The 57,671-nt window shown below is 61.6% G+C and carries 49 protein-coding genes and 1 pseudogene (1 of these 50 running past the window's edge); 9 read left to right on the forward strand and 41 right to left on the reverse strand.

The genetic code is table 11. From position 1 onward, the window contains the following. Positions 1-33 precede the first annotated feature (33 nt). Together WI754_RS20790 and WI754_RS20795 are read left to right on the forward strand one after the other, a co-directional pair. Positions 34-3,423: an ATP-binding protein gene (locus WI754_RS20790; RefSeq protein WP_349435360.1), complete on the forward strand. Its 3,390-nt coding sequence runs from the start codon at positions 34-36 to the stop codon at positions 3,421-3,423. Next, positions 3,416-4,336: a response regulator transcription factor gene (locus WI754_RS20795; protein ID WP_349435362.1), complete on the forward strand. Its 921-nt coding sequence runs from the start codon at positions 3,416-3,418 to the stop codon at positions 4,334-4,336. The genes WI754_RS20790 and WI754_RS20795 overlap by 8 nt, the downstream gene beginning before the upstream one ends. Before the next feature lie 6 nt (positions 4,337-4,342). On the opposite strand, the gene WI754_RS20800 is transcribed toward WI754_RS20795, so the two are convergent. From WI754_RS20800 to WI754_RS20810, 3 genes are all read right to left on the reverse strand, one after another. Further along, the gene (locus tag WI754_RS20800) at positions 4,343-4,639 is read right to left on the reverse strand and encodes a hypothetical protein (protein ID WP_349437904.1); all 297 of its coding nucleotides are present in this window, start codon (positions 4,637-4,639) and stop codon (positions 4,343-4,345) included. A gap of 392 nt (positions 4,640-5,031) precedes the next feature. Beyond that, positions 5,032-6,006 (reverse strand): D-glycerate dehydrogenase, encoded by a 975-nt coding sequence (locus WI754_RS20805; protein ID WP_349435364.1) that lies wholly within the window; start codon positions 6,004-6,006, stop codon positions 5,032-5,034. A gap of 123 nt (positions 6,007-6,129) precedes the next feature. Next, positions 6,130-7,128, reverse strand: coding sequence for an alpha/beta hydrolase (locus tag WI754_RS20810; protein ID WP_349435365.1), 999 nt, complete (start codon positions 7,126-7,128; stop codon positions 6,130-6,132). A 246-nt stretch (positions 7,129-7,374) separates the two neighbouring features. Between WI754_RS20810 and WI754_RS20815 the strand changes: the two genes are divergently transcribed. Then, complete coding sequence (locus WI754_RS20815; RefSeq protein ID WP_349435366.1) at positions 7,375-7,824, forward strand: MarR family transcriptional regulator; 450 nt, start codon at positions 7,375-7,377, stop codon at positions 7,822-7,824. Between the two features lie 100 nt (positions 7,825-7,924). On the opposite strand, the gene WI754_RS20820 is transcribed toward WI754_RS20815, so the two are convergent. The 11 genes from WI754_RS20820 to WI754_RS20870 all read right to left on the reverse strand — a co-directional run bounded on the left by WI754_RS20820 (position 7,925) and on the right by WI754_RS20870 (position 21,496). Further along, positions 7,925-9,043, reverse strand: a complete 1,119-nt coding sequence (locus WI754_RS20820) for a branched-chain amino acid ABC transporter substrate-binding protein (protein WP_349435367.1) — start codon at positions 9,041-9,043, stop codon at positions 7,925-7,927. Between the two features lie 122 nt (positions 9,044-9,165). Next, positions 9,166-9,510 carry a DUF6867 family protein gene (locus WI754_RS20825; RefSeq protein ID WP_349435368.1) on the reverse strand — a complete coding sequence of 115 codons (345 nt, stop codon included), beginning with the start codon at positions 9,508-9,510 and terminating at the stop codon, positions 9,166-9,168. 109 nt (positions 9,511-9,619) lie between these two features. After that, on the reverse strand, positions 9,620-10,345 hold the full coding sequence (locus tag WI754_RS20830) for an ABC transporter ATP-binding protein (RefSeq protein WP_349435369.1): 726 nt from the start codon (positions 10,343-10,345) through the stop codon (positions 9,620-9,622). Next, on the reverse strand, positions 10,345-11,223 hold the full coding sequence (locus WI754_RS20835; RefSeq protein ID WP_349435371.1) for an ABC transporter ATP-binding protein: 879 nt from the start codon (positions 11,221-11,223) through the stop codon (positions 10,345-10,347). Before WI754_RS20835 ends, WI754_RS20830 begins: the two co-directional genes overlap by 1 nt. Next, entirely contained in the window at positions 11,223-12,614 is a 1,392-nt protein-coding gene (livM, locus tag WI754_RS20840) for a high-affinity branched-chain amino acid ABC transporter permease LivM (protein WP_349435372.1), read from the reverse strand. Before livM ends, WI754_RS20835 begins: the two co-directional genes overlap by 1 nt. Before the next feature lie 4 nt (positions 12,615-12,618). After that, the gene (locus WI754_RS20845) at positions 12,619-13,521 is read right to left on the reverse strand and encodes a branched-chain amino acid ABC transporter permease (RefSeq protein ID WP_349435373.1); all 903 of its coding nucleotides are present in this window, start codon (positions 13,519-13,521) and stop codon (positions 12,619-12,621) included. 289 nt (positions 13,522-13,810) lie between these two features. Then, complete coding sequence (locus tag WI754_RS20850; protein WP_349435375.1) at positions 13,811-16,237, reverse strand: FAD-dependent oxidoreductase; 2,427 nt, start codon at positions 16,235-16,237, stop codon at positions 13,811-13,813. A gap of 199 nt (positions 16,238-16,436) precedes the next feature. Continuing rightward, positions 16,437-16,991, reverse strand: a complete 555-nt coding sequence (locus tag WI754_RS20855) for a sarcosine oxidase subunit gamma family protein (protein ID WP_349435376.1) — start codon at positions 16,989-16,991, stop codon at positions 16,437-16,439. Positions 16,992-17,004: 13 nt separating this feature from the next. After that, entirely contained in the window at positions 17,005-19,962 is a 2,958-nt protein-coding gene (locus tag WI754_RS20860) for a sarcosine oxidase subunit alpha family protein (protein WP_349435377.1), read from the reverse strand. Further along, the gene (locus WI754_RS20865) at positions 19,959-20,237 is read right to left on the reverse strand and encodes a sarcosine oxidase subunit delta (protein ID WP_349435378.1); all 279 of its coding nucleotides are present in this window, start codon (positions 20,235-20,237) and stop codon (positions 19,959-19,961) included. The genes WI754_RS20860 and WI754_RS20865 overlap by 4 nt, the downstream gene beginning before the upstream one ends. 8 nt (positions 20,238-20,245) lie before the next feature. Further along, positions 20,246-21,496 carry a sarcosine oxidase subunit beta family protein gene (locus WI754_RS20870; RefSeq protein WP_349435379.1) on the reverse strand — a complete coding sequence of 417 codons (1,251 nt, stop codon included), beginning with the start codon at positions 21,494-21,496 and terminating at the stop codon, positions 20,246-20,248. Positions 21,497-21,793: 297 nt separating this feature from the next. Between WI754_RS20870 and cysQ the strand changes: the two genes are divergently transcribed. Further along, positions 21,794-22,570 carry a 3'(2'),5'-bisphosphate nucleotidase CysQ gene (gene cysQ, locus WI754_RS20875; protein WP_349435381.1) on the forward strand — a complete coding sequence of 259 codons (777 nt, stop codon included), beginning with the start codon at positions 21,794-21,796 and terminating at the stop codon, positions 22,568-22,570. Between the two features lie 378 nt (positions 22,571-22,948). Continuing rightward, positions 22,949-23,509, forward strand: coding sequence for a hypothetical protein (locus WI754_RS20880; protein ID WP_349435383.1), 561 nt, complete (start codon positions 22,949-22,951; stop codon positions 23,507-23,509). A 442-nt stretch (positions 23,510-23,951) separates the two neighbouring features. On the opposite strand, the gene WI754_RS20885 is transcribed toward WI754_RS20880, so the two are convergent. The 5 genes from WI754_RS20885 to WI754_RS20905 all read right to left on the reverse strand — a co-directional run bounded on the left by WI754_RS20885 (position 23,952) and on the right by WI754_RS20905 (position 30,723). Continuing rightward, positions 23,952-27,056: an efflux RND transporter permease subunit gene (locus WI754_RS20885; protein WP_349435385.1), complete on the reverse strand. Its 3,105-nt coding sequence runs from the start codon at positions 27,054-27,056 to the stop codon at positions 23,952-23,954. After that, positions 27,053-28,132 (reverse strand): efflux RND transporter periplasmic adaptor subunit, encoded by a 1,080-nt coding sequence (locus WI754_RS20890; RefSeq protein ID WP_349435386.1) that lies wholly within the window; start codon positions 28,130-28,132, stop codon positions 27,053-27,055. Before WI754_RS20890 ends, WI754_RS20885 begins: the two co-directional genes overlap by 4 nt. Then, on the reverse strand, positions 28,129-29,226 hold the full coding sequence (locus tag WI754_RS20895) for an efflux RND transporter periplasmic adaptor subunit (protein ID WP_349435387.1): 1,098 nt from the start codon (positions 29,224-29,226) through the stop codon (positions 28,129-28,131). Before WI754_RS20895 ends, WI754_RS20890 begins: the two co-directional genes overlap by 4 nt. Positions 29,227-29,437: 211 nt before the next feature. Further along, complete coding sequence (locus WI754_RS20900; RefSeq protein WP_349435388.1) at positions 29,438-29,794, reverse strand: response regulator; 357 nt, start codon at positions 29,792-29,794, stop codon at positions 29,438-29,440. Positions 29,795-29,967: 173 nt separating this feature from the next. Beyond that, a complete protein-coding gene (locus WI754_RS20905; RefSeq protein ID WP_349435389.1) occupies positions 29,968-30,723 on the reverse strand; it encodes a Crp/Fnr family transcriptional regulator in 756 nt (251 codons plus the stop codon). A 174-nt stretch (positions 30,724-30,897) separates the two neighbouring features. On the opposite strand from WI754_RS20905, the gene WI754_RS20910 reads away from it, so the two are divergent. Both WI754_RS20910 and WI754_RS20915 read left to right on the forward strand, forming a co-directional pair. Continuing rightward, positions 30,898-31,761: an SDR family NAD(P)-dependent oxidoreductase gene (locus WI754_RS20910; RefSeq protein ID WP_349435391.1), complete on the forward strand. Its 864-nt coding sequence runs from the start codon at positions 30,898-30,900 to the stop codon at positions 31,759-31,761. 121 nt (positions 31,762-31,882) lie between these two features. After that, positions 31,883-33,439: a VOC family protein gene (locus WI754_RS20915; protein WP_349435392.1), complete on the forward strand. Its 1,557-nt coding sequence runs from the start codon at positions 31,883-31,885 to the stop codon at positions 33,437-33,439. Between the two features lie 10 nt (positions 33,440-33,449). On the opposite strand, the gene WI754_RS20920 is transcribed toward WI754_RS20915, so the two are convergent. The 11 genes from WI754_RS20920 to speB form a co-directional block, all read right to left on the reverse strand. Further along, positions 33,450-34,007, reverse strand: a complete 558-nt coding sequence (locus WI754_RS20920; protein ID WP_349435393.1) for an NADPH-dependent FMN reductase — start codon at positions 34,005-34,007, stop codon at positions 33,450-33,452. 252 nt (positions 34,008-34,259) lie between these two features. Further along, positions 34,260-35,213 carry a ring-cleaving dioxygenase gene (locus WI754_RS20925; protein ID WP_349435395.1) on the reverse strand — a complete coding sequence of 318 codons (954 nt, stop codon included), beginning with the start codon at positions 35,211-35,213 and terminating at the stop codon, positions 34,260-34,262. 123 nt (positions 35,214-35,336) lie between these two features. Next, entirely contained in the window at positions 35,337-36,119 is a 783-nt protein-coding gene (locus WI754_RS20930; RefSeq protein ID WP_349435396.1) for a carbon-nitrogen hydrolase family protein, read from the reverse strand. Beyond that, complete coding sequence (locus tag WI754_RS20935; RefSeq protein ID WP_349435398.1) at positions 36,116-36,916, reverse strand: ABC transporter permease; 801 nt, start codon at positions 36,914-36,916, stop codon at positions 36,116-36,118. The genes WI754_RS20930 and WI754_RS20935 overlap by 4 nt, the downstream gene beginning before the upstream one ends. Beyond that, entirely contained in the window at positions 36,913-37,767 is an 855-nt protein-coding gene (locus WI754_RS20940; protein ID WP_349435399.1) for an ABC transporter permease, read from the reverse strand. Before WI754_RS20940 ends, WI754_RS20935 begins: the two co-directional genes overlap by 4 nt. Further along, positions 37,764-38,801 (reverse strand): ABC transporter ATP-binding protein, encoded by a 1,038-nt coding sequence (locus WI754_RS20945; RefSeq protein ID WP_349435400.1) that lies wholly within the window; start codon positions 38,799-38,801, stop codon positions 37,764-37,766. The genes WI754_RS20940 and WI754_RS20945 overlap by 4 nt, the downstream gene beginning before the upstream one ends. A 210-nt stretch (positions 38,802-39,011) precedes the next feature. Continuing rightward, positions 39,012-40,100, reverse strand: coding sequence for an ABC transporter substrate-binding protein (locus tag WI754_RS20950; protein WP_349435401.1), 1,089 nt, complete (start codon positions 40,098-40,100; stop codon positions 39,012-39,014). 93 nt (positions 40,101-40,193) lie between these two features. Beyond that, the gene (locus WI754_RS20955) at positions 40,194-40,841 is read right to left on the reverse strand and encodes an amino acid ABC transporter permease (RefSeq protein WP_349435402.1); all 648 of its coding nucleotides are present in this window, start codon (positions 40,839-40,841) and stop codon (positions 40,194-40,196) included. Then, entirely contained in the window at positions 40,838-41,506 is a 669-nt protein-coding gene (locus WI754_RS20960; protein WP_349435403.1) for an amino acid ABC transporter permease, read from the reverse strand. The genes WI754_RS20955 and WI754_RS20960 overlap by 4 nt, the downstream gene beginning before the upstream one ends. Positions 41,507-41,510: 4 nt before the next feature. After that, positions 41,511-42,311 carry a transporter substrate-binding domain-containing protein gene (locus tag WI754_RS20965; RefSeq protein WP_349435404.1) on the reverse strand — a complete coding sequence of 267 codons (801 nt, stop codon included), beginning with the start codon at positions 42,309-42,311 and terminating at the stop codon, positions 41,511-41,513. A gap of 92 nt (positions 42,312-42,403) precedes the next feature. Continuing rightward, positions 42,404-43,465, reverse strand: a complete 1,062-nt coding sequence (gene speB / locus WI754_RS20970; RefSeq protein WP_349435405.1) for an agmatinase — start codon at positions 43,463-43,465, stop codon at positions 42,404-42,406. Positions 43,466-43,717: 252 nt separating this feature from the next. Here speB and WI754_RS20975 point away from each other — a divergent pair, with 252 nt between their 5' ends. Both WI754_RS20975 and WI754_RS20980 read left to right on the forward strand, forming a co-directional pair. Continuing rightward, a complete protein-coding gene (locus WI754_RS20975) occupies positions 43,718-44,758 on the forward strand; it encodes a LysR substrate-binding domain-containing protein (RefSeq protein WP_349435406.1) in 1,041 nt (346 codons plus the stop codon). A gap of 19 nt (positions 44,759-44,777) precedes the next feature. Beyond that, the gene (locus WI754_RS20980; RefSeq protein ID WP_349435407.1) at positions 44,778-45,956 is read left to right on the forward strand and encodes an aminotransferase; all 1,179 of its coding nucleotides are present in this window, start codon (positions 44,778-44,780) and stop codon (positions 45,954-45,956) included. Here the strand turns inward: WI754_RS20980 and WI754_RS20985 are convergent, their stop codons facing one another. From WI754_RS20985 to WI754_RS21035, 11 genes and pseudogenes are all read right to left on the reverse strand, one after another. Next, positions 45,957-46,856 carry a DMT family transporter gene (locus WI754_RS20985; protein WP_349435408.1) on the reverse strand — a complete coding sequence of 300 codons (900 nt, stop codon included), beginning with the start codon at positions 46,854-46,856 and terminating at the stop codon, positions 45,957-45,959. It abuts the gene before it with no gap. A gap of 163 nt (positions 46,857-47,019) precedes the next feature. Beyond that, complete coding sequence (locus WI754_RS20990; protein ID WP_349435409.1) at positions 47,020-48,453, reverse strand: aldehyde dehydrogenase family protein; 1,434 nt, start codon at positions 48,451-48,453, stop codon at positions 47,020-47,022. Positions 48,454-48,468: 15 nt separating this feature from the next. Further along, positions 48,469-49,202, reverse strand: a pseudogene (locus tag WI754_RS20995) (MBL fold metallo-hydrolase). 292 nt (positions 49,203-49,494) lie between these two features. After that, on the reverse strand, positions 49,495-49,623 hold the full coding sequence (locus WI754_RS21000; RefSeq protein WP_349435410.1) for a hypothetical protein: 129 nt from the start codon (positions 49,621-49,623) through the stop codon (positions 49,495-49,497). A gap of 190 nt (positions 49,624-49,813) precedes the next feature. After that, a complete protein-coding gene (locus tag WI754_RS21005; RefSeq protein ID WP_349435411.1) occupies positions 49,814-50,731 on the reverse strand; it encodes a transglutaminase family protein in 918 nt (305 codons plus the stop codon). A gap of 400 nt (positions 50,732-51,131) precedes the next feature. After that, complete coding sequence (locus WI754_RS21010; RefSeq protein WP_349435412.1) at positions 51,132-52,400, reverse strand: glycerate kinase; 1,269 nt, start codon at positions 52,398-52,400, stop codon at positions 51,132-51,134. A gap of 6 nt (positions 52,401-52,406) precedes the next feature. Next, positions 52,407-52,721: a Dabb family protein gene (locus tag WI754_RS21015; RefSeq protein WP_349435413.1), complete on the reverse strand. Its 315-nt coding sequence runs from the start codon at positions 52,719-52,721 to the stop codon at positions 52,407-52,409. Positions 52,722-52,730: 9 nt separating this feature from the next. After that, positions 52,731-54,386: a GMC family oxidoreductase N-terminal domain-containing protein gene (locus WI754_RS21020; protein ID WP_349435414.1), complete on the reverse strand. Its 1,656-nt coding sequence runs from the start codon at positions 54,384-54,386 to the stop codon at positions 52,731-52,733. 141 nt (positions 54,387-54,527) lie between these two features. After that, positions 54,528-55,301: a 3-ketoacyl-ACP reductase gene (locus tag WI754_RS21025; RefSeq protein WP_349435415.1), complete on the reverse strand. Its 774-nt coding sequence runs from the start codon at positions 55,299-55,301 to the stop codon at positions 54,528-54,530. Next, positions 55,298-56,806 carry a GMC family oxidoreductase gene (locus WI754_RS21030; RefSeq protein ID WP_349435416.1) on the reverse strand — a complete coding sequence of 503 codons (1,509 nt, stop codon included), beginning with the start codon at positions 56,804-56,806 and terminating at the stop codon, positions 55,298-55,300. Before WI754_RS21030 ends, WI754_RS21025 begins: the two co-directional genes overlap by 4 nt. 8 nt (positions 56,807-56,814) lie before the next feature. Beyond that, a protein-coding gene (locus tag WI754_RS21035; protein ID WP_349435418.1) for an ABC transporter ATP-binding protein crosses the window boundary here: on the reverse strand, positions 56,815-57,671 show its 3' portion. It continues 256 nt past the right edge of the window; 857 of the gene's 1,113 nt are visible here — the last part of the coding sequence; its start codon lies beyond the right edge, outside the window; the stop codon is at positions 56,815-56,817.

The raw sequence follows: 57,671 nt of genomic DNA on the forward strand, positions 1-57,671 counted from the left end.
CCGCGAAGATAGCAAGGGGAACCGACACAGCAGATGACAGCCCGCCAGCGCATCATTCCGGTCCGGCGCGAATATAACCGCTGGGTCGCCAACCAGACGCTGGAAGACTACGCGCTGCGTTTCACCGCCAAGAGCGCCCGGCAATTCTCCTCGCAGCGCATTTCGCAGACCGCGATCGGGGCGATCTCCTTCCTGGCGCTGGAGGCGATCGGTGGCGCCATCACCCTCTCCTATGGCACGACCAACGCGGTCATCGCCATTCTTGCCGCCAGCATCGTCATGCTTTGTGTCGGCCTGCCGATCAGCCGCTACGCCATCCGCCATGGCGTCGATATCGATCTTCTGACGCGCGGGGCAAGCTTCGGCTATATCGGCTCGACCATCACCTCGCTGATCTACGCGAGCTTCACCTTCATGCTCTTTGCCATCGAGGCCTCGATCATGTCGGCGGCGCTCGAACTGGCGCTCGGCATCCCCGTCTGGATCGGCTATATCATCAGCGCCGTCATGGTCATCCCGCTGGTGACGCATGGCGTTCGCCTGATCAGCAAGTTCCAGCTGCTCACCCAGCCATTCTGGATCATCCTCAACATCCTGCCCTTCATCTTCATCGCGCTCGCAGACTGGGGCAAGTTCGATCTCTGGCTCGCCTTTGCCGGCGCCCACAAGGCGGCTGGCGCGCCCGGCTCCTTGGCGCCATTTTCGCTTGCCGAATTCGGGGCGGCCTCCGCCGTCATTCTCGCCCTGATGGCGCAGATCGGCGAGCAGGTGGACTTTCTTCGCTTCCTGCCGCCGGAAGGGCAGCGCAAGCTGCATCACCGGATCGCCGTGTTCCTCGCCGGCGCCGGCTGGGTGATCGTCGGCGCGCCAAAACTGCTGGCCGGTTCGTTTCTCGTCGTCCTCTGTCTTAGCGCCGGCGTTCCGGCGGAGGATGCCGCCGACCCGGCGCACATGTACCTGACCGCCTTCGGCTACATGATCCCCTGGCACAATGCGGCATTACTGCTGATGGTGGCCTTCGTGGTCGTCTCGCAACTGAAGATCAACGTGATGAATGCCTATGCGGGATCGCTCGCCTGGTCGAACTTCTTCTCACGTCTTACCCACAGCCACCCCGGCCGCGTCGTCTGGCTGATGTTCAACGTGGCGATCGCCCTGCTTTTGATGGAACTCGGCATCTACAAGCTGCTGGAAGAGACGCTCGGCATCTTCTCGATCATCGCCATGTCCTGGCTCTGCACCATCTCGGCCGATCTCTTCGTCAACAAGCCTCTGGGTCTGGCACCGCCGAATATCGAGTTCAAGCGCGCCCATCTCTATGACGTCAACCCCGTCGGCGTCGGTGCGATGACGCTGTCGGCCCTCATCGCCCTCACCGCCCATTTCGGTCTGCTCGGCGCGATGGCGTCGTCATTGGCGCCCTATATCGCGCTGATCACCGCCTTCATCGCCTCCCCCGCCATAGCCTGGGCCACCAAGGGCAAATACTATCTCGCCCGCAAGCCGCGCCAGAGCTGGAAGAAGCTCTCTACCGTCACCTGCTCGATCTGCGAACATCCGTTCGAACCCGAGGACATGGCCTGGTGCCCGGCCTATTCCGCGCCGATCTGTTCTCTCTGCTGCTCGCTCGACAGCCGCTGCCACGACATGTGCAAGCCGCATGCGAGCTTCAATGCGCAGACCGCCGTTGTCGCCAAGGCCCTGCTGCCGCAAAAGGTTACCGAAACGCTCGCCACTCGCCTCGGACGCTACGGCATTGCCGTCGTCCTCTCCGTTGCCGGCATCGGCGTCATTCTGGCAATGATCGCCCACCAGACCGGCACGGCGTCGCCGCAGGTGGCCGCGGTGATTAACCGGACGATCGGTGTGGTCTTCTTCGTCTTTGCCGTCGTCACAGGCATCGTCTGCTGGTTCTATGTGCTGGCGCATGACAGCCGGCTGGTGGCGGAAGAGGAATCCTCGCGCCAGAACACGCTGCTCCTGAAGGAGATCGCCGCCCACAAGAAGACCGATGCGGCCCTGCAATACGCCAAGGAGACGGCGGAGGCCGCCAACCGCGCCAAGAGCCGCTATGTGGTGGGTTTGAGCCACGAACTGAGAACGCCGCTCAACGCCGTTCTCGGCTACGCGCAGATCCTCGAACGCGATGAGACCATCCCCGCTCCACGCCAGTCGGCGATCAAGGTAATCAAGCGCAGCGCCGACCACTTGTCGGGCCTGATCGACGGGCTGCTCGACATCTCCAAGATCGAGGCCGGCCGTCTGCAGGTCTATTCGAACGAGATCAATATCCAGGATTTCCTCGACCAGATCGCCGACATGTTCCGCCCGCAAGCCCAGGCCAAGGGTCTCGTCTTCGAGCACGACCGGGCAAGCACCCTGCCGCAATATGTCCGCACCGACGAGAAACGGCTGCGGCAGATCCTCGTCAATTTGCTCTCCAATGCCATCAAGTTCACCGACAGCGGCACAATCCGCTTCGACGTGGCCTATCGCAGCCAGGTTGCGACCTTCACCGTTTCCGACACCGGTCGCGGCATTTCGCAAGCCGACCTGCCGCGCATTTTCGAGCCATTCCAGCGCGGTGAGGCCGAACATATCCGGCCGATGCCGGGCCTTGGGTTGGGGCTCACTATCACTCGGCTTCTGACCCAGACGCTCGGTGGCGAGATCGTCGTCGACAGCGAGCGCGACAAGGGCTCGACCTTCCGCGTCCGCCTGATGCTCTCGGCGATCAACCGGCCGACCGCCTCCTTGCCCTCGGTGCGCAAGATCGCCGGTTATGCCGGCCCCCGCCGCACGATCGTCGTCGTCGACGACAACGAGGATCACCGCGACCTGATGCGCGAGGTGCTGATGCCGCTCGATTTCGTCGTGCTGACGGCGGCAGGCGGAACGGAATGCCTGACGCTGATCGAGGGCGTCAAACCCGATCTCTTCCTGATCGACATATCGATGCCCGGCATGAACGGCTGGCAACTGGTCACGCGGCTGCGCGAGCACGGACAGACGGCGCCGGTGATCATGCTCTCGGCCAATATCGGAGACGGTACCGAGGCGGATGCGCGCACTGGTCACAACGATACCCTGACCAAGCCCTTCGATATCCGCCAGTTGCACGACAAGCTGGCCGTCCATCTGGCCCTCGAGTGGGAATACAGCGATACGGCTGCACCTCCGCCAAAGCCAAAAGTCAGCGCCGAGGTCAAGACGCCCGGTGTCGCCCATGTCGAGGAACTGATCCGGCTGGGTGAAATCGGCTATGTCCGCGGCATCGAGGCGAAGCTCGCCGATCTCGCGCGCTCGGAGGAAAATCAGCCCTTTACCGAGGCCGTGAAGACCTATGTTCAGGCTTTCGACCTTGCCGGCTATGCGGATTTCCTCCAGAGCATAAACAAACACGGGAGAGCCGCCGGTGAATGAAGCAGTCCATCCACGCGATATCGTGCTCATCGTGGATGATTCTCCGGAAACGCTGGGCTTCCTCACCGATGCGCTCGAACAATCCGGCTTCTCTGTGTTGATCGCCACGTCCGGCAAAGCTGCAATCAACGTCGTCGACCGCATCACGCCGGATATCATCCTGATGGACGCGGTGATGCCGGGCATGGACGGTTTCGACACCTGCCGCAGCCTCAAGGCCAATCCCGGCATCGCTCAGGTGCCGGTGATCTTCATGACCGGGCTGACGGAAACCGAACATATCGTCCACGCGCTGGAATCCGGCGGCGTCGATTATCTTTCGAAGCCCATCAATATCGACGAACTGCGCGCCCGTATCCGCGTACACCTTGCCAATGCGCGCTCGGCGCAAAGCGCGCGCGTGGCGCTGGATGCGGCCGGGCGGCACCTGCTGGCCGTGCGTGGGACCGGCGGCATCCAGTGGTCGACGCCGCAGGCGACGCGGCTGGTCAATGCCGCAACGGGCCGGGATGATGGGCTGGAAACGCTCGCCGACCATATCCGCACCTGGCTGGAGGAGCGCGAAAAACACGGGGTCTCCAAGGAGCCGCTGATCATCCACCAGCATGGGCAACCGGTCTTGCAGCTTGCCTATCTTGGCGCCATCGGCGGCGACGAATTCCTGTTCCGTCTCACCGGCGTCAGCCAGACCAGCGACGACGACATTCTCCGCCAGAATTTTTCGCTGACGGTGCGCGAGGCCCAGGTGCTGCTCTGGATCGCCAAGGGCAAATCGAACCGCGATATCGGCGAAATCCTGGGCTTGAGCGCCCGTACGGTCAACAAGCACCTGGAACAGATCTACGTGAAGCTCGGCGTCGAAAACCGTGCGTCTGCCGCCGTCAAGGCGGCGAATGCCTTGCGCGAGGTCTAGCCGCCTTCAGTATGAATGCGGCGGCACGAAGAGACAGAGCGTCCGGCTCTTTGCCTCGCCTGCGACCGAGCACCAATGGTATTCGCCGTCCGGCGAGGACCGGACACGCTTATCCGCATAGGGCACCACCTCACCGGTGACATTGATGACGTAACCTTGCGGCTTCTCGCTGATCGCCTTGGCGGCGACCGGCCGGCAATCCTGATTGGAGCAGCAGGAGAACGGATAGCTCCAGCCGGACGGCGCATCATGCGCCTTGCCCGCCGCAGGCCATAAGCTGGCTGCGATCAGCGGTGGTATCAGCCAGGCGAGGTAGTATCTTCTTTCCTGAAGGACGGGGATCGCAACCGAAACATGTCCAGCTGCGATTGGGCGGTAGGCTACCTTTGAGAAGCGCATGAAGAACTCCTGGTTTGGGACCACTGCTGTTCCCGCCGTCGAAGCGTTTCTTCCCGCATACCGGCTGACGTCGGCAAGCTCCGCCGACGCCGACATCAGCACGATCCCTTCAGGGGGGGCCGTGCGTCCGTTCCTGGACATGGCCCGTCACTACAACCCTTGGGCGACGTGCCAGCCTGCCTTATATTTAAGCATTATCTGCCGATTCCTCCGGGTGGGCAATCGGTCGCCATCGACAATCACGCCACGTTGCAATATCGCAACATGCTAATATTTAGTCTTTTAAAGTCAGGGGTTTATGCCACGCGATCCGGAGGCTGCCGCCCTTCGAAGAACGCCGTGACGTTCTCGACGACTTTCATGCCCATCGCCGTGCGCGTCTCTTCCGTTGCGCTGCCGAGATGCGGCAGGAGCACGACATTGTCCAGACCACGCAGCCGCTCGGGGACATTCGGCTCCGCCTCAAAGACGTCGAGACCGGCCCCACGGATGACGCCGGTTTCCAGTGCTTCGACCAGCGCGTTTTCGTCGACGACATCGCCGCGCGCGGTATTGATCAGAAACGCTTCCGGTTTCATCATGGCCAGACGTTGCGCATTGATCAGATGCCGGTTTTCGCCGCCGCCTGGGCAATGCAACGAGACGAAATCGGAGACGGCCAGCACCTCCTCGACGGTGTCCAGTTGCCGGGCGCCAAACCGCGATGCGCCCGCGGCATCGATTTTCGACCTGTTGTAGAAAACGACATCCATGTCAAAGCCGAAATGGCAGCGTTTTGCCATGGCCTTACCGATCCGGCCGAAGCCGATAATCCCGAGCGTCTTGCCGGTCACCTTGGTTCCGATCATGTGCGTCGGCCGCCAACCGGTCCACCGCCCGGAACGAACCTCGCGTTCGCCCTCACCTGCCCGGCGCGCAACGGTAAGCAGCAGCGACATGGCGATATCGGCGGTACAATCGGTGAGAACGCCGGGCGTGTTGGTGACCACAATGCCGCGCGCCTTTGCAGCAGCGATGTCGATGTGATTGTAGCCGACGCCGAAATTACCGAGAATTTTGGTGCAGACGTCATTGGCCTCGAAAAGCGAAGCCGGCAGGCGGTCGGATACCGTTGGCAAGACCGCATCGAAAGAGCGAAGCGCTTCGATAAGTGCTGCCGAATCCATGGCGATATCCGAGGCATTGAACGAAGCATCGAACCGTTCTGCCAGAACGCGCTCCACTGCCTCGGGCCAGCGGCGGGTGACGAGAATGCGTGATTTCTGGGCCATCGGCTGCTCCTGGCTGGTATCTGAAGCAGACACTTAACACAGGAACGGCCGCAAACCAGCGGCCATTCGGTTGAAACAGATATGCAGATCGGGGCGCTAAAATGGCGCCCCGATCGGTCCCGGTCAGCTCTTCAGGAAGGCGAGCATGTCGTCGTTCAACAGCTGCTTATGCGTATCGGTGATGCCATGCGGCGCACCGGCGTAGACCTTCAGCGTGGCATGCGGCACCAGCGTCTTGGAAGCGCGGGCCGCAGCGTCGATCGGCACGATCTGGTCGTCATCGCCATGGACGATCAGCGTCGGCACGTCGAACTTCTTCAGGTCCTCGGTGAAGTCGGTTTCCGAAAACGCCTTGATCGAGTCATAGGTGTTCTTGTGGCCGCCTGCCATGCCCTGCAGCCAGAAGCTGTCGATCATGCCCTGCGAGACCTTGGCACCGGGGCGATTGAAGCCGAAGAACGGTCCGGAAGCGATATCCTTGTAGAGCTGCGACCGGTCGGCGATAGAAGCGGCGCGAATGCCATCGAAGACTTCGATCGGCAGGCCGCCGGGATTGGCGGCCGTCTTCAGCATCAGTGGTGGTACGGCAGCAATCAGGCCGGCCCTGGCGACCCGGCTGGTGCCGTGGCGGCCGATATAACGGCTGATCTCGCCGCCACCTGTGGAGAAGCCGAACAGCGAAACGTTCTCCAAGTTCAGAACTTCGATCAGGTCGGCCAGGTCATCGGCGTAGTGATCCATGTCGTTGCCATCCCATGGCTGGGACGAGCGGCCATGGCCGCGACGGTCGTGGGTGATGACGCGGAAGCCGTTGTCGGCCAGATGCAGTGCCTGGGCTTCCCAACTGTCGGAAGAAAGCGGCCAGCCGTGGCTGAGAATGACGACAGGGCCATCCTTCGGACCCCAGTCCTTGAAGTAGATTTCGACGCCGTCGCGCGTGGTGATGGTGTTGACGCTGCGCTGGGCCGGAGCCTGGCTTGCGGCCACCGATGCAGCCTGATCCTGGGCAACCGCGGTCGAGCCGACCAGGGCGCCCGAAACTGCAGCGATCCCTGCTCCGCTGACGCCTGCAAGCAGGATATTGCGGCGGGAAAAATTCTGTTCCTGGGTGCTGTTGGACATGACGTTCTCCTTCTCCATTTTGCGATGCCGGGTTGCGGCGGCGCGGTTGATTTTTTAGCGATTTAATCGTGCGCGATATAAATACTCGAATTTCGGCCGCAAGGGCATCTGTTTGGCGATGCCGAATTAATATCGTGCACGATTAAATCGTTGACAATACTTACGCGCGGAATTTTCTCATGTCAATGCCTTGCGATTAAATCGCGAACGATTTATTTTGCAGCCATTGGATAAAGGATGGGCACAATGGATCAGACACTGAACGACAAAGCGGATATAACCAAACTCGACGACTTCCTCTGCTTCGCGATCTATTCCGCGCATCACGCCCTCAACCGCGTCTACAAGCCGCTTCTGGACGCGATCGGGCTCACCTACACGCAGTACATCGCCATGGTCTCGCTCTGGGAGCAGGATGACCAGACGGTCGGGAGCCTCGGTGAAAAGCTGTTTCTGGAATCGAGCACGCTGACGCCGGTGCTGAAGCGCCTGGAGGCTTTGGGGCTCATCGTGCGGACCCGCGACAAGACCGATGAGCGGCAAGTCCGGGTGCAATTGACGGCATCGGGACGCGCGCTTCGGGAAAGGGCAAAAACCATTCCGCCGTGCATTCTCGAAGCGAGCGGTCTGGAGATGGACGAGTTGGCACGGCTCAAGGCGGAGATCGCGATGTTGAGATCATCGCTGCTGCGCTAGCGGAGACGCGGCGTCGCGCGCCTGGACCGCAAATGCAAAAAGGCCCGGCAATGCCGGGCCTTTCGCGGTCCAGATGGACCAATTGGTATGCCCGGAACGACTATTCGTTCTGGAAGTAGGTGTACTTGCCGTCGTCGCCCTTCTTCCAGGTGTACATGACGTAGTCCGGACGGGTGATGTCGCCCTTGTCGTCATAGCTTAGTTCGCCGATGGCGGTGTGGAACGGGCCCTTACCCTTGATGTTTTCCGCAACTGCCTGCGAGTCGTTGCCGCCGGTCGTCTTTGCAGCTTCTGCAATAACCTGCAGAGCGGCATAGGAGTACAGCGTGTAGGCTTCCGGTTCGAAGCCGGCAGCGCGGAACTTTTCAACCAGTTCCTTTGCAGCCGGGTTCTTGCGCGGATCCGGAGCAAACGTCATCAGCGTGCCGTCAACAGCGTCGCCAGCGATCGAAGCAAGTTCGTTCGAAACGATACCGTCGCCGGACATGAAAGTGGCCTTCAGGCCCTGGTCAGCCATCTGGCGCATGATGAGGCCGGCTTCGGTGTGCAGGCCGCCCCAGTAAACCACCGTTACACCGGCTTCCTTCATCTTGGCGATCAGGGCCGAGAAGTCCTTGTCGCCAGTCGTGATACCTTCGTAAATGACTTCCTTCACACCGCCTTCGTTCATGGCAGCCTTGGTCAGGTCAGCAAGACCCTGGCCGTAAGGCGTCTTGTCGTGAACGACGGCAACCTTGCCATCCTTGAAGTTGGCAGCGATGTAGGCACCGGCAACGGCACCCTGCTGGTCGTCACGACCGCAGGTACGGAAGGTGTTCCACAGGCCGCGCTCGGTGAAGACCGGATTCGTAGCAGACGGAGTGATTTCCAGGATGCCGTTCTCCGCGTAGACTTCGGAAGCCGGGATCGAAACGCCGGAGTTGAAGTGGCCGACCACGAACTTGACGCCGTCAGCCACGAACTTGTTGGCGACGGAAACGCCCTGCTTCGGGTCGGAAACGTCGTCGCCGAGGACGATCTTGATCTGCTCACCATTGATGCCGCCGGCAGCGTTGATGTCGGCAGCGGCCTGCTCAGCACCCTTCTGGAGCTGCGCGCCGAAAGCTGCGTTCGGTCCCGTCAGCGGGCCAGCAACACCAACCAGCAGGTCAGCCCATGCAGTGCCGCTGAAAGCGACCATTGCAGTCAGCGCAACAGCCGACAAAAGTGACTTCTTCATCTTGTTACTCCCAAAAAATTTGAGCGGGTGTCGTTTAAACCGGTCACGATACCCACCATAATCGCGCCGGTATTCTTGTATCCGCAGGCAGCGCACCCGGCGCCACCATGGGTTTCCCTCTGTTATTTCGCCTTCCACGAGAAAGGCGATGCCTTCTCATAGAGCCAGTAGTAATTGTTGGTCATCTGCTTCGTGCGGTAGTAGCGATAACCGGCCGTAGCAAACAACAAAAGGACGATGGTGTCCACGATATAGTACTGCAAAGTCAACATGCTGCCGTTGAAAAGCGCATGATGGATAAAGCGGATCGCCACACCCAGAAGTAGGGTGTAGATGATCAATGTCGAGTATTTGCTCCAGCCCTCGGCAGCGCTCTTTCCCGTGCGCCAGGCCGTCCATCCGCCCATCACCACGGTGACCAACGCGAACTGCAGAATGGTCGGTTCTTCGTAGAGAATGCCTTGCATCCCATTTCTCCCCTTCAAAGCGCAGGCGGCTCTCAAGCCGCGCAAAACGCTCCAACGTACCGAAATCACACCCGCCGGCTGCAGCGTAGCACCGCCGGCAGGCATGGCATCAATGATGGCCGCCCTCGAGATAGGCGGCGCGCACTTCCGGATTGGCCAGCAATTCCTTGCCGCTGCCGCTCATGGTCACCTTGCCGTTGACCATGACATAGCCGCGATGGGAGAGCTTCAACGCAGCAAAGGCGTTCTGCTCGACGAGGAAGACGGTCAGGCCTTCCTGTTCGTTGAGCTTCTTGATCGCCTCGAAAATGCTCTTGACGATCAGCGGCGCCAGACCAAGCGACGGCTCGTCGAGAAGCAGAAGCTTCGGGCGCGCCATCAGGGCACGGCCGATCGACAGCATCTGCTGCTCGCCGCCCGAAAGCGTTCCGCCGCGCTGCGCCTGACGCTCCTTGAGCCGCGGGAAAAGCGTGAAGATCTTTTCCACGTCCTCGTCGAAATGCTTCAGATTATCCAGGCTCGCGCCCATCTGGAGATTTTCAAAGACGGTCATGCGCGGAAAGATGCGCCGACCTTCCGGTGATTGGGCGACGCGCAGCCGAGCGATTTCGTGCGTCGGCATGTGGGTGATGTCCTCGCCGTCGAAGATCACCGAACCGGTCTTCGCCTGCGGACTGCCGCAGATGGTCATCATCAGCGTCGACTTACCGGCACCGTTGGCACCGATCATGCAGACGATCTCGCCGCGCTTGACCTCGACGTCAACGCCAGCGAGCGCGCGAATATTGCCGTAATAGGTCTCGACGGCTTTCACATTCAGGAGGGTATCACTCATCAGTGCGTATCTCCCGGCGCGATTTCCTCGATCTGTTCGATCACTTCTTCGACCTCAACATCTTCAACACCGAGATAAGCCGCAATAACCTTCGGATCGTGTTTCACAAAATCCGGATTTCCGTCGGAAATCTTCTGCCCGTATTCCAGCACCACAACGTGGTCCGAAATTTCCATGACCACCGACATGTCGTGCTCGATCAGCAGGATCGACGTATCCGTATCCTTGCGGATGCTGCGCAAAAGCTCGTTGAGGGCGAGCGATTCACGCGGATTGAGACCGGCCGCAGGCTCGTCCAGGCAAAGGAATTCCGGCCCCGTGCACATGGCGCGGGCGATTTCCAGACGGCGCTGTGCACCGTATGGCAGGTCGCCGGCCGGATCGTCGGCGCGGTCGGTCAGGTTTGCCTTGTCGAGCCAGTATTTCGCGCGCTCGATCGATTCGCCGACCGCCGCCTTGTAGGTCGGGAAACCGAGCAGGCCGAGGATGGTGTAGCCGGAAGCCAGCATCAGCTTGTTGTGCTGGGCGACGAGCAGGTTCTCCAGAACCGTCAGGCCCGAGAAGAGCCGGATATTCTGGAAGGTGCGGGCCACCTTGGCGTCGCGGTTGACCTCGTAATCCGACATGCGTTCGAGAAGGTATTCCTTCCCGGCCTTCTGCCGCATCGTGATCATGCCCATCGTCGGCTTGTAGAAGCCGGTGATGCAGTTGAACACCGTCGTCTTGCCGGCGCCGTTCGGGCCGATGAGCGCGGTGATATCGCCGCGATAGGCTTCGAACGACAGGTCGTTGATGGCCATCAGGCCGCCGAAACGCATCGACAGATGCTCGACTTTGAGGATTGGATCTTTCGTCATTGTGTCTGTCTCAAGGGCCATCAGCCGTGCCCTTCCTTGGTAAAGCTGCCGGAGACACTCTTGCGTTCGCGCAGGAATGCCGTGGGTTCGCGCGAGCCAACGAAGCCGCGAGGCTTCCAGACCATGACGACGATCATTGCCAGACCGAAGATCAGCATGCGGTAGAGTTCCGGGGTGAAGTCAGGTCCGAAGATCCGCTTCAGGAAGTCCATTTCACGCAGCAGTTCGGTGCCGCCGATCATCACGGTGGCGGCGACGGCGATGCCGACCAGCGAGCCCATGCCGCCGAGAACCACGATCGCAAGAATGATCGCCGATTCCAGGAAGACGAAGGATTCCGGCGAGACGAAACCCTGGCGGACGGCAAAGAACGACCCTGCAATCCCCCCGAACATCGCGCCGGTGGCGAATGCCGTCAGCTTGGTCGTCACCGTGTTGATACCGAGCGAACGGCAGGCAATTTCGTCCTCGCGCAGCGCTTCCCAGGCCCGGCCGATCGGCATGCGCCGCAGGCGGATCGTGACGAAGGCGGCCAGCATGCAGAGCGCCAGGGCCAGATAGAACAGGAAGATCTTGTAATAGGCCGAGGACATAGGCAGGCCGAATGCCTTGGCGAAATTGTTCGCGGCGCTGACATCGAAGGACCAGATGCCGAAGACACTTGCCTTGGCGATGCCGGAGATACCGAACGTGCCCTTGGTCACTTCCGTCCAGTTGATTAGCACCAGCCGGATGATTTCCCCAAAGGCGAGCGTCACGATCGCCAGGTAGTCCCCCTTGAGGCGCAGCACTGGGAAGCCAAGGACCGTGCCCCATAGCGCTGCCAGGACACCGGCCATCGGCAGGAGCAGCCAGAAGGACAGGCCGAAATAGGACGACAGCAGCGCGTAGGAATAGGCGCCGACCGCGTAGAAGGCGACATAACCGAGATCAAGAAGGCCGGCGAGGCCGACGACGATGTTCAGTCCCCATGCCAGCATCACATAGATGAGGATCTGGATGCCGAAGTTATCGACCCATTTCAGCGAGCCCTGGAAGCCGAACAATGCCACCATGACCGGCGGGTAGACGATCAGGGCGAGGATGGCGAGCAGACTGAAATTGCGCGCAACGAAGCCCGCCTCCCGCTCGACCGCAGGAGCTGCGGCCTTTGCCGCCTTGCGCGCCTCCAGCCAGGGACGAACATAGGCGACCGCCAGGAAACGGCCGACCACGGCGATGGCGACGAAGATCGCCAGAAGACCCCAGCGCTGGACGAGGACAAGCTCGTTCAAGATGTTCTGGTCGGTCTTCAGGCCGACGAAGAGCACGAACAGGCCGAGAGCGACGAGACCGGCATAAAAGGCCTCGCGCAGAGCCCGCGCCATCAGATTGCTGCTGACGGCCTCATTGGTGTGCGAAATGTTTGCCATGAAACTATACCTTCTCGACTTCCGGCCGACCCAGAATACCAGACGGCTTGAAAATCAGCACGATGGCGAGGATCGAGAATGTCGCGACATCCTTGTAGTCGATGGTGAAATAGGCAGACCAGAGCGATTCGATCAGGCCGATCATGAGGCCGCCCAACACGGCGCCCGGAAGAGAGCCGATGCCGCCCAGCACAGCTGCCGTGAACGCCTTGACGCCCGGCGTGAACCCGTCGGTAAACACGATCACGCCGTAATACATCAGGTACATGGTACCGGCAACGGCTGCCAGCGCTGCACCCATGACGAAGGTGATCGAGATCGTCTTGTCGACATCGATGCCGAGCAGCGCCGCCATCTTGCGGTCCTGTTCGGTCGCGCGCTGGGCGCGCCCGAGTGGCGTATGATTGACGATATACCAGAAGATCGTCAGCAGAATGGCCGTTACCAGCACGATGATGATCTGCTTCAGCGAGACCGAAATGCCGAAAATGTCGTAGACCGACGACACCAGCGGCGGGACCGGCTTGTTGCGCGGGCCTTGCGTCACCTGAATGAAGTTCGACAGCGCAATCGACATGCCGATCGCGGTGATCAGCGGCGCCAGCCGGAACGAGCCGCGCAGCGGGCGGTAAGCCAGCTTTTCGATGACCCAGTTCCACAGGCCCGTCATCAGCATCGCGATGAGGATCATGATGAACAGGGCAAGGGCGATCGGAACGCCACCGAACAATCCCAAGAGGATCAGGTAGACAATCAGAGCCGCGAAACCGCCCAGCATGAAGATATCGCCGTGGGCGAAATTGACCATGCCGATGATGCCGTAAACCATTGTGTAGCCAATGGCGACCAAACCGTAAATCGAGCCAAGCGTCAGCCCGTTGACGAGCTGCTGGACAAAATACTCCATCAATATCCCCCGGGTCTGATCCTATTAGGTCAGACCTCTTGTTTTAGAAGCTCTTTCCGAGCCTTTTCGATAGGGGATTCCATAATGCTTTCGAACCAAAAGTGAAGCGTAAAATGACGCTTTCCTGAAATTCTTTCCCAGTTTAGTGATTTTGACGCTTTAACAGCCAAAAAATCAAAAAATTAGCAGTTCAGAGCGTGTTTTTGGGCACCAAACCGTGAATCTTACGACCAGCCGCCTGCGCAGTGCCCGCTTGTGCACATTTATCATCAGCCGGCCTGCGTGATGGTCAGGACCGCATGCGCGATCCGTTGGCATCGAACAAGGGCTGCGCCTGCAGGCGAGCGGGCAGCATCTCGCCAAGCAGCTCGACCTGCCAACCGTCCGTTTCATCAGCGACGTCCTTGGGCACATAGCCGATCGCCACCGACACACCCGAAGTGTGCGCATATCCACCCGACGTCACCCAGCCGCAGACTTTGCCGTTCAGGGAGATCGGCTCGTCGCCGATCACATCGGCATCCTTGGCGTCGATAACGAAGGTGCGCAGGCGCAACGTGCCGCCTTCCGCCTTTTCCTTCGCGGCAGTTTCCTTGCCGATGAAGTCGGCCTCCTTCTTCAAGGCGACGAATCGGCCAAGCCCGGCTTCCAGCGGGCCGTAGAGCGGACGATATTCACGCGACCAGCTGCCGAAGGATTTTTCGACCCGCAGGGCATTCAGCGCACGCAGGCCAAAGAGCTTGATGCCGAACGCGGCGCCGGCTTGCATGATCAGGTCATAGAGATAACGCTGGTATTCCGGCTTCATCCAGATTTCATAGCCAAGATCGCCGGTGTAGCTGACACGGCCGACGATGGCGGGCGCCATGCCCAGATCCATGCGGCGAATGTCCATGAAAGGGAAGGCCTCATCCGATACGTCGAGATGGGTCAGCTTGGAGATCAGGGCACGGGAATTCGGGCCGGCAATGGAAAGACCGACCAATTGGAGGTTCAGCGCCTTCAAGACGACGGAACCGTCCTTCGGCAGATGGCTCTCGAACCAGCGCATATGATAGTCCTGGGCAATGCCGGAGCCGATCAGCAGGAAATCCCCATTGCCGATCTTGGCCAGCGTGAAATCGCCGATCAGCTTGCCGTCGTCCTTCAGCATCGGTGCAAGCGCCATACGTCCGGCCGCCGGAATACGGCAGGTCAGCATGCGGTCGAGCCAGGCCTCGGCGCCTTTGCCGGTGATCGAATACTTTGCGAAACCGGAGGTCTCCATCAGGCCAACGCTGTCGCGCACGGCCTTTGCCTCGGCGCCGACGACGTCGAAATCGTTGGAGCGGCGCCAGGAAAATTTGTCCTCCTCGCCCTTCGGCGCGAACCAGAGCGGCTGCTCTAGGCCGTAGGACGCGCCGAAGACGGCGCCCGCTTCTTTCAGTTTGTCATATATCGGCGTCGTCAGGAACGGGCGCGCGCCCGGCAACTCCTCGTTCGGGTAGCGGATGGAGAAGCGACGCGAATAGTTTTCGCGGACCTTGGCGTTGGTGTAGCCGAGTGTTGCGAAATCACCGTAGCGCGATACGTCCATGGCAAACACGTCGAAGCCCGGATCGCCGTAGATGATCCAGTTGGCGAGCGCGAGGCCAACGCCGCCACCCTGGCTGAAGCCGGCCATCACGGCGCAGGCCGACCAGTAGTTGGTAAGGCCGCGAACCGGGCCGACCAGCGGATTACCGTCCGGCGAGAAGGTGAAGGGGCCGTTGATGATCTTCTTGATGCCGGCCTTGTTGAAGGCCGGGAAATGGCGGAAGCCGACTTCGAGTTCGGGTGTGATTCGCTCGATATCCTCTGCCAGCAATTCATGGCCGAAATCCCAGGACGTCGTGATCGGCGACCAGGGGCGGCACGCCTTCTCATAGGTGCCCATCAGCATGCCGTTGCGTTCCTGGCGCAGATAGATCTCGCCGTCGAAATCGACGCAATGCATCAGCTCCTTGCCGCGCGTCTGGTTGAACTCGATGACCTCCGGCATGTCCTCCGTTATGAGGTACATGTGCTCCATGGCGAGCACCGGCAGTTCGAGCCCTGTCATGCGCCCGACTTCGCGGGCCCAGAGACCAGCAGCGTTGACAACGTGCTCGGCGATGATCTCGCCCTTGTTGGTGATCACGCGCCAGGAGCTGTTTTCCAGCTGCACCAGGTCCTCCACCTTGGTGTGCAGGCAGATGTCTGCGCCATTCTTCTTGGCGGACTTGGCATAGGCATGGGTGGTGCCATAGGGATCGAGATGCCCTTCGACCGGATCGAACACCGCGCCGACGAACTGGCTCGGGTTCAGAAGCGGCATCAGTTCGTGCGCTTCCTTGGGGCTGAGAAGTTCTGCCTCCAGCCCCATGTAGCGGCCTTTGGCAAGAATCGACTTCATCCAGTCGAACCGCTCCTTGGTGGCAGCCAGCATCATGCCGGAGGTCATGTGCAGGCCGATGTCCTGGCCGGAATAGTCCTGGATTTCCTTGTAGAGTTCGACCGTATATTTCTGCAGCTTGGCGACGTTCGGGTCGCCATTGATGGTGTGCATACCGCCAGCAGCGTGCCAGGTCGAGCCGGAGGTCAGCTCCGAGCGCTCCAGGAGAACCACATCGGTCCAGCCGAACTTCGTCAGGTGGTAGAGGATCGAACAACCGACGACGCCGCCGCCGATAACGACGACCCTGGCATGGCTTTTCATGAAAATTCTCCGGTTTCGGGCGCATGCCGGGGGAAGCCCCCGTCAAACGGTCCACTCGGTTGAGCGAAATCTTGGCTATCGAAACCGTAGTGTTAAAGCCGTCGCGGAGAAAGACATCCGTGCGAACAGGTCTTGCTCATTCCCGCCATTCGCTGCCTCACCCGCGCCGTAAAAGCGGCATGCGATGACGCATTCGCTCTCAGCCGGAGAAATCGGCGGAGAGATCGAACTCACGCCCCATCAGCCTCAGGTCGTCAAACAGGGCTTCGGCGAAGCTGCGCATGACGATCAGTTCGAATTCGTTCTCGCCGGTTCGCGCCAGATTGACGCCGATATGCCCGCACAGAACATTTGACGAGGTGCCGATCGCAAACATGGAAGGATGCAGATCGGTTGCGACGCCCTTGGCAAGAAGGCGGCGCACATTCGGACCCGACAACCGCAGAACGACGCGGCCGTCACTCTGATCGAAAATGTAAGCCGCCTCGGCAAGCAGCAGCGAGAGACTGCGGTGCAGTCCGTCCGGCGTTTCCGACGGAGATACAGCCAGCCATTCGCCTGGCCCGACGAAACGCACGGATAGCTCGCTTACGGCCGCCAACCCCGCGGCGACCGCTGCCTCCTCGCCATCAATAGCCATGACCGTCGCGATCGCCTGTCTACGCGGGATCTCCAGGTGATCGACGGCCCGAATTCCGGGCTCCCGGGGAACACCTGCTTCCAGAGGGTGGTGAGAAGTGAAGGTCTTGATCATGTCGGCGCCCGTCTCAAGAATTCAGCCTGGCATTGCCGGGATCGACGAAGACCGGGTTGCAAACCTCCGCGATTGTCTCGGCACCGCCCAGCTTATCCCAGACGACGATGCGTTCGCCATAACGTTCGCGGCCGGATTTCAGGAAAGCGAGCGCGATGTCATGGCCAAGCGTCGGCGAAAAGCAGGCGGAGCTGACATAACCCTGATCATTCAAGGTGGACGGTTTGGCACCTTCGCGCAGCAAATGCGCACCGGCGCGGATATGCTGGTCCGTCTCGACGGGTTTCAACCCGACCATCTGCATACGGTCTGCCGCCGTCAGTCCGTAGCGCGTCGAAAGCCGCTTACCGATAAAATCCGGTTTCTGGACCGAAACCATGCGCCCGAAGCCGGCATCATCCGGTGTCACGCGGCCATCGAACTCGGCATGTGTGACATGGCCCTTCTCGATGCGCAGCACGTTCAAGGCCTCAAGCCCATAGGCGCGGATGCCCTGTGCCCTGCCCGCTTCCATGACCGCGTCGGCGACCGCTTCGCCAAAACCCGCGGGCACTGCAAGCTCGTAGGCCAGTTCGCCGGAAAAGGAAATGCGGAACAGCCGTGCCTTGAGGCCACCTTTCAGCGTCACGACGCCAGCAGCGAGGAACGGAAAGGCCGCGTCCAAGATATCGTCCTCGACGAGCGCCTGGACGACGAGGCGCGCCTTCGGTCCGGCGATCGCCATCTGCGCCCACTGATCGGTCGAGGAGCAGAAGCGAACCTTGAGGTCCGGCCAAAGCACCTGCGCGCAATATTCCATATGGGACATGACGCCGCCGGCGAGCGCCGTCGTTGTCGTCATGAAGAAATGCTCGGGTGACAGCCGGCTGGTGGTGCCGTCGTCATAGACCATGCCGTCTTCGCGCAGCATCAGCCCGTATCGCGCCTTGCCGACCGGCAGCTTCAGGAACGGGTTGCAATAGAGCCGGTTGAGGAACTCGGCCGCGTCCGGTCCGAAAATCTCGATCTTGCCGAGCGTCGAGACGTCGCAGAGCCCGACATTTTGCCGAACGTTCAAAACCTCGCGGTCCGTGCTTTCCCGCCATGTCTTTTCGCCGTGTTGGGGAAAATAGGCCGGGCGATGCCAGAGGCCGGAATCGACGAAGACCGCACCGTTCTTTTCTGCCCAGCCATGCAGCGGCGACTTGCGAACCGGAACGGCATGCTCGTCGCGCGATGGACCGGCAAGAGCGCCGAAGGCGACCGGCGTATAGAAGGGACGGAAGGTGGTGGTTCCGACGTCGGCCGGACTGATGCCCTGCATTGCGGCCAGCAGACCGGTAGCATTGATACCCGAGAGCTTGCCCTGATCCGTCGCCATGCCGTTGGTGGTGTAGCGTTTGGCATGCTCAACATGGCCGAACCCCTCGCGCAGAGCCAGAGCCAGATCCTTGACATGGACGTCGTTCTGGAAATCCACAAAAGCCTTCGCCTTGGCGCCCGGCGCATACCAGAGCGCCGTAAAGGACGAATCGACGTCTTCGCCCACAGACGGCAGCGGATTTGCAGCGGAAGAAAAACCGAGATCGGCCGCAATCGCCGCGGCCTTCTCCGCGCCGTCCTTGAGGCAGCCGCCAAGGCTGTATCGTCCAGCAGCGGAGCCGGCAACGGCAAGCCCGCTGCCAACGTCAGGCGCAAGAAACGTGTTCAGTTCCGTCGACCAAACCGGTTTTGCACCGCGCTGGCAGGCAAGATGAATGACTGGATTCCAACCGCCGGACATGCCGATCGCGTCACAGGCGATCGTTTCCTCGAAGCCCGACCGCTCGACAACCAGGCCGGAGACACGTTGGCGTCCTCGTGTGTCGACAACGCAAGCAGACCGGATGACGCGCACGCCCGCCGGCGGTACATCTGCCGCTTCGGTGCGGCTGTCGATGATCGCCGCCACCTCGATGGCGTGAGCAGAGAGATCGCTGGCAGCCCGGTAGCCGGCGCTGCCATTGGTGAAGATCGTCACCGACTTGCCTGCCGCGACGCCAAACCTGTTGGCATAGGTGCGCAGGGCACCGGCCATCATCACGCCCGGCCGGTCGTTGCCGCCGAAGACCAGCGGCCGCTCCTCGGCGCCCGTCGCCAGAAGCGCTCGTTTGGCGGCAATGCGCCAGAGCCGCTCCACCGGCAGCTTCGCCTGCGGTGCAACCACATGCTTTTGCACCCGCTCCAGCGCACCAAAAACGTTGTCGTCGTACCAACCAAAGACGGTGGTACGCGGCATGATCGTGACATTTGGTAGTGCACGAAGCTCGGCAAAAGAACTTTCGGCGAAATCCAGCGCTGGGCGTCCGTCGATGTGTGTCGTTTCAGCGAGCAGAGAACCGCCCAGCCGGAAATCCTCGTCAGCCAGAATGACCCGCATCCCCGCCCGGCCTGCGGTCAATGCCGCCACGAGGCCTGTCGGCCCGGCACCAACCACGAGCAGGTCACAATGCGCCCAGCATTTCTCATAACTGTGCGGATCGCGCTCCAACACGGCGCGCCCAAGACCCGCAGCCCGGCGGATCACGGGTTCGTAGACCTTCTCCCAGAAAGCAGCCGGCCACATGAAGGTCTTGTAGTAGAAACCCGCCGACAGGAACGGCGACAGAAGATTGTTGAGAGCGCCGATGTCATATTTCAGCGACGGCCAGCGGTTCTGGCTGTGGGCATCGAGGCCGGCGTAAAGTTCGGCAACCGTTGCTTTGGTGTTCGGGTCGCTGCTCGCCTCCTTGCCGATTGTCACGAGCGCGTTCGGCTCGGAGGCTCCGGCCGTGACGATGCCGCGTGGCCGGTGATACTTGAAGCTGCGCCCGACCAGAAGCTGATCATTGGCAAGCAGGGCCGATGCCAGCGTGTCGCCGACAAGCCCCTTCATGGCCCGGCCGTCGAAGTTGAAGCTCAACGTGCTGCCGCGATCGACGACACCACCAGATGTCAGGCGATGGGCGGTCATCGGCCACCCTCCCGTGCCACAGACGCGCCGTCCGTCACCGAAAAGACCTCGTGGGTAAGCGTATCGCGCTCGACGGCAAGCCAGCGCCGACAGCCCGCGACATGCTGCCAGTGTTCAACGTAGCGTCCGCGCGGGTTGGTGCGGATATGGACATATTCGTGCCATGCCTCGTCAGTGGCTTCGGGATGTGGACGCATCACTGATGCTTCACCTCGGATGGAAAACTCTTGCCTGGGCCGGACGCCGCAATGCGGGCAGTGAATGAGGCTTGCCATTCAGGGTCTCAATGCAGGTTGGGCTGGGGACCAGCGCCGTGCTCGTCGATGGGATAGCCTCGCTCGAAGCGATCGAGGCGCAGGAAGCGGGCGACCGGATGGCTCTCGTCCTTGGCGATCAGATGCGCGAAACACCAGCCGGAAGCCGGTGTCGCCTTGAAGCCGCCGTAACACCAGCCGCAGTTCAGGTAGAGATTGTCGATCGGCGTGTGGCTGATGATCGGCGAGCCATCCATGCTCATATCCATGACCCCTCCCCAGGAGCGCAGCACGCGGACGCGCGAAAGGCCGGGGATCATCGACACCCCCTCCTCCATCACATGCTCGACCGTCGCCAGATTGCCGCGCTGGGCATAGGAATTGTAGCCGTCAATCTCGCCGCCGAAGACGAGGCCGCCCTTGTCGGACTGCGAGATATAGAAATGCCCCGCCCCATAGGTGATGACATGGTTGATCGCCGGCTTCAGCCCCTCGGTCACGAAGGCCTGCAGCATATGGCTTTCGATCGGCAGTTTCAGATCGGCCATCTGACCGACGCGCGAGGTGTTGCCCGCCGCTGCCAGCCCCAGCCTGCCGCAGCCGATGAAACCCTTCGACGTCTCGACGCCTGTCACTGCGCCGTTCTCGCGCCGGATGCCGGTCACCTCGCAATTCTGGATGAGATCGACACCCAGCCGGTCGGCAGCGCGGGCGTAGCCCCAGGCAACCGCGTCATGGCGCGCCGTGCCGCCGCGCTTCTGCAGCAGGCCGCCCATGATCGGGAAGCGCGCATGGTCGAAATTGAGGAAAGGCAGCATCTTCTTCAAGGCCGCCCGGTCGAGCAGCTCGGCCGGAACGCCCTCCATCCACATGGCATTGCCGCGGCGGATATAGGCATCCCGCTGGCCGTCATTATGGTAGAGGTTGATAACGCCGCGCTGCGACAGCATGGCGTTGTAGTTCAGGTCCCGCTCGAGACCTTCCCAGAGCTTCATCGAAAACTCGTAGAACGGCTCGTTGCCGGGCAGCATGTAATTGGAGCGCACGATCGTCGTGTTGCGGCCGACATTGCCCGAACCGAGGTAGCCCTTCTCCAGCACCGCGATGTTCTTGAGGCCGAATTCCTTGGCGAGATAATAGGCCGTCGCCAACCCATGCCCACCGCCGCCGACGATGATCACATCGTAGAAGGGCTTCGGTTCCGGCTGACGCCAGGCCGGCTTCCAGTTGAGGTTGCCCGTCAGCGCGTTCTTGACGATCGAGAATGCCGAATAGCGCATGCCAGTCCCAGTTCCCCCATCATGTCGCAGCGCCACATTTGCATAAGCCGCGACCAGCGCAAAGGCCGCCCTGGCAAAGACCGATCGAAAGCACCGCGCCTTGCTGTCGCAGCTCTAGCCGAACAGAGCTCGAGGCACAGTGCCAAATGCGGCACAGTCGGAAAAATTTGACGAACGAACCTTGAAAAGACCGGTAAGGAATGTGGATGTATAATCATTGTCCCGGACAACCGTACCGCTGTTTCCGGGCAAAATTCATCACCATGGTCGAAGACGGCGGAGAGGTGCAGGAAGCAAATGCTGGACATACTGGAAGAGGCGGCCGTGGCTGCGGGGCAAGCGATCCTCGAGGTCTACCATGCCGGTCCGGATGTCAGCTACAAGGCCGACTGTTCCCCCGTCACCGATGCCGATCAGAACGCGGAAAAGATCATCCTCGATCGCCTGGCAGCCGCTTTTCCGGACATCCCCGTCGTCGCCGAGGAAGCCGTTTCCGCCGGTCGCATTCCCGATATCGAGGGCAAATCCTTCTTTCTCGTCGATCCCCTCGACGGCACCAAGGAATTCCTCGGCCGCAACGACGACTTTACGGTCAATATCGCACTGATCGAAAAGGGTGAGCCCGTTGCCGGCGTGGTCTACGCGCCGGCGCTTGGAATCCTCTATGCCGCCAGCCGCAACAAGGCGAAAAAGGCTGTCGTCTCCGGCCAGCGCGAAATCGGCCCGCCGACAATCATCGGCTGCCGCAGCCGTGGCGACAGACTGGTGGCGCTGGCCAGCCGCTCCCACAACAGCCAGGAAACCATCGCCTACCTCGCCGAACACGGCATCACCGACTATGAATCGATCGGCTCCTCGCTGAAGTTCTGCCTACTCGCCGAAGGGCTGGCCGACATCTATCCGCGCCTCAGCCGCACGATGGAATGGGACACCGCGGCCGGCGACGCCGTCTTGCGGGCGGCGGGCGGCGAGACGGTGACCATGGACGGCAATCCGCTGTCCTATGGCAAGCGCAATCAGGGCTTCGACGTGGACTTCGCCAACCCGCATTTCGTGTCGCGGGGAAAAAACTGATCCGATTTCCCTGACCGGCGCAGGCTACCGGCCCTGATCCTCGTCTTTGCGGCAGCGGGGACCGCCGCCCGAAATTTCCCTTTGCAGACGACGCGGACACGGACCTCGTCCCCGGTCCGTCCCGCGCGCGTACCCTTCTCCTGACGACAAAGGAGAACCGCCCGATGAGCGAGACGACCGTCAATCTCGAACTGCCCTATATCCTGCCCTCCCAGCGCAGAAGCACGTCACCCATAACGAAGCGCTGCAGCACCTCGATGCCGTCACCCAGCTAACGGTGACCGCCACCTTGACAACCTCGCCTTCCGGCAGGATGGCGACTGGATCTTTATTACCCCGAAGGAGGGCTGGCGCGGCTGGTTCCTAGCCGAGGACAAAATGAAGATTCATGACGGCGGCGCCTGGGCCGCCTATGACGCCATCGGCACGCCTACGTCTCTCGGCATCAACACCACCGCCGACAGCACGAACCGGCTCGCCGTCTCGGCGGCGGCCACGCTGCTCACTCATGACGGGAACGGCCACCAGGTGAAAGTGAACAAGGTCGCAGCCGGCGATACGGCGAGCCTGTTGTTCCAGAGCGGCTGGTCCGGCCGGGCGGAAATGGGTCTCACCGGCTCGAATGACTTCCCCGTCAAGGTCAGTCGCGACGGCTCGGTCTGGACCGCGGCGCTCAGCATCACCGGCCAGGGCCAGGTGCGCATGCCGCAGCGGCCGCTGGTGCGGGCGACGCGCGATGGCGGCGTGTTGACGCCCTCCTCCGGTTCGCAGACCGGCTTTTCCACCCTGAGCATCAACCAGGGCGGCTTCAGCCTCGGCGCCGCCGTCGCGGGTGGCGGCAACCGGCTGATCGTCCCGGCAACAGCGCCTTACTTCGTCTGCCTCGGTGTCGAAGCCAACCCCGCCGGTGCCTTTTCCGTCGCTGTCAAGGTCAACTAAACGACGAGCATCAACGACAATGACACAGCCTCCACCTCCTAAAGCAACTGCGCCATCGGCATGACGCTTCTGAACGCCGGCGACTGGTTGGTGCTGGTGCACACCGGTACCACGCCGCTGGATTTTGGCTATGACAAGACAGAACTGACGGTGGTGATGTTGTGAGGCGGCCGGGCAGCGGACGCGCGGTATGTAGCCGCTTCGCCGTTCACCCAATGCGCCGATTTCTCTTGCTGAGCGAAAGCTCTCATCCCGTCTTCCTCGCCCTGTGGCGGGGATCCAGCCACCGCGCGTCCGCACGGTGAGAGAATCTATTCCGTCTTGTTAAGAAGAGAGCCTTTAGCGCCGCAGAAGCGGCGCTGCTGGATCCCCGCCACAAGCGCGAGGAAGACGGAGGTGTGGGATTGCACCAAATGGACACCCCACAGACGGAGGATACGTCCTAAACCGGCACTGCGTCGTCCGGCACCGGCGTTTCCTCGCCCGCAATCGTCACTTCATCTTCCTTCTCCGGCGGCCTGATGCGGAACCAGGCGAGGTAGAGCGCCGGCAGGAACAGCAGCGTCAGCACCGTGCCGACGATGATGCCGCCCATCATGGCGTAGGCCATCGGACCCCAGAAGATTTCGCGGGCAATCGGGATCAGCGCCAGGCTGGCCGCTGCCGCCGTCAGCATGATTGGCCGCATGCGGTGTTCCGTCGCCTCCTGCACCGCGCGCCAGGGCGCCATGCCTTCCTTGCGCAGGTCCTCGATCTGCACGACGAGGATGACCGAGTTGCGGATCAGGATGCCGATCAGCGCCAGAATGCCAAGGATGGCGACGAAGCCCATCGGCGAATTGCTCGACAGGAGGGCCGCGACCACGCCGATCAGCGCCAACGGCGCCACCGCGAAGACGAGGAACAGCCGCGAGAAGCTCTGAAGCTGGATCATCAGGATCGTCGCCATGACGAACAGCATCAAAGGCACGACGGCGGCGATCGGCGCCTGGCTCTTGCCGCTTTCCTCGACACTGCCGCCGACTTCTACCTTGTATCCCGGCGGCAGTTTTTCGGCATAGGCGGCCACGTCCTTTTCCAGCTGCGCGACAATCGTCGCCGGCTGCGTCGGACCATGGATGCCCGCCTTCACAGTCAGCGTCGGCATTCGCGAGCGGCGCCAGACGACCGGCTGTTCCATTTCGTAGCGGAAGCTCGCAACGGCGGCGAGCGGCACGGAATTGCCGCTGGCGCCCGGAAGCTGCAGGTCGCGCAGGGTCTCGATCGATTGCCGCTCGGCGGCCTTTGCACGCGCGACGACATTGATCAGGTAGATATCGTCGCGCACCTGCGTCACCGTCGTTCCGCCGACAATGCCGTTCAGCGCTGACGAAATGTCCTGCGAAGTCACGCCAAGCTGGCGCGCCTTGTCCTGCAGCACGTCCACCTTGATCACGCGCGCGGGTTCGTTCCAGTCATAGACGACATCGCCGAGCAGCGGATTGCGCCCGAGAATGCTGCCGAGCTCGAGCGCATGCCTGCGTACCTCGCCGATATCGCGCCCGCTGACGCGGTATTGCACCGGACGGCCGACCGGCGGACCGATGTCGAGCAGCTTCACATAGGCGTCGGTGCCGACAAAGGTTTCCTTCAGATATTTCTGCAGGTCGGCACGCAGCTTGTCGCGCGCTTCCAGGCTCTTCGTCACGATGATCGTCTGGCCGAAGGACGTATCCGGCGGCTGCACGTCGAAGGAGAGAACGAAGCGCACCGCGCCCTGCCCGACATAGGTGGACCAGCGCTCGACATCGGGATTGCCGACGAGCTTCTCCTGTTCGAACTTCGCCATCTGCGCATTGGTCTCGGTAATCGACGCATTCTGCGGCAGCGACCAGTCGACGATCAGTTCGAGGCGATCGGAAGACGGGAAGAACTGCTGCTGGACGCGGCCCATGCCGAAGACGGAAGCCGCGAAGATGATCACAGTAAAGGCGATCGTCACCCAGCGCCAGCGCATGCACCAGAGGAGAAGGCCGGAAAACACGCGCGCCAACGGGCCTTTTTCGCCATGATGCTGCTTCATGGTTTTCGGGAGAATGGTCACGCCAAGCAAAGGCGCGAACACGACCGCGACGATCCAGGAGACCAGCAGTGAAACGGCGATGACGACGAACAGGGTGAACGTGAATTCGCCGGCGGCGCTGTTGTTGAGGCCGACCGGAATGAAGCTCGCGACCGTGACGAGCGTACCGGTCAGCATCGGGAAGGCCGTCGATGTATAGACATAGGTCGCCGCCTTGCGCAGCGAATCACCTGCCTCCAGCCGCGCCACCATCATTTCGACGGCAATCATGGCATCGTCGACCAGAAGGCCGAGCGCGATGATGAGCGCGCCGAGCGAGATGCGCTGCAAAGAAATTCCGAAATAGGACATGACGACGAAGGTGATGGCGAGCGTCAGCGGGATCGACAGCGCCACGACGAAACCGGCGCGCATTCCGAGGCTGACGAAGCTGACGGCAAGAACGATGATCACCGCTTCCGCCAGACCACGGGTGAAGCCCGATACGGCTTCCTCGACGATCAGCGGCTGGTCGGAGACGAGGTGCACGCCGACACCGACCGGCAACTCCGCCTCGACCTGTTTGATCTGCTCCTCGACCGCTGCGCCGAATTCCAAAAGGTTGGCACCCTGTTTCATGCCGATCGCCAACCCGATGGCCGGCTGTCCATCAAACCGGAACAGCGCCGACGGCGGATCGGTGTAGCCGCGGGTGATCGTGGCAATGTCGCTCAGCCGGAAGAAGCGGTTGTTGACCTGCAGATTGACGGCGCGCAGGCTGTCTTCCGACGTGAACTGGCCGTTGACGCGAATGCTGAGCCGCTCGCCTTCCGCCTGCACGACGCCGGAGGGTGCGATGGCGTTTTGCGCCTGCAGCGTGGCGACGACCTCGTTCTGATTGATGCCGAGCGCCGCCAACTGGCGCGTCGAGAATTCGAGATAGATCACCTCGTCCTGCGCGCCGATGATATCGACCTTGCCGATATTCGGGACGGTGAGGATCTGCCGGCGGGCATCCTCGACATAGTCGCGCAATTGCCGCTGGGTCAGGCCATCGGCAGTGAAGGCATAGATATTGCCGAACACGTCGCCGAACCGGTCGTTGAACGACGGGCCAAGCACGCCCGACGGAAACTGGCCGCGGATGTCGCCGATCATGTTGCGGACGGTTACCCAGATCGAGGCGACGTCACGTGCCTTCGTCGTCGGCTTCAGGTTGACGAAGACGAGCGTCTGCCCCGGCGTGGTGATACTGCGCGTGTAATCCAGCGATTCCAGCTCTTCCAGCTTGCGCTCGATACGCTCGGTCACCTGCCGCGTGGTTTCCTCGACCGAGGCGCCCGGCCATTGCGCCGAAATCGTCATGGTCTTGATGGTGAAGGACGGGTCTTCCTCGCGGCCGAGGCTCAGGTAAGAGAAGAAGCCGAGCAGGCCGAAGACGATCATGAAATACCAGACCATCGATGCATGATCGAGCGCCCAGTCGGAAAGGTTGAACTTCTTCATGAACGCGCCCCGTCTTCGAATTTCACTTTCTGGCCCTCCTCGAGGCTGTGGGTCCCGGCGGTGACGATGCGCATGCCGGGCTCAAGCCCGGACGTAACGACGACGAAGCGGCCAAGTTCAGTACCCTTGCCGATGTCGCGGGCGCTCACCGTCTGCTTCTCCTGATCGACGATCCAGACATAGGACTTGCCGTCCCGCTCGATGATCGCCGTCTGTGGAACGACGATTTGTTCTGCTGCGTCATCTGCGAGCGTGGCGGTGATCGTCGTTCCCAAGCGGAAACTTGGCGGCGGGTTTTCAAGGGCGATCTTGACGCGGCGCGTCCGCGTCGCGGCATCCGCAGCCGGTGCGATCTCTCGCACCTTGCCATTCACTTTCACCTCCGGATTGATCTGTAGCGAGACAGAGAACACGGTCCCGACCGGCAGGAGCGCGCTGCCATCAGGCACGTCGACGACGGCATCGCGATCATCGGGCCGTGCGACCGTCACGATCGTCTCGCCCGCGGACACCACTTGACCGACTTCCGCGCCGGTTGAGGTGACGACACCATCATATTCCGACTTGATCTGCGTGTAGGACAGTTGCTCCTCGGCTTTCGAAAGGCCGGTGCGCGCCCTGACGAGCCCGGCCAGCGCCGCCTCGCGGCTCTGTTCGGCGCTTTCGACCGTTGCCTGCGTCGCGACGTCGGTTTTCAACAGTGTCCGCATGCGCTCTTCGGCGGCGGTGGCGTTCGCCAGCGTCGCTTCGGCGCTTGCCAGATCGGCTCTTGCCGAGCGGATGGCAAGCTCGAAGGCGGTCGGATCCAGCGCCGCGAGCGGCTCGCCGCGCGTCACCATATCACCTGTGTCGACGTTTCGCGCCACGAGGCGTCCGATGACACGAAACCCGAGGGCCGTCTGAACCTTGGGTTGGACGGTCCCGGCATAGCTGGAGCCGGCGACAGGCTGGAGCGAGACGATCTGCGACAAAACGGGACGGACGACTTCGTGCGCTGGTTCTTCCTTCTCCTCACATCCGGACAGCAGGAAGAGGCTGAGCGGCAGCAGTGTGAGGGCGGTTTTGAAGGTGTTCATTTCGCCTGCTCCTTGGTCGCGGTGACGACCAGTCCGGGACGCAACATCTTCGTCCCGTCGATAACCACCTGCTCGCCTTCCTCGATGCCCGATGCGATCAGAACCCGGCCGGTTTCGTAGGAATTGATCGTCACGGCCCGAAGGCTGACAGTGCTGTCCTTCGGGTCGACAACCCAGACCGCAGGTTTTCCCTCCAGCGCCGAGAGCGCCGTCCAGGGCAGGATCACCACCTTGACCGGCTGGGAATCGGCTTGACCGATCACCGAGGAACCGAGCGTCATGCGGTCCGGCGTGTCATCGATGGCGATCTTGACGCGCACCGTTCCGGTCGCAGCGTCGATAGTCGGCGAGACTTCGCTGATCGTGCCGGTGGTCTTGACGCTGGGATCACTGATCAGTGCCAATTGGATCTTGGGCTCTGCCGGCCTGGCAAACAGCAGCGATTCATAGACGTCGAAGATCGCATCGCGCGCGCCGTCCTGCGCGACCGTGTACATCGTCTGCGCCGCCTGCACCACCTGCCCCGTTTCCGCATTGCGTACGGTGACCACGCCATCTGCCTCTGCCCGAAGCTCCGTATAGGTCAGCGCGTTGCGCGCCGTAGCCAACTGGGCCCTGGCTGCGTCAAGCGCGCCCTTTGCCGTCCGCTCTGCGGTCTGGGCAAGATCGAAATCGCGCCGCGTGGTAAAGCCTTGTCTCAACAAGGCGGTCTGGCGCTCGAGCACTGCCGACGTCTGGCGCACCTGGGCTTCCGCAGCGCGCACGGACGCCTCGGATGCCTCGACGTCCGCCTTCTGCTCCTGCGGGTCGAGCCGCGCCAGCACCTCGCCCACTGTCACATGCGACCCGACATCCGCGGTCCACTCGCTGATCTGGCCGCTGACCCGAAAGGCAAGATTGGCCTGAACATGGGCGACGACTTCGCCGGTCAACGCTATCGTCTGACGGTGCTCGACAAAGGTCGCCGTTGTGGCGCGAACCGTGGCCGTGGTTTTTTCGGGAGGCTTGGTTTCACCCTGGCATGACGCCAGTAACAGCGTGGCGGCGATCAATGGCCCAAACGCGCCAAACAGGAAATTTCGTTTCACGCTCATCTGCGCTGCTCACCCGATATCGATGCAGAACCATTTATTGTGGACCCTCAATATACACGGTTGGCGGCAATGACAAGCCAACCGAACAGGCAAGGCGCAATCACATCGGGGACAAGAATGCACGCTTGGCCACTCAGACAGGCCTACAGACGAAACTATGCAGATTTAATGCCAAAGTGCAGAATAAACCGAAGGTTGTACGTGCCTGAACTCAAGATTGGCCCGGTATTGCAAGGCCGAGAAGACTGCCGACCGACACTTCATTGAAGGGTTTGCTGATCCGCGGAATATCACGCAGTGGCGCAGGAAAAATCGTGTCCTCGCCATAGCCGCTGACGAATCCGAAGGCCACGCCGCGTGCGACCAGGATACCGGCGAAATCGAAGCTCGTCTCAGCACCGAGATTGACGTCGAGAAGAGCAAAATCGAAGGATTGCGCTTCGATGAGGGCACTGGCTTCAGCCGAGTTGGTGGCAATCTCGACATGCTCGATGCCGAGCGACTTCAGAATGTCCTCGGCCTCCATGGCAATGATGAAATTGTCTTCCAGCACCAGCACGCGCTTCATCAAAAGTGGAATCTCCGCAAGCGCCGCCAATATTGGTTCCCATCTTCCTTCGACCGCTCACGTGTGAATCGCGGTCTTCAACCGGACAAGTAAGGCAAGCGCGGCGCAGCGACATTTAAATAAGACATGTGGCTGATCAACAGCGTTGGTTCCGCACTCCTTGCCGTAGACATTCAAATGAACGGACGGCCTTTTTCGTGATGTCCTTCCCAGCCGGAAATCTTCATCAAACCTTCGTCGTCAAGGATGTCGCAGCCGCGGTCGGCCCAGCGAATCAGCTTGCGTTCGCCGAGCTTCTTCAGCGTCTTGTTGGTGTGGACGATCGAAAGCCCGAGCGTATCGGCGACATGCTGCTGGGTGATCGGAATGGAGACGCGCTCGCCTTTGAAAAGATTGGTCGCCTTGGCACGTTGATAGAGAAACGCGAGAAGATAGGCCGCCCGTTCCAGTGCCGAGCGGCGGCCTATGCTGAGCAGGTTTTCATCGAGGATGCGCTCTTCCTGCGCTGCAATCCAGGTCAGATCATAGGCAAGATCCGGATAGCTGCGATAGAGCGTACCGAGTTTGTCGCGCTCGAAAACGCACAGCGTCACGGGTGACAGCGCCTCGACCGAATGCTGCATCTCACCCATGAGGCTGCCCTGAAGGCCGATCAGATCGCCCGGCATCATATAGTTCAGTATCTGTCGGCGGCCATCGTCCAGCATCTTGTAGCGAAAGCCCCAGCCCGAAAGCACGGTGAAGAGATGCGCGCTGTGCGAGCCTTCCACCAGGATCGTCGTTCCCGCGTCCACGACCAGTTCGCCGGTCTTGAAGTTCGACACGAATTCGAGCTCATCCGGCTTGAACTCACGGAAATGCTTAAGACCCCGCAAGGGACACTGTTCGCAGGGCGTCCGTCTGTTGTTGCGGCTTTTCGGCGCGACCATTGGGTCCTCGATGAGTGAAAGCAGCCGCGAGGCAGTGCTTTGATTTATAATTAAAATTAGAGGCCAATGTTTTTCCGGCAAGGGGAGTTCGCAAAGCACGGGTGGACTTCTGTACCCGGCAAGCCTAGTTTTTCTCTTCGAGATCATACCCTTAAAGAACGGGACGGAACCGCGATGAACCATCCAGCCTTTGCCAGCAACCATGTCGCTGTTGTGACCGGAGCCGCTTCGGGCATCGGCCTTGCCGCCGCCAGGCGCTTCGCCGGCCTCGGCATGAACGTCGTGCTCTCCGATCTGCCGGGCGAACGGCTGGACAAGGCGGCGCGCGAGACGGCGGCGCTCTCCCCACATGGTCCCGACAGCGTGGCAGCCATTCCCGCGGATGTCGCGTCGGTCGAATCGCTGCAGGCGCTGGAACGGGACGCCGTCGCGCTATTCGGCCGCGTTCACGTGTTGATGAACAATGCCGGCATTCCGGGCAGCTCGATGTTCGGCGCGCAGGATGCGTGGGAAAAAGTGTTCGCCGTCAATCTGTGGGGCGTCGTCAACGGTTCGCGCATCTTTGCGCCCGGCATGATCGCCCACGGCCAGACCGGCCTCATCATCAATACCGGCTCCAAGCAGGGCATCACCACCCCACCCGGCGACCCCGCCTACAACGTGACGAAGGCCGGCGTCAAAGCCTTCACCGAGGCGCTGCAGCATGAATTTCGTAACATGCTCAATTGCAACATCACGGCGCACCTGCTCATTCCCGGCTTCGTCTATACGGGGCTGACGGCCCAGGGCCGCACGGAAAAGCCAGAGGGCGCCTGGACGCCGCAGGAAACTGTCGATTTCATGATGCAGAGCCTCGAAAACGATGACTTCTACATCCTTTGCCCGGACAATGACGTCGAGCGCGCAACCGACGAGAAACGCATCCTCTGGGCCGCCGGCGATATCATCGAGAACCGTCCACCGCTGTCGCGCTGGCATCCCGACTATGCCGACGCCTTCAAGGCGTTTCTGACGAAAGATCGTCCGAAAATCAGCTAAGGAATAGAGGCCGCGAGCGCCAGTTCGCGCCTTCGCGCGGTGGACGCTGTGTTCACATCGCAGGACTGGCGCGGCTTTCCTTTTGCTGCTTTGCTGCGGCCTGATCAAAAGGTTTCATGACATGACGAGCGGCATCCACCACATCACGCTGATCACCCGCAAGGTTCAGGCCAATGTCGATTTCTACGCCGGTTTTCTCGGCCTGCGCCTCGTCAAGCAGACGGCAGGTTTTGAAGACGCAATGCAGCTTCACCTGCTTTATGGCGATGCTATTGGATCGCCGGGATCGCTGGTGACGTTTCTCGTCTGGGAAGACGGTGCGCCGGGCCGGGTCGGCCACGGCCAGCCAAGCGAAATCGCCTTTGCCATTACGCCGGAAAGCATCGGCTTCTGGCTGACGCGCGCGCTGCAATACAATGTCACCGCGACCGGCCCGGCCCAGGAGTTCGGCGAACCTGTGATCCGGCTGAAGGATCCGGACGGTGTCATCGTCAAGCTTGTCGGCACTGATGCCGTCGCCACGCCCGCAGCCCATGCTACGCCCGACATCCCCGAGGAGAACGCAATCCGGCGACTGCGTGGCGCAACGATCCTGACGGCCAAGCCGGAGCGAACGGCAGCCTTCGTCGACCGGCATTTCGGCTACGCCGAAACGGCACATACCGACACGATCCGCCGTTTGACTTCCGAATCGGGCGATATCATCGACGTCCGCGATGCCGGCGGTTTCTGGACCGCAGCCCCCGGCACCGGCACGATCGACCATATCGCCTTCCGGGCAATCGATAAGCCCGCGGTGGATGATCTGCGCATACGCCTCGAGGCGGAGGACGCCGGAACGATCTCGGCCCACGATAGGAAATATTTCCTTTCGCTTTATGTGCGCGAGCCGGGCGGCACCCTGTTCGAATTCGCCACCGACGCGCCGGGCATGACGGTGGACGAAGACATTGCCACGCTCGGAACCCAGCTGTTCGTTCCCGAGCATTTCGGCGGCGACCTGGAATCCAATCTGGTCGTCCTGCCGCAATTCGCGCTGCCCGGCGAGGAGCGTTTTACCCAGCGCGACCTGCCCTTCATTCACCGCCTGCACCAGCCAAAGAACCCCGACGGCCGCACCATCGTGCTGCTGCATGGCAGTGGCGCCAACGAAACAAGCCTTCTGCCGCTTGGTCGGCAGATCGCCCCGAATTCATTGCTCTTCAGTCTCCGGGGCCGCAGCACGGAGGAAGGTTTCCCGCGCTTTTTCCGCCGGATCACGCCGTTCAGCTTCGACCAAAAGGATATCGCCTCCGAAGTTGAAGCTTTTGTCGCGATGATCGAGAGCGCCATTCCAGCCTATTGCATAGATCCCGAAAAGATGGTTTTCGTCGGCTATTCGAACGGTGCCAACATGCTGATCGCAACCATGCTGCTTCATCCGGGGCTGATCAGGAATGCCGCGCTGCTGCGGATGATGAACCCGCTGGAAACGGTACCGGAAGCTGATCTTTCCGGGACCAATATCCTGATGGTGACGGGAGCGACGGACGCCTATTCCCGCTATGCGCCGCCGCTTGAGGCCATTCTCCGCAATTCAGGGGCAAATCTCGAAACTCTGACGCTGAAAGCCGGGCACGAGATCGGCGACAAGGATGTGCAGGCCGTTCGGCAATGGCTGGAAACCATCGGGGCCTGATCACGCACGCTCAGGCTGTTTTGCGGGCCACATAATCCGCGAAGGCCTCGACAAAGGCCTTCAGTCGCCCCTTGGCATCCTCGTCAACAAGATTGCCTTCCTTGTCGAACAGCGACCCCGCCTTCGGCAGCATCAGCCGCTTGCCCGACCAGAGATCGGCACCGAGCGTGCGCATGACGGGAAGCCAGGCATTCTGGCTAAGCAACGTGCCGAAGGGTCCCGGTGACGTGCCGGCAAGGGCAAAGGCACGGCCGGCAAAGACGTTCGGCGCACCGGTCATCGAGGAACTCACCCAGTCGATGGCATTTTTGAAAACACCCGGTATGGAGTTGTTGTATTCCGGGGTGAACAGGATCACGCCATCGGCGGTGGCGATCTGGTCCTTCAGCACCTGCACGGCCTCCGGCACGCCTTCCCGTTCCACATCGGCATTGTAGAGTGGAATGCCCTCGATGGTTCCCGTGGTAAAGGTCACGCCTTGCGGCGCGAGCGGGAGCGCCGCATTCAAGAGCGCCTTGTTGAAGGACGCCTTTCTCAGGCTTCCGGAAATGCCGATCAGTTTTGTCATGCGGTGGTCCTTTTGCTTTACCGGAAGCATGGTCAGAAACGCGCAAATGTACAGATGAAAAAAGCCGGTGTATTTTTTGCCCTCATTACCGGCCTTGTGCCGGTAATCCAGCATCGCGATGTCCATCGCGTGAAAGAGTCTTCCGCGCCCAAGGACTTGCGCGCACTGGATACCCGCCACAAGGGCGGGCATGAGGGAGGCAAACGTGGCCTGAAACCCGGAAGGCATGCGCCCGGAGTTTCATTCCCACTTTTAAACCAGCGGCTTCAGCCGTGCTTCGATCTGGGCGCGCTTATGCTCCAGGAAAGGCGGCAGTGACAGGCCCTCGCCGAGGGTTTCCATCGACTCGTCAACCGCAAAGCCCGGTCCGTCCGTGGCGATCTCGAACAGGATGCCGTTCGGCTCGCGGAAATAGAGCGAGCGGAAATAGAAGCGCTCGACCTCGCCGCTCGACGGCAGGCGGAAACTCTGCAGCCGCGCGGTCCATTCATGCAGCGTCGCCTCGTCCGGAGCGCGGAAGGCGACATGATGAACAGCGCCCGCACCCTGCCGGGCAGCCGGTAATCCCGGCTGGACCGCGACATGCAGTTCTGCCGCCGGACCGCCCTCGCCCATCGAGAACACATGCACCTCGCCAATACCATCCGGTGACGGATACAGACGCATCTTGGTCATGTTCATCACATGCTCCAGAACCATCTGCGTGTTGGCGATATCCGGCACGCTCATGGTGATCGGACCGAGGCCCTTGATCTGATGTTCGGCCGGAACCGGGCTCTTGTCCCACGGATGGGACGGCGCCAGACCACCATCGTCGAGCAGCCGGAAGCGCTGGCCTTCGCCGTCTTCGAAGTCGAGGGAAACGCGACCGTCGATCTCGGCGACATCGCCGGCCGCGACCTTCAGCTGGTCAAGCCGCTCTTTCCACCAGACGACACTCTCGCGGCTACCGACCCGCAAACCGGTGCGCGCGATGCTGTGCGTGCCGCGGCCTTCCGGGCCGACCGGCCAGTCGAAGAACGTCAGGTCCGTGCCCGGCGTCGCCTGACCGTCGGCGTAGAAGAGATGATAGGCCGTCGTATCGTCTTGATTGACCGTCTTCTTGACCAGCCGCATGCCGAGCGTCTGCGTGTAGAAGCGCAGGTTCTCCGGTGCATTGGCGGTGATCGCCGTCAGATGGTGAATGCCCGTCAGTTGCAAGCTCATGGCTGCCTCCATTCGTGAATATGGGGCGAATATCGGCTTCCTGCGCCGTTTAATAAAGGGGGCCGACACGGACAGAATGTTCACCACACGTGAACGATGGAAGCACGCCCTCGCGCGAGGTGATCAAGGCCGGCGCTTCAGGTCGTTCAGGTAGGTATTTTCGCTTTTTGAAACATCGAAATTGACGGGATTGAGCGTCACAATCATCATCGTTTCGCCGTGGGATGCAGCGCCTGCGAGGAGGCTTCCGTCAGGTGCCGCAATGCGCGAGGACCCCGCGAAGGTGAAGCGTTCGTCAGCCCCGCAGTGATTGATGTAGGCGACGAAAACCTGGTTCTCGAAGGCGCGCGTCTGGATCATGTGATCGGTAATGAAGGTGCCGGAATATCCGGCCGGCAGCGCGGTCGGCACCAGCACCGCATCGGCTCCCGCCAAAGCCAGCCGCCGGACATTTTCCGGAAACTCCACGTCGTAGCAGATCAGCATGCCGCATTTGACGCCGCGATGCGTGAACAGCATCGTGCTCGGCTCGACCGCAGCAAACAGCGCGCGCTCATAGTCACCGTAGAGATGGGATTTGCGGTAGACGACGGGCTCTGCCGCGCCGTCGACATAAACCGCACTGTTGAAGACCTGGGAGCCCGCCTTCTCGGCAAAGCCGGCGATCACCGCCACCCCGGTCTCCGCCGAAATCGCCTGCAACCGCTTAACCAGCGGGCCATCCGCAGGCTCTGCCAGATCGCGGATGATATCGCCGGCGCCATAGCCCGTCAGTCCAAGCTCCGGCGTGATCAGCAGGCTTGCGCCCTTGTCAGCCGCATCCCTCGCCCCCTCACCGATACGCGCCAGATTGGCGGCGACGTCGCCGCTTTCCGATTTCATCTGCAGGGCGGCGAGCGTGATCATTTGTCGTCCGATGACATGGCGCCGAGCAGCTTCGGCAGATCGCCGAACCGCGCGACAAGCGAGAAAATGACGGCCGCCGTGACCACGAACAGGATCGTGACGGACGCCATGGTCGGCGTGTAGCCGTAGCGGAGCGCATTGAAGATCTTGATCGGCAGGGTCTCCATGGTGAAACCGATGGTCATGTAGGCGACGATATATTCGTTCAGCGACAGCACGAAGGCGAAGGCATAGCCCGAGACGATATAGGGCAGGATCAGCGGCAGGACGACGGTGCGGAAGATCGTGCGATCGTCGGCACCCATGGTGGCGGCAGCCTCGACCAACGACCGGTCAATCGCTGTGAAGCCAAGCGACAGGGTCACCAGCGGCAGCGTCACGAAGAAGATCGCGTGGCTCACCACGGCTGTCCACGGTTGGCCGTAAAAACCGGTGGTCGCCCAGAAGGTGAGCAGGCCGAGCGCGGTGATGACCGGCGGCAGCGTAAACGGCGCCACACCGAGAAGCTGGAAGATGTTCGCCCAGGGCGCGATCCGCCGCCACAGGAACCAGGCAAGCGGCAGTGCGATCGCCACAGCGAGCGCCGCCGACAGGATCGCCAGCGTCAGCGAGGCCAAGAGCGCGTTGCGCCATTCCGGATTGAGGAAGATTTCGCCATACCAGGAGAGCGAAAAGCCCTTGGGCGGAAAGGCGAGCGTCTGCTTCTCGTTCACCGACACGCCGGCAACGACGATCATTGGTAGCGCCAGGAACAGGCCGATCAGGAAGAAATAGATTTTGCTGAGCGCGCTTGTCATGCCGCTTCTCCCTTGCGTCCGGCAATGACCGTCAGAGCCACGAGGCCGAGCGTCACCAGCACCAGGAACACTGCCATGGCAGCCGCGAACGGCATGTTGGACTGGTAGATCGCCTGATCGGTGATGAGCACCGACAGGGTCCAGTGCTGCGGACGGCCGAGAATCTGCGGCAAGAGATAGGAACCGAGCGCGAAAATGAAGACCATGATCAGCGTCGCGGTGATGGTATTGCGCAACGCAGGCACGACGACCGTGAAAAAGGCCTTGAGCGGCGAAGCGCCGAGCGTCCGGGCTGCTTCGGTCAGTGTTGGATCGAGCCGCACCAGAGCCGGGTAAAGCACCAACACTGTATAAGGGAAAGCCTGATAGACCATGCCGGTCAAGACCGCGCCGAAGCTCGGAAGCAACGCCGTCGCCTCGCTCATGAGCCCCGCCATGACCAGGAGATTGGTGATGCCAGCGGTACGCGAAAACAGCGTCGACCAGGCAAAGCCGATGATGACTTCCGACAACGACAGGACCGAGAGCAGCGCCACCAGCCAGACGATCTGCACTTTTCTCGCCATGCGCGTCAGAAGATAGGTGAAGGGAACCGCGAGCACGACGCAGCAGATCGCAACCGCGATCGCCAGCATCAGCGAGAAGCCGAGCACGTTGGCGAAGAACAGGCTGAGGAATCGCTGGTAGTTCGAAAGTTCGAAGGCCGGCACGTAAAAGCCGCCCTGCTGGCGCTGGAAGAAGCTGACGGCGATCATCGTCGCAAAGGGCACGACAAAGAAGACGATGAGCATCATCGCCGGGAAGAACAAAGGCCCGTAATCGGCCAGGCGTTGCGGCGCTTCGCGTCTCATTTGGCAAGCACCACGCAAACGTCGGGCAACAGGACCACGCCGACCGGCTGGCCGACGGAAACTTCGGGCCGCGCCCGCGGCGTTGAGACGGCGACGATCTGGTGGCCGGCAATATCGACGAAGGTCTCGATCGTGCCGCCGAGATCGCGCACGAAGGTGACGGTCCCGGACAGCGCACCATTGCCAGGCGCCGTCAGATGCACGTCTTCCGGCCGGACCGACAGCGTCGCCCTTCTGATATTTGCGCCAAGCGAAATGCCCGCAACCGGCTGACCCAGCACGTTGACGCGGCCGGTGCTGTCGGTTTCCGCCTCGAGCAGGTTTGTGGAGCCAATGAAGTCGGCAACGAAGGTGTCGGCGGGACGCCGGTAGATTTCGATCGGTGACGCGGCCTGACGGATTTCACCGCCTTTCATGACGACGACCGTATCGGCCATGGTCATCGCCTCGCGCTGGTCGTGCGTCACCACGATGGTGGTGATGCCGAGCTGCTGCTGCAACTGACGCAGCTCCACCTGCATCGCCTCGCGCAGCTTGGCGTCCAGCGCCGAAAGCGGCTCATCGAGCAGGAACAGCTTTGGCGAGATCGCAAGGGCCCGGGCGATGGCAACGCGCTGGCGCTGGCCGCCAGAGAGCTTCGACACCGGCCGGTCGGCATAGCCGCCGAGATGGATCATCGACAGGAGTTCGTCGACCCGCTTTTTCTGCTCTTCCTTCGGCGCATTGCGGATCCGCAAGGGGTAGGCGATGTTCTCGCCGACCGTCAGATGCGGAAACAGCGCCAGCGACTGGAACACCATGCCCAGATTGCGCTTGTGGGTCGGGACCTGTGTGATGTCCTCACCATCGAGCCGGATGGCCCCGCCGGTCGGCAGGTCGAGCCCGGCGATCATCCTCAGCAGCGTGGTCTTGCCGCAGCCGGACGGCCCGAGCATGCAGACGAAGGTGCCGTGCGGCACCGTCAGCTCGACATTGTTGACCGCAGTGAAAGTCCCGAATTCCTTCGTGACGTTGTTGAGGGCGAGGCCTGACATTGTTTTCCCGTCTTTTCCCATCATGCCGAAAATTAATCTTCAGTTTACCGTTTCAGACGCGCGAAGGTCGGCGCGGTCTTTACCTCCTCCTTGAGGGGGGAGGTCGCAGCGAAGCTGCGGGTGGGGGTGATCCATTGTGTTTCGCGACAGGTCACCCCACCCCGGCACTGCGTGCCGACCCTCCCCCCTCAAGGGGAGGGTGAAGGTTCATCAACCGACGATCAGCTCGGTCCACTTCTGGTTCAGCCAATCCGACTTCGTCTGGTAGAGGTCGTAGCGCGGAATGATCGGATCGATGTCGGACGAGACGGCGGCGAACTCTTCTGCGGTGAGGTCAGTGAGTTCGCGCTTGACGGTCGGCGACGTCCCGACCTTGCGCGACAAAGTCGCCTGGATCGACGGCTGGCTCATATAGTCGATGAAGACATGGGCTTCCTCGACCTTGGTGGACGCGCGCGACAGCGCCCAGCAACCGGAATCCTGAATGCCGCCTTCCTTCGGGAAGGTGGAGCGGACGGGGTTGCCATCGGCCGCCGCAAGGCCCGTGACGTCGTGATAATACTGGCCCATCGGGATTTCGCCCGATTTCAGCGCCTGCTCGAACTGGGCTTCGTCGCGATACCAGAGCCGAACATTCGGCTTGACTTCGGCGAGCTTGGCGAAAGCCTTTTCAAGACCTTCGTCCGTGTCCAGCGCATTGGTACCACCGAGATAAGTCTTGGCCGTCACTTCGAGCAGGAAGGAGTTGGAGACGAGCGCCAGCAGGCCGAGCTTGTCGACATTCGCCGGATCCCAGAATGCCGCCCAGGAGGTCGGCGCTTCCTTGTAGACGTCCGTGTTCGTCACGAGCGTGATGTACCAAGAGACGGCGCCGATGCCGGCGACGCGGCCATCCGGATACTTGTTGACGAAGCGATCGATCAGGTTGGAAGCATTCTTGATCTTGGCGACATCGAGCGGCGCCCAGAGTTCGGTCGCCTGGCCCTTCAGCATCGAAACCTGCGACATCATCGAGACGTCAGCAGGCGCCTGGCCGGCTTTGGCCGCCTGTTCAAGCTGGACAAGCCAGGCTTCGCCGGTCGGTTCGGCAACGGCCTCAATCGCGATGCCCGTCGCCTTGGTGAATTCCGGGAAAATGTTCTTGTCGAACGAATCCTTGAAATAACCACCGTAGACGCCGACTTTAAGCGACTTGTCCTGCGCGCGCAGGATCGATGGCATGGCGAGCATGGACACACCGACAAGACCGGCACCGAGCACGGCGCGGCGGCCGATAGTCTGTTTCAGAAATTCAGTCATCATCTTTCTCCTGTTTTTGCCGGTGCCGCTTTTTTCAGCTTCCGGTCTGTTCCCAATTTTTGATCCGGCATGCAAGTCCGGATTGCATTCCGGTTAGTGTTTCAAAGCCCGAAGCTCCAGCACCTTTGCGTATCGCGTCAACGGAAAACACAAGGCGAAATAGATCAAGGCGACAAACCCATAGACCGTGAACGGCTCGAAGGTTGCATTGTTGATCGCATTCGAGGTTCTGACCAGTTCCTCAAAGCCGATAATCGAGGTCAGCGCCGTACTTTTGATCAGCTGCACGAGAAAACCGACGGTCGGAGCCCGAGTGATTGCAAAGGCCTGCGGCAGGATGATCAGCCGCAATTGCTTGAGATAATGCAGCCCCAGGCTGCTGCCGGCATCCCACTGTCCGAGCGGCACTGCCTGTACGCCGCCGCGCCAGATTTCCGCCAGAAACGCGCTGGCGCACAGGGTAAGCCCGAGTACGGCGGCCGTCCAGGGTTCGATGCGAAACCCAAGCAGCGGCAGGCCGAAGAACAACAGGAAAAGCTGCATCAAAAGCGGCGTGCCCTGGAACAGGCCGATGTAATATTCGGCGAACTGCCGCGTCCAGCGCCGCTTGGATATCCTCAGGAACAGGATGAGCAGGCCGACAATCGTGCCGCCCGCGAAGGCGACCGCCGACAAAAGCACCGTCCATCGGGCTGCCAGCAAGAGGTTGCGGACGATGTCCCAAAGCGTGAACTCGATCACGACACGCCTCCAGCCAACATGCGGTTGCCTCCGGCGATCAGCAAGCGGCGCAAGCCGATGCTCATCGCGAGGTAGACGAGCGTGACGATGAAATAAGTCTCGAACGCGCGGAAGGTGCGTGCCTGCAGCATGTCGGCCTCATAGGTCAGTTCGCGTACGGCAATCTGCGAGACGACGGCGGATTCGAGCATCATGATGACGATCTGGCTCGTCAGCGCCGGATAGATCACCTTCAGCGCCTGCGGCAGCACGATCTTGATGAAGACCAGGCGTGGCCGTAAGCCCAGTGCAAGTGCTGCTTCCCTCTGCCCCTTCGGCACGGCATCGAGACCAGCGCCGACGATCTCTGTCGTATAGGCCGTCATGTTCAGCGTCATCGCCAGGATGGCAGCGACGACCGGATCGAGGCGGATGCCGAGGCTGGGCAACCCGAAGAAGATGAAGAAGAGCTGCACCAGAAACGGCGTGTTGCGGATGAGCTCGACATAACCGGCAATCGCCCGGCGCAGCAAGGCATGGCGGCTGCGCCGGGCCGCCGCGCCCAAAATGCTGAGCACGATGCCGGCGATTGCCGACACCGCGATCAGGAAAATGGTCATGGCCGCGCCGCTTGCGATCAGCGAGACCGCGTCATTCAGCCAGCCGAAATCGAGCGCATAGCCCAAAGGATCAATCCTTCAGGTTTTCAGGGTTGAGCGGGGTCTTCAGCCACGCTTCCGAGCTTTCATTGAGCTTGCCGTCGGCGAGCATCTTGGCAACCGCGTCGTTGATCGCCTGCTTCAGGCGATCTTCGCCCTTGTTGAGCGCCAGATGCGACGGCGAGGTCAGGAGCTGGAACTTCTGCTCCGGCTTCAAGGCTTCCTGGCGGGCCAGAACCTGGGCACCGACGTCATTGCCGACAACCATCAGTTCGGTCTGACCGGAGATGAAGGCCTGGATCACCGAGTTGTAGTTGTCGAAGCGCTTGATGTCGGCATCCTTGGGTGCTGCTTCCGTCAGCGAGGTGTCTTCGAGCGTGCCGCGATTGACGGCGATGCTCTTGCCGGCGAGGTCGTCCTTGTCCTTGACCTCGAGGGCGGCCGGGCCGATCACGGCGATGTAATAAGGCGCGTAAGCAGCAGCGAAATCGATGACCTCGGCGCGCTCCTTGCTGTAACCGACGCTGACCAGCACGTCGACGCGCTTCTCGGTCAGGTACGGGATGCGGTTCTGGCCGGTCACCGGCACCGGAACGAGCTTCACCTTCAGGCTGTCAGCGATGTACTGCGCAACGTCGATGTCGTAGCCCTTGAGGCTCATATCGGCGCTGGCCGAGGAGAAGGGCGGGAAATCGGCGAAGACGCCGACATTCAGAACACCCGCCTTGGTGATGTCGTCGATGGCGTCGGCCTGGGCGCTGCCCGCAACGCCGAGAACGGCGGCGCTCAACATCAGGGCGGCGGCGAAGGATGATTTCAATACATTTGTCATTTTGTTCCCCTTTATACGGACATTGCTTTGGGTGGTGCGGGCAGTCCGGCCGCAGACCGCTGGCGGACGCCAGCGGTAAATCGGTGTGTGGGTCAGTCGCGCTTGCCGTTGACGAAGGGGCTGAACACCATGAGGCTGAGGATTTCGAACAGGACCTGCGAACCGACATGGGCGGTGTTGGTTGTCGCGTCATATTGCGGCGCTACCTCGACAACATCGCCACCGACGAGGTTGATGCCCTTGAGACCGCGGATCAGTTCCAGCACTTCGCGGGTGGTGAGACCGCCCACTTCCGGCGTACCGGTCCCCGGAGCAAAGCTCGGATCGACGCTGTCGATGTCGAAGGAAAGATAGGTCGGGCCGTCACCGACGATTTGTCTCGCCTTCTCGATGATCGACGCCATACCCATGCCGGTGACTTCCTCGGCGTGGATCACGGTCATGCCGGACTCGTAGGAAAACTCCCAGAGATATTCCGCCGAGCCGCGAATGCCGATCTGGACCGTGCGCGTCGGATCGAGCACGCCGTCGAGAACCGCGTTGCGGAAGGGTCCGCCATGGTGGAATTTCGTCTGGTCGAAGGCGCCGCCGGTATCGCAGTGCGCGTCGATATGGATCATGCCGACCGGGCGCTTCTTGCCGACGGCCCTCAGGATCGGATGGGTGATCGAATGATCGCCGCCGACCGAAAGCGGAACCACACCGGCATCGACGATCTGGTTGATGCGCTTTTCAATGTCCTCATGGCTGAGTTCCAGCCGGTAGCGGCTCTGAAATGGGACGTCGCCGATATCGGCGACGCGCAGATCGAACACCGGCGCGCAATCGAGCACATGGTTATAGGGGCCGATGCGTTCGATGGTGCGCATGGCGCGCGGCCCGAAACGGGAGCCCGGACGGTTGGTGACGCCGAGATCCATCGGCACGCCAACGATGGCGACCTGGAGATTGCCGAAATCGGGCTCACTGGCATCGACCGGCATATAGGGCGCGGTGAGGAAAGTGGGAACGCCGGCATAAGGCGCAAGGCGCGTGCCGCTCTTGGAGAAGATCTTGTCCGCCACCTTGCGAAAGGCCGGATCGAACAGTTCGCCGCCATGGCTTTCGCCATACTTGGCCTTCAGCTCGCTCAGCTTTTTGTCATCCCACGCCATGTCCGTCACCTCATATGGGGCCAGAGGAGACGTGCGGGATCGACGATCGAAAAGCCTTAAAACGGCTGGGATGTTCGCCGAAAACGGTTCGCGCATCGACATTGGTGCCAGAGCGCTTGCGTGCATGTTCCCCAGGCTTTTGCCTTTGTTGCCGACATTAGGAAACAATTTGATTGGAAAATCAATTGACATTGTTATAGCGTTTGGTGTGAGAAAAACTCACATCGTTTTCTGCCCTTCGGAGCCGTTTCCTTGTCCAGCCGCCTGCCCCCGCTGAACCCGTTGCGTGCCTTCGAGGCGACGGCGCGGCGCGGCTCCGTTTCGGCGGCGGCGCGCGAGCTCAACGTCACGCATGGCGCCATCAGCCATCAGATCAGGGCGCTAGAACTGTCCTTCAATGCCGCCCTTTTCGAGCGCGGCGGCAAGCGGCTGAAGTTGACCTCTCAAGGGGCTCTGCTCCTGCCCGCTGTCACCGAGGCATTCGAAGGCATCGCCGCTGCCACCGCCGCCATGACCCGGCCAACGACCAGCGGCGAACTGCGTATCGTCTGTGTCCCGGCGCTCCTGTCCTTCTGGATGATCCCGCGCCTGCATCAGTTCACCGAGCAATTTCCCGATGTACGACTGACATTGGTCGCGTCCAACGATTCGGCCAACCTGTTTTCCGGCGACGTCGATGTCTGCATGCTCTATGGGGACGGCAACTGGCCGGATTGCTGGGCACGCCTGTGGAGCCGGCTGGAACTGTTTCCCGTCGTCAGCCCGACGCTTCTCAACATGCGGCCGCTGCGCTCGGTGCGCGACCTGCGCGACCATGTCATCCTGCATGGCGACGACGGCCGCGAATGGAACACCTGGCTTGCCGCCGCAGACGGAATCGATGTCCCGCGCGGCCGCCAGCATTTCATGAGCGACGCCCGCCTTTCGACGGAAGCGGCGCTGCACAATCAGGGCGTGGCGCTCGGCGACACGATCACCGCCGGCAGCCTGATCGCCAAGGGCGAACTGATCGCGCCTTTCGACCTCACCGTGCCCGCTAATGACGCCTTCTATGTCGCCTGCCGCAACGAGGTCCGCGCGGCCCCGATCGTCAAGGTCTTCATCGACTGGCTGTTCTCGGCGCTTGAAAGCGACCCCATGCCGGAACTACAGACCTCGGCGCGCACGATCATCCGCGCCCGCGCCCCCAAGGTCAGCGCACCCGAACGCATGCCCACCAAGGATGGCTTCAAGCCCGTCTCCTCTCCCGCCCGCGCCAGACGCCCCGAGCCGAAGCGCCGGAGCAAGTCATAACCGCACAGGACAAGAGTACATGCCGCACTTCAATCCGCTGATCGCCAAACTGTCGCCGCCGCCGGTGCCTTCCGTTCTCGCCTGGGCAAAGGCCTATGACGGCACGCGCGGACCGCTGATCGATCTCAGCCAGGCGGTGCCCGGCTATCCGGCACACCCCGACATGCTGAAATGGCTCGGCGAAGCCGCGGCTTCACCGGCCTTTACCGGCTACGGCGCGATCGAGGGCGAGCACGTTCTGCGGAGGGCCTACGCCGCGCATGTTTCCAGCCTCTACAGCGCGACAATCAGAGCCCAGAACATCCACATCACCTCCGGCTGCAATCAGGCTTTCATCTGCACGGCGATAGCGCTTGCTGGCGCAGGCGACACGGTCCTGATGACCAACCCCTTCTATTTCAACCAGGAAACAACACTTGCCATGCTCGGCATCGGCATCGAGCTGGTGCCCTGCGATGCCCACGACGGCTTCCTGCCCGATATCGACGCGATCGAGTCAGCGCTGAAACCCGGCGTCCGCGCGCTTGCGCTCGTCACCCCGAACAACCCGACCGGCTCCGTCTATCCACCTGCCTTGCTGCGCCGGATTTACGATCTCTGCCGAGCCAACCGGACATGGCTGATCCTCGACGAGACCTATCGCGATTTCCTCGTCGAGGGCAGCGGCGCGCCGCATGACCTCCTGGAAGTCAAGGGGTGGCAGAATAGCCTCGTCTGTCTCTACAGTTTCTCCAAGTCCTTCTGCATTCCCGGCCATCGCCTCGGCGCGATCACGGCGGGACCCCGTGTCGTCGCGCAAATCGCCAAGATCATGGACAATCTGCAGATTTGCGCCCCGCGGTCGGCGCAAGCCGCCGTCGCCAAGGCACTTCCCGCGCTGGACGAGTGGCGGGCGGGCAACCGCACGGAGATCGCCCGTCGCGCCGAGGCGCTGAAACTGGTGATGGGCAAACTGAAGGGCTGGAAGCTGCAGGCGATCGGCGCCTATTTCGCCTATATCCGCCATCCCTATCCGGACATCAGCTCGGAATTTGTCGCGGAAAAACTGGCGAAGATTGCCGGCGTCGTCTGCCTGCCGGGCGACTATTTCGGCGAGGGCCAGGAAGGCTACCTGCGCTTTGCCTTCGCCAATGCGGACACGCCGACGATCCTCCAACTGGAAGAACGGCTTTCGACCTTCCAGCTGCCGGGGATCTGATCAGCCCCGGCGGGCAACCATGATGCCGGTAAGCACGACGGCACCGCCGACCGCCTGCATCAGGCCAATGGGCTCGCTGAGCAGAAGCCAGGCGAGGATCGCCGCCACGACCGGCTGCAGCAACAGCGTCAGCGACGAGAAGGCCGGCGCCAGGAAGGCGAGCGCATAAATGATCAGCGCCTGCCCGCCGGCGTGGCTGACAAGGGCAAGGCCGGTCAGAATGGCCCAGCCGAACAGCGCCACGGGCATGAAGCTGTCTTCGAAGAGGAGCGCCAATGGCAATAGGCACACCGCTGCCGAAGCCGTACTCCAGATCATGATCCGGTTGGTGGAAAAGCGGCTGCGCAGGCGGCCGATCGAAAGGATGTAGCCGGCGTAGAAGACGGCGGCCACCGCTGCCGTCGCGTCACCGGCCAGATGCCCATCGCCGAGCGCCGCAGGTCCGCCCTTCAGGATCACGACGCCAGCCAGCGTCGTCGCCAGACCGGCAAGGAAGACGCCGCTAACATAGGCGCGAAACAGCGCCCACGAGCCGAGCGTCACGAAGATCGGCGCCAGATTGGCAAGCAGTGTCGCATTGGCGACCGATGTCATATGCAGGGACAGATGCCAGGCGGCGAGATCGGCCGCAAGGAAGACGCCCGGCAGGACGAGCAAACCGTAATCGGCCAACCCGGCGGGCCGGGAATCCGTAACCGTCTTTTCAGTCGCCTTGGCCCAGATCAGAAGCGGCAACAGCGCCAGCGCCACCCGCCAGAACGCCGTCGCCATAGGGCCGACTTCCGACAGCCGCACGAAGATCGGCGATCCGCCAATCGCGGCACCGCCGATCAGTAGCGCGGCAAGCGCAAGGCGGTTTGCCGATGAAGGCGAGGATGAACGAAGGGCGGTGTCTGACACGGGATGCTGTCCAATACGATCCGACACAGCAACGCCGTGCGATAACGCATCGCAGCTATCAGAAGCACGCTGCCGGAAACAGCCATTTCTCTTTATGGGAGCATGAGAATTGGTGAACTACCCCGCAGTCGTATGGACTGCGGGGGGAACCTATCCGGAGGTTTCACGCCGCGTCCGGCCGGTGCACCGTCTTCACCTCGAGAAAATCCTCGAGCCCGAACATGCCGCCCTCGCGGCCGTTGCCCGACTGCTTGTAACCGCCGAAGGGGCTACCATAGCGATGCGGGCCGCCGTTGATGTGGACCATGCCGGCGCGAAGCCTCGCGGCGACGCGCTCGGCACGCTTGGGATCGCCGCTCTGGACGTAAGCCGCGAGACCGTAGCTGGTGTCATTGGCGATCTCGATCGCCTCTTCTTCCGTTTCGAACGGCATGATGGCAAGCACCGGGCCGAATACCTCTTCGCGGGCAATCCGCATCGTGTTGTTGACGTCGGCAAAGATCGTCGGCTTGACGAAATAGCCTTGCTTGAACCCCTGCGGCTTGCCGGCGCCGCCAACCAGAAGCCGGGCGCCTTCGGCAATGCCCGCCTCGATCAACGCCTGTACCCGGCTGAACTGGATATCGCTGACCAGCGGGCCGATATGGCTACCCTCTTCCGCCGGGTTGCCGACCTTGACCTCCCTGCCGATCCGCGTGGCGATCTCGACGACCTTGTCGTAGACGGATTTCTGCACCAGAAGCCGCGTCGGCGCGTCGCAGGACTGGCCGGAATTGTTGAAACATTCCAGCACGCTGGCGGTAACGCGTTCTTCCAGGTCTGCATCTTCGAAGACGATGTTCGGCGACTTGCCGCCGAGCTCCAGCGTGACGCGCTTGACGGTATCGGCAGCATCCTTGCTGACGGCGATGCCGGCGCGGGTCGAGCCGGTGAACGACATCATGTCGACGTCTTTGTGCCGGGACAGGGCCGCGCCCACATTCCGCCCATCGCCGTTGACGAGGTTGAACGTACCGGCCGGGAAGCCTGCCTCGTGCACCATTTCAGCATAGAGGAGCGCGTTCAGCGGCGTGAATTCACTCGGTTTCAGGACGCAGGTCGAGCCCGTCGCCAGCGCCGGCACGACCTTCAGCGCGATCTGGTTGATCGGCCAGTTCCATGGCGTGATGAGACCGCAGACGCCGATCGGCTCGCGCAGCATCACGTCGCCGTTCGGGAGGACTTCGCGCATATGCAGCCGCTTCAGCGCATCGATGAAGCCCTGAAGATGGCCGACGCCGACATCGGCTTGCTGCTCGCGGCTCATGGTTGCCGGAGCGCCGAGTTCGAGCGTGATGGTCTGCGCCATTTCGTCGTAACGGCGCTTGTAGATCGAAAGCAGCTTTTCCATCAGCGCCAGTCTTTGCTCGACGCTGGTGCGGCTGTAGCTGACGAAGGCTTTCTTGGCGGCGGCAACGGCGCGGTCGATATCCGCCGCCGTTCCCATGGAAATCACCGCGACCGGCTTTTCCGTCGCCGGGTTCAGCACTTCGAGATCGTTGGCGACGATCGGATCGACCCATTCGCCGTTGATGTAGAACTTGCGTTTGTCGAGCATGCTTTTTCCCTCCCGTCAGATCGTCTTCTGTTTTTCGTTCAGCCAATCGGTGATCAATTGGCGGTAGCGCTCGCCGCTGAAGCTTGGAAAATGGCCGCCATGCACGATGCGCACGGGGATTTTCAACAGGCGCTCCATCGAAGCGAGGTAGTCTTCGGCGTTGGAATGATAAGTATCCTCGACCAGCGGGCCGTCATAGAGGATATCGCCGGAGAACAGAATTTCGGTCGCCTTCTCGTAAAGCGCAATACCACCCGGGGAGTGGCCGGCGTATGGATGACCTCGAAGACGCGGTCGCCGAGGTCAATGACATCGCCATCCTCGAGGATGCGCGTCGCTTGCGCTTTTTTTACGGCATAACATGTCGAGCAGTAGGGCTCCGGCGGCAGTGCGTCGAAAATCTCGTCGGTGACATAGGGATCGGCGAGCGTGTTTGCCCGCGTCGGATTGGCGAGCAGATTGGCCTCCACTGAATGCACCGCGCGGCATTCGAATTCGTGATGGCAACCGATATGATCGAAATGGGTGTGGCTGGCGACGGCGATCAGGTCGCGCTCGGTCACCAGCGGCACCCACGCGCGCAGGGACACGACGCCCATGCCGCTATCGACCAGCATGTCACGGTCACGGCCGCGCACATGCCAGATGTTGCAACGGTAGAATTCCTGGATGAACGGCTCGGAAATGGCGGTCACGTCGTCATCGAGACGTTTGACGGCATACCATCTGTCGGGACCGATGCGTTCCATGCTCATCTCCTGCCGTCTCACGCTGGCAAGCTACGACATCGGCAAGATTGACGGCAAGTGGGACGATCTGACCGTCAGCCACCGCTGCCGATTGAACCCGATCGCAAGCTCCGGAGTACCGCCCGGCTTCAGATGGCAGCGATAACGTGCGGAGAAGGCTGGGAACGGATGCCGGGCTACCGCCTGCACCGCCACGGAGGCGAGAGACCTAAACAAACGAAAACCTCTGAATCGGTATCGACTCAGAGGCCTCGTAATGTTGAAATTTCGCGTTTCGCCTTCTCGAAAAGGCTCAGATTGCCCCGAAGACGACTGCGGAAACGAAAAGGAACGCCGCAGCCAGCGCGGCGGCCTGTGCTGCCATGTTCCAGGAAAACTGCGGTCCGGTATGCGCGCCAAAGGCGGTTGGGCGATTCTGCATGACTGGTTTCGAACCTTGCATCCTGTCCTCCACTTGCTTTGTTGCAGATATTCTGCTGACCGTATCGTTGCCCTAGTTTTCTCCGATATTTTCCATCGAGTTTATAGATATTATTTTCTTTGTTTTGCGCCCCGGGGGGAAAAACCGTCCTTGGGCGCGATCGGCCATCGTAATAAACGCGGCAAGCGCCTTAATGTTCCCGGCCGTGTTCTCTTTCCCGGACATGCCTGGACCATTGCTCGCTGAACCAGGGGCTGAGCAACGAGACATCCGGCTGGCTGTGCGGCTTCGTCATCGCACCAGTCTCTTCCATATAGGTCCATACCTTGAAGATCGTCAGCTCATGTTTGCCGAAGGTCTGGATCAGCGGAATGTCGGCGGCGTCACGGCCGCGGGCAACGGCAATGCGGCCAATGCGCGGAATATTGTGGCGCGCATCGAACGTGTACCACCGGTCCTGAAGATAGACCTCGAACCAGGCATTGAAATCCATCGGTGCCGGATCCCCGGCAACGCCGATGTCGCCCATATAGCCGTTAACGTAGCGGGCGGGCATGTTCATGCAGCGGCACAGGGTGACGGCGAGATGGGCGTAATCCCGGCAGACCCCCGCCCTCTCCTCATGCGCCTCCATCGCGGTCCGCAAGGCTGGTGCATAGCCGTAACTGAAGATCAGTCGTTCGTGCACGTAGTCGCAGATCGCCTTCACGCGAGACCAACCGGGCTCGATATCTCCGAACAAGCGCCAGGCGAGCGCGGCAAAGCGGTCGGTTTCGCAATAGCGGCTAGCCGAAAGGTAGGGCAGGCAGACGGAGGGCAGTTGTTCGACCGGCACGGGTTTCGCGTCGAGATTGACGCGATCGGGGCGGCCGCTGTCGCTGACGACGGCATCGTAGCTCAAATGCAGCCCGCCGGCTGGCACCACCATGCGCATGCAGACATTGCCGTGCGGATCAGTGACCTCTCCAATTTTCACCGCCGGATCGGAAATCGGGCCGCGCTCGCTGATGATGTCGCACCGCCTGCCACGATCGACGGAAAGATAGGTCATCATCGGCGTCGGCTGATCGCAGCTGATACCGATCTCGTATCCGAACCGTATGAACATATCCTAGCTCCAACAACCAAGCAGAAACGGCTTTCCCGCATCCTAGTTCCGGTTTCAGGTCTGGAAATGAGAAGCCGATCAGGCCTCCGACACAAGGCGCATCCGCAGATCCGGCGCATGTATTTAACACTCGTCCCGGCGCCTTGGAGGATCGAGCTTTCCAGGAGAAGGCGACATCGCCGCCGCTGCCAACGCCCTCTGATGACTGGACGAGAGCGCCGTTCGAGCGTCGCCGCGAGGCAGGCGCGTCTAGCAATACTAGGCCGATCAGCAATATCTGGCAACCTACCGATGGACGCCGGACGCCGGTGTGCAAGCCAAAGCGTTAACGTGGGATGCCGAAAAGTGTGTGCGTTTTTCGGACAGTATCAATATCTAACATTTTGATTTATAGGTATATTCAGACGATCAACAGCGCCCGGAAATCGTTGACATTCGTTCCTGTCGGACCGGGAACGAACAAGTCCCCGCTCGCATGAAAGGCGCTCCAGGCGTCGTGTCGGGAGAGATAGTCGCGCGGATCGACACCGGCAGCACGCACACGGGTCACCGTGGCACCATCGGCAAAAGCCCCGGCATTGTCTTCCGAGCCATCGATGCCATCCGTATCGGCAGCCAAGGCATGAATGCCGTCGGCACCGTCGATATCAAGAGCGAAGGAGAGTAGGAACTCACTGTTGCGACCGCCCTTGCCATAATTTTTGCCGGAAATCGTCACCGTCGTCTCGCCGCCGGAAAGGATGACGACGGGCTTCTGGAATGGCCGGTTGCGCCAAGCCGTTTCACGAGCGATCGCCGCATGCATGCGGCCGATATCCGCCGCCTCGCCCTCGATGGCATCGGAAAGGATCACCGCGTCGATGCCCTGCTGCCGCGCCCTGGCAGCGGCCGCCTCCAGCGAAACGGCTGCGGAGGCGATGATATGGCGCTCGTGATTGGCGAAGGCCGCGTGGTTCGGCGGCGGCGCCGCGGCTTCGGATGATGTCAGGTGGCGCATCACGGCTTCTGGCAGTTCCAAGCGATAGCGCTGGGCGATGCCGAGAGCATCCATCGGTGTCGAGAGATCGGGGATCGTTGGGCCGGATGCAACGAAGGCCGGATGATCGCCGGGCACGTCGGAAACGATCAGGCTGACCACCTTGGCAGGTGCCGCCGCGAAGGCCAGCCGGCCGCCCTTGATGCGCGAGACATGCTTGCGCACGACATTCATTGCCGAGATCGGCGCACCGGAAGCAAGAAGCGCGCGGTTGACGGCAATCTCGTCGTCAAGTGTCAGACCCGCAGGCGGCGCGGGCAGCAGCGAGGAACCACCACCGGAAATCAGCGCCACGACGAGGTCGTTCGGGGTCAGCCCTTTGACCAGCCGCAGCAATTCGGCCGAGCCGGCAAGCCCTGCTTCATCCGGCACCGGATGGGCCGATTGCAGGACGCGGATGCGCTCGCAGGCAGCGATCGGCCCGTGACGCGCAACGACAACGCCCTCGAGTGGCCCGTCCCACAGGCTTTCGAACGCCGCCGCCATCTGGCTTGCCGCCTTGCCGGCTCCGACGACGATGGTACGGCCCTTGGGCTTCTCGGGCAGATGGGCGCGGATCGCGGCAAGTGGATCGGCTGCTTTGACCGCCGCCTCGAACAGGCTGGTCAGAAAGGCGCGAGGTTCAGGCATCATCCAGGATCAACCCGCAATGTCGAAATCATAGACGAACACACCATCGACTCCACCTTCCGTGGCGGCAACGATCCGGCCACCCGCCTTCTCATGGTCGGGATGAACCAGATAGGCGTCGCGCGCGGCAGCGTCCTCGAAGTCAATGATGAAGCCGCCATTGTAGCCTTTTCCCAAACCTTCCGGGCTGACATTGGGGCCGATGTCGATTGCGAGATAGCCGGGGACAAGCGGCTTCAGCGCCGCAATGTCGGAGAGGATCGATGCTCTTTCGGCATCCGGAACGCTGGCCTTGAAGCGGATGAAAACACAATGGCGGATCATGACAAGCTCCTATCGAATGTTGGCGCGTGCCCGCGGCCGCTGGTCGTTGCGTTCGTGGGAGAAGATCGCGGCAGGCAGCGGTTGCCGGTTGCGGATGATGTCCGACCCCTTCTCGCCCATCATGATCGTCGGACCATTGGTATTGCAAGAGGGAACGCGCGGCATGACGGAACTGTCGCAGACGCGTAAGCCCTCAAGCCCGTGAACCTTCAGCTCCAGGTCGACGACGGCATCAGCCCCCGTGCCCATCTTGCAGGTGCCGACCGGATGATGGTCGGTCTTGGCACTGGCGCAGCCATAGTCGAACAGCTCCGCGTCGGTCATCGCTTTCGGCCCCGGCAGACGTTCGGCCATGACGAAGGGCTTCAGCGCCGCCTGGCTGAGAATTTCCCGCGCGATCTTCAAGCCTTCGATGGACATTTTGCGGTCATGCGGATCGGCCCAGTAATTCGGATCGATCAGCGGTGCCGCCGCCGGATCGGACGACGACAGCCGCACCGTGCCGCGCGAACGCGGATGCAAATAGGCGGAATTCAGCGTGACGCCGGCGTTCTTCAGTTTCTCGACACCCGCCTCGATGCCGGAACCGAGGCCCAGATGGAACTGGATATCCGGTGAGCGGGCATCCGGATCGGCATACCAGAAGCCGCCGGTCTCGAAGAGCGAGGAGGCAACCGGACCGGTGCGGAACAGTACATATTGCAGGCCCGCCCAGATCGACCGGTGCAGCTTGGCGACGCCGTCATAGGTGTGGTCGCCGGTGCATTCGGAAATGACGAATAGGTCGAGGTGATCCTGCAGATTGGAGCCGACGCCCGGCAGGTCATGCTTCACCTCGACACCGACGGAACGCAGGTGATCGGCCGGGCCGATACCGGATTGCTGCAGGAGTTTCGGCGAGCCGATGGCGCCGGAGGAGACCAGCACTTCGCGCTCGGCCCGGGCGATCTCGACGCCGCGCGACGTGGCGATCTCGACGCCGACCGCCCTTTTGCCTTCGAGCAAGATGCGATTCACCCGCGCGCCGAGCCTGATGGTCAGGTTCTTGCGGTCCTTGATCGGCGAGAGATAGGCGAGCGACGCCGAGGAGCGGCGGCGGTTGCGCTGGGTGAGCTGATAGAAACCGACGCCGGCCTGCTGCTTGCCGTTGAAATCATGATTGTAGGGAATGCCGAGTTCCTGGCCGGCGCGGATATAGGCGTCGCAGATCGGCAGCCCGGAAACAGGCATGGAAACGCCGAGCGGTCCGCCATAGGAATGGTAGTCGTCGGCAAAGCGCTGGTTGTCCTCGGCGCGCTTGTAATAGGGCAGTACGCTGCGGTAATCCCAGCCGGTGCAACCATCTTCGCTCGCCCAAAGGTCATAATCCGCCGCATTGCCGCGCGTATAAAGCTGCGCATTGATCGAGGAGCCGCCGCCGATCACCTTGGCTTGCGTATAGCGCATCACCCGGCCCTTCATATGCTTCTGCGGCACGGTCTCCCAGCCCCAGCTGGCGACGCCCTTGGTCATCTTGGCAAAGCCGGCGGGCATATGGAACAGCGGATGCCAGTCGCTGCCGCCGGCTTCCAGCAGCAGTACCTTGACATCGGCGTCCTCTGTCAGCCGGTTGGCAAGAACACAGCCCGCCGGGCCGCCTCCGGTGATGATGTAGTCGTAGGTCATCTCGTCTTCCTCAAATCGTTGCCACCCTCCCCTTGAGGGGGAGGGTCGGAGCGAAGCTCCGGGGTGGGGTGATCCTCCAAATATCCAGTGGCCCCCACCGCGCGTGCCGCGCGACCTCCCCCCTCAAGGGGGAGGTGAAGTTCACAACCGTCCAATCGACAGCCCGCCATCGGCATTGATCACCGACCCCGTCGCGAAACCGAAGCCGCCGCTCGCCAGCGCCGCAACGATATTGCCGATATCGTCCGCCTCACCCCAGCGCTTCATCGGCACGAGACCGCCAGTAATCAGCGCATCGTATTTTCTCGAAACTCCGGCGGTCATGTCGGAGCGGATAATCCCCGGCCGCACTTCGAACACCGAGATACCTGTGCCGGCGAGCCGCAGCGCAAGCCCCTGCGAAAAGGCGGCGAGCCCGGCCTTGGTCATGCAATAGTCGAGGCGCTCCGGCGAACTCATCGTCGCCGAGACGGAGGTAATGTTGATCACCGACCGATGTGCGCCGGAACCAGCCGCCAGCATCGCCTTCACCACGGCTTGCGTGAAAAACACCGTGCCGCGCAGGTTGGTCGCGACGATCGTGTCGAAATTCTCCGGCGCCAGATCGAGAAAATCGCCGCGCACCACGGATGCCATACCAGCATTGTTGACGAGGCAGGCGATCGGCCCCAGTTGTGCCTGAACCGCATCGACCGTCGCCTGATGGCCGGAGAGATCGGAGAGATCAGCCTTCAGAAAAATCGCCTTCGCGCCGAGTGCCGAAAGGTCGTCCAGCACGGAACCGACCTGATCGGCCTCACCGATGCCGGTGATGGCGATGTCGAAGCCGCCTTTCGCGAGCGCCTTGGCGATGCCAAGGCCGATACCGCGGCGGCCGCCGGTGACGATGGCAACGGGGCGTTTATGATCCGTCATGCCGCCAGATCCTTCGCAACGATATGCTCTGCAACGCGCAGCGCCTGCGCCGCGACCGTCAGGGCCGGATTGACCGCTGCCGACGTCGGCAGGAAACTGGCATCGACGACGAACAAGTTGTGGTGATCGAAGGCACGGCAATGGACATCGAGCGGCGCAGACGCCGGATCGTTACCGATCCGCACCGTGCCGCACTGGTGCGACGGCGTGCGCTTGTCGAACGGCCGGGACAGCACGATCGGAAACCCCGCCGCCTTCAGCGCCTGCTTCAGTTTTTTCACCAGCATCAGGTGCGCCGGCCAGTTCGTGCGCACCCATTGCAGCACGATACGCTCGCTATCGACCATGATCCGGCTTTCCGGATGCGGGATATCCTCGCTCATGGCGTAGAAATCGATCGCATGCGCCGAGATCTGGCTAAGCAGCCATTCCGGCACGGACGGCATGTTCGCCTTCAGGATCGGGCCGGATATCCGGCCGAGAAGCTGGACGTTGCCAAGCGGCGGCCCGCCCTCACCGTCCGAGAGATAGAAATCATTGAAACCGAAGGTCTTCTGGTAGATCGAGTCGTTCCTGTAGAACGGCGAAACCGCGATCACCGCGCTCGAATTGTGGTTCATGAAGTTGCGGCCGACCTGGTCCGAACTGTTGGCGAGCCCCTTCGGATGAACAGCATTGGCCGAGCGCAGCAGCAGTGCCGCCGACTGCACCGCACCTGCCGACAGGATGACCAGTTTCGGCGAGACGGTGTGTTCGACGCCATCCTTGATATAGCGAACCGTTTCGATCCGCTTGCCATCCGGTGCCGTTTCCAGTCGCGTCACCCGCGACCCGGTCTGCAACCGGACATTCCGATGCTGCAACGCGACCGTCAGCGCCGCGGTCTCCGCATCCATCTTGCCGTCGAAACTATTGGGGTGCGCATCCCACGGCGTCTTTGCCTTGGCGAGCCATTTGTCGATATCGACGCCAAGCGGTAGCGAATAGGGATGCAGGCCGTTGCGTTTCAGTTTTTCGCGCACCGAAGCAATCGGCGGTTCGTCCGGAACCGGCGCGAAAGCATAGTTCCGCGAATGCGGCGGCTCCGTCGGATCCTGGCCAAGTGTTCCGCGCACTTGATAGAGCTGCTCGGCCCGGCTGTACCAGGGCTCAAGCTCCTCGTAGGGGAACGGCCAGGCGGGCGAAACGCCCTCCAGATGCGCCATTTCCTCAAAATCCTCCCGGCGATAGCGCACCATCACCGCCCCGAAGAATTTCGAATTGCCGCCGACATTGTAGTAATTGCCGGGATTGAAGCCGGTACCGTCGGTTTCGTACCAAAGCTCCTTCGGTCGGAAATGGCCGCGCTGGAAGATCGCCCGCTGGTCGCGGTTTTCCGGCCGGTCCTCGATATGACCGCCGGCCTCCAGGATCAGGATGTCGGCGCCGGAACCCGCAAGGGCAGAGGCGATCGTCGATCCGCCGATGCCGGAGCCGATGATGACGATATCGGGCTGCTTCACCATGATAGAGCTCAGCCGATGCGCTGCTGGCTTTGCGGATCGAAATACACCGCCTTGTCCAGGTTGAAGGCAAGCCGGGTGTGTTGTCCGGGCGCGATACGCGCGTCAGCGCGCAGGCGTGCGACCACTTCCTTGCCACCGAGCTTGGTCACGGCGAACGTATCGGAGCCGGCCGGCTCGACCACTTCGATGAGGCACTCCCCTTCGACCAGCGAGCGGGCATTGCGGTCGGCGCCATCCGGATCCGTCAGCGCCTCCGGCCGGATGCCGAAGACGATCTGCTTGCCGGCATAGGCGGAAAGGCCATTGACCTGCGTTACCGGCAGATGCAGCGGCTCCGCATCCGGGCGCGCCAGGGACACCCGAAGATCGTTGCCGCCACCTTCGACGGTCGCACTGAGCAGGTTCATCGCCGGCGAGCCCATGAAATCGGCAACGAAGAGGTTGGCCGGATTGTTGTAGATCTCGGCCGGCGTGCCGAACTGCTGCAGCACGCCATCCTTCAGGACTGCGATCTTGGTCGCCAGCGTCATCGCCTCGATCTGGTCGTGCGTGACGTAGACGATCGTCGTCTTCATGCGCTGGTGCAGGCGCTTGATCTCGGTGCGCATGTCGACGCGCAGCTTGGCATCGAGGTTGGAAAGCGGCTCGTCGAACAGGAAGACCTGCGGATTACGCACCAGAGCCCGGCCCATGGCAACGCGCTGGCGCTGGCCGCCTGAGAGCTGGCTCGGCTTGCGCTCCAAGAGATGACCGATCTGCAGCATGTCGGCGACTTGATGGATGGCCTTTTCGCGCTCCTCCTTCGGCACGCCGCGGATTTCCATGCCGAAGGCGATGTTTCCAGCAACCGTCATGTTCGGATAGA

It is taken from the genome of Pararhizobium sp. A13 (assembly GCF_040126305.1).
In the GTDB taxonomy this organism is placed as follows: domain Bacteria; phylum Pseudomonadota; class Alphaproteobacteria; order Rhizobiales; family Rhizobiaceae; genus Pararhizobium.

Excerpts from the sequence above, each read along its gene's own strand:
- WI754_RS20790 (WP_349435360.1), top strand. The coding sequence starts at position 34 with ATGACAGCCCGCCAGCGCATCATTCCGGTCCGGCGCGAATATAACCGC.
- WI754_RS20805 (WP_349435364.1), bottom strand. The coding sequence starts at position 6,006 with ATGGCCCAGAAATCACGCATTCTCGTCACCCGCCGCTGGCCCGAGGCA.
- WI754_RS20810 (WP_349435365.1), bottom strand. The coding sequence starts at position 7,128 with ATGTCCAACAGCACCCAGGAACAGAATTTTTCCCGCCGCAATATCCTG.
- WI754_RS20815 (WP_349435366.1), top strand. The coding sequence starts at position 7,375 with ATGGATCAGACACTGAACGACAAAGCGGATATAACCAAACTCGACGAC.
- WI754_RS20820 (WP_349435367.1), bottom strand. The coding sequence starts at position 9,043 with ATGAAGAAGTCACTTTTGTCGGCTGTTGCGCTGACTGCAATGGTCGCT.
- WI754_RS20825 (WP_349435368.1), bottom strand. The coding sequence starts at position 9,510 with ATGCAAGGCATTCTCTACGAAGAACCGACCATTCTGCAGTTCGCGTTG.
- WI754_RS20830 (WP_349435369.1), bottom strand. The coding sequence starts at position 10,345 with ATGAGTGATACCCTCCTGAATGTGAAAGCCGTCGAGACCTATTACGGC.
- WI754_RS20835 (WP_349435371.1), bottom strand. The coding sequence starts at position 11,223 with ATGGCCCTTGAGACAGACACAATGACGAAAGATCCAATCCTCAAAGTC.
- livM (WP_349435372.1), bottom strand. The coding sequence starts at position 12,614 with ATGGCAAACATTTCGCACACCAATGAGGCCGTCAGCAGCAATCTGATG.
- WI754_RS20845 (WP_349435373.1), bottom strand. The coding sequence starts at position 13,521 with ATGGAGTATTTTGTCCAGCAGCTCGTCAACGGGCTGACGCTTGGCTCG.
- WI754_RS20850 (WP_349435375.1), bottom strand. The coding sequence starts at position 16,237 with ATGAAAAGCCATGCCAGGGTCGTCGTTATCGGCGGCGGCGTCGTCGGT.
- WI754_RS20855 (WP_349435376.1), bottom strand. The coding sequence starts at position 16,991 with ATGATCAAGACCTTCACTTCTCACCACCCTCTGGAAGCAGGTGTTCCC.
- WI754_RS20860 (WP_349435377.1), bottom strand. The coding sequence starts at position 19,962 with ATGACCGCCCATCGCCTGACATCTGGTGGTGTCGTCGATCGCGGCAGC.
- WI754_RS20865 (WP_349435378.1), bottom strand. The coding sequence starts at position 20,237 with ATGGCAAGCCTCATTCACTGCCCGCATTGCGGCGTCCGGCCCAGGCAA.
- WI754_RS20870 (WP_349435379.1), bottom strand. The coding sequence starts at position 21,496 with ATGCGCTATTCGGCATTCTCGATCGTCAAGAACGCGCTGACGGGCAAC.
- cysQ (WP_349435381.1), top strand. The coding sequence starts at position 21,794 with ATGCTGGACATACTGGAAGAGGCGGCCGTGGCTGCGGGGCAAGCGATC.
- WI754_RS20880 (WP_349435383.1), top strand. The coding sequence starts at position 22,949 with ATGAAGATTCATGACGGCGGCGCCTGGGCCGCCTATGACGCCATCGGC.
- WI754_RS20885 (WP_349435385.1), bottom strand. The coding sequence starts at position 27,056 with ATGAAGAAGTTCAACCTTTCCGACTGGGCGCTCGATCATGCATCGATG.
- WI754_RS20890 (WP_349435386.1), bottom strand. The coding sequence starts at position 28,132 with ATGAACACCTTCAAAACCGCCCTCACACTGCTGCCGCTCAGCCTCTTC.
- WI754_RS20895 (WP_349435387.1), bottom strand. The coding sequence starts at position 29,226 with ATGAGCGTGAAACGAAATTTCCTGTTTGGCGCGTTTGGGCCATTGATC.
- WI754_RS20900 (WP_349435388.1), bottom strand. The coding sequence starts at position 29,794 with ATGAAGCGCGTGCTGGTGCTGGAAGACAATTTCATCATTGCCATGGAG.
- WI754_RS20905 (WP_349435389.1), bottom strand. The coding sequence starts at position 30,723 with ATGGTCGCGCCGAAAAGCCGCAACAACAGACGGACGCCCTGCGAACAG.
- WI754_RS20910 (WP_349435391.1), top strand. The coding sequence starts at position 30,898 with ATGAACCATCCAGCCTTTGCCAGCAACCATGTCGCTGTTGTGACCGGA.
- WI754_RS20915 (WP_349435392.1), top strand. The coding sequence starts at position 31,883 with ATGACGAGCGGCATCCACCACATCACGCTGATCACCCGCAAGGTTCAG.
- WI754_RS20920 (WP_349435393.1), bottom strand. The coding sequence starts at position 34,007 with ATGACAAAACTGATCGGCATTTCCGGAAGCCTGAGAAAGGCGTCCTTC.
- WI754_RS20925 (WP_349435395.1), bottom strand. The coding sequence starts at position 35,213 with ATGAGCTTGCAACTGACGGGCATTCACCATCTGACGGCGATCACCGCC.
- WI754_RS20930 (WP_349435396.1), bottom strand. The coding sequence starts at position 36,119 with ATGATCACGCTCGCCGCCCTGCAGATGAAATCGGAAAGCGGCGACGTC.
- WI754_RS20935 (WP_349435398.1), bottom strand. The coding sequence starts at position 36,916 with ATGACAAGCGCGCTCAGCAAAATCTATTTCTTCCTGATCGGCCTGTTC.
- WI754_RS20940 (WP_349435399.1), bottom strand. The coding sequence starts at position 37,767 with ATGAGACGCGAAGCGCCGCAACGCCTGGCCGATTACGGGCCTTTGTTC.
- WI754_RS20945 (WP_349435400.1), bottom strand. The coding sequence starts at position 38,801 with ATGTCAGGCCTCGCCCTCAACAACGTCACGAAGGAATTCGGGACTTTC.
- WI754_RS20950 (WP_349435401.1), bottom strand. The coding sequence starts at position 40,100 with ATGACTGAATTTCTGAAACAGACTATCGGCCGCCGCGCCGTGCTCGGT.
- WI754_RS20965 (WP_349435404.1), bottom strand. The coding sequence starts at position 42,311 with ATGACAAATGTATTGAAATCATCCTTCGCCGCCGCCCTGATGTTGAGC.
- speB (WP_349435405.1), bottom strand. The coding sequence starts at position 43,465 with ATGGCGTGGGATGACAAAAAGCTGAGCGAGCTGAAGGCCAAGTATGGC.
- WI754_RS20980 (WP_349435407.1), top strand. The coding sequence starts at position 44,778 with ATGCCGCACTTCAATCCGCTGATCGCCAAACTGTCGCCGCCGCCGGTG.
- WI754_RS20990 (WP_349435409.1), bottom strand. The coding sequence starts at position 48,453 with ATGCTCGACAAACGCAAGTTCTACATCAACGGCGAATGGGTCGATCCG.
- WI754_RS21000 (WP_349435410.1), bottom strand. The coding sequence starts at position 49,623 with ATGCAGAATCGCCCAACCGCCTTTGGCGCGCATACCGGACCGCAGTTT.
- WI754_RS21005 (WP_349435411.1), bottom strand. The coding sequence starts at position 50,731 with ATGTTCATACGGTTCGGATACGAGATCGGTATCAGCTGCGATCAGCCG.
- WI754_RS21010 (WP_349435412.1), bottom strand. The coding sequence starts at position 52,400 with ATGATGCCTGAACCTCGCGCCTTTCTGACCAGCCTGTTCGAGGCGGCG.
- WI754_RS21015 (WP_349435413.1), bottom strand. The coding sequence starts at position 52,721 with ATGATCCGCCATTGTGTTTTCATCCGCTTCAAGGCCAGCGTTCCGGAT.
- WI754_RS21020 (WP_349435414.1), bottom strand. The coding sequence starts at position 54,386 with ATGACCTACGACTACATCATCACCGGAGGCGGCCCGGCGGGCTGTGTT.
- WI754_RS21025 (WP_349435415.1), bottom strand. The coding sequence starts at position 55,301 with ATGACGGATCATAAACGCCCCGTTGCCATCGTCACCGGCGGCCGCCGC.
- WI754_RS21030 (WP_349435416.1), bottom strand. The coding sequence starts at position 56,806 with ATGGTGAAGCAGCCCGATATCGTCATCATCGGCTCCGGCATCGGCGGA.